We start from the raw sequence: 57671 nt of genomic DNA, 5'->3' as shown, positions 1-57671 counted from the left end.
GGTCGTGACCGAATCCTGCTCAATGGTCGTGTACGAACTGCCGTTGATGATCGTCGTCGAGTCACCGTCGATCACGGTGGTCTGGTTCGCGCCCACTTTGTGCGAGGCATCGTTCTCGACGCACACGTCGAAATTGCGCTCGGCGTGCAGCATCACCTGCTCGGCGCCGGGCTTGTCCTCGAAGCGCAGCATGTTCGCGTTGGCCGTGGTGCCGCCCGGCGTGCGCGTGACGATGCCGCTTTGTGTGGCCGCGCCCGGCAGGGCGAACGGCGGCATCTGCTCGGCGTTGTAGATACGGCCCGTGACGAGCGGGCGATCGAGCTCGCCGTTCAGAAAATCGACGACCACTTCCTGACCGATGCGCGGCACCTGCAGCGCGCCGAACTCGGTGCCGGCCCAGGCGCTCGACACGCGCACCCAGCACGAACTGTTTTCATCGCTCTGACCGTAACGGTCCCAGCGGAACTGGAGCTTCACGCGGCCGTACTCGTCGGTCCAGATCGTCTCTCCGGCCGGACCGACCACGACGGCAGTTTGCGGGCCGGTGGCTTTGGGCACCGGGGTAACGCTTGGCGCGCGCCAGGGTAGTGAGGTGGGCTGCACAACGAAGTCGAAGTCGTAGCTCGCCTCGCTGCTGCCGCTCGCGTAGCCGCCTTCCTGGAGCCGATAGGAGACCGCGACGATCAGGTTCGCGACGTTGTCGGCGCTGCGCGGGCAGCCTTCGAGCGTGACGACGTAGCCCGGCGCCATGGTGCGCGCATGGGTGCTTGCGCGGCTCTGCGCATGGCCTGCCTGTTCCTCTTCGAGCCGGACGGTGGCGTAGCGTTGCCCCTCGTCGGCGTTGATATAGCCGGCCTGCCAGTCGTATTTCGCGTAGCCGGCATGGTCGTTGCCGAGCGGGTTGGCGCGGCGCTGCGAGACATCGGCGCGCGGCTTGCGGAAGTCGTGGTCGTTGACGGCGAAGACGCCGGAGCGCAGCTCGACAGCAGGGCGCCAGTCCTCGACGCCGACTTCGCCAGCGCGCACGAGGCGGTCGGGCGCGAGCCAGGGCAGTGTGGGGTAGAGCGCGAGCGGATCATGCGAAGCGATGTCGTCGATCAGCACGAGCACCTGTTGGTCGGCTTCGTGACGGAAGTAGTAGTAGATGCCCTCGCGCTCCATCATGCGGCTGACGAAGGCGAAGTCGCTCTCCTGGTACTGTACGCAGTAGTCCCAGGTACGATAGTGGGCGGCGAGGCGCGTCTCCACGGTGAAGCCATAGGGCTGGAGGACCTGGCGCACGATGTCGGGCGCGCTGAGGTTCTGGAAGATGCGCGAGTCGACGGTCCGGGTGAGATACCAGAGCCACGGGCGCAGCGTGAGGGAGTAGACGTAACTGCGCGAGGTGTCGGTTTCGCGGCCGGCGAATGCGCAGCGCACGATGTGTCCGCCGAGATAGCGTGGTGCACCGGGCGTGGCGATGGCGAGGTTGAGTGGCTTGCCGGTCAGTGTATTGAGATCGAGCGCGGCACTGGGGCTGACCATTTCCACATCGAAGGTGTAGAGGGTCGAGAGTCTCTCGGTGCCTTTTAGCGAGCGAAAGCTCAACGTCTCGAAGCCAGGGGGCAGTGTCGCGGTAACGTTATGCGTCATGTCAGCCTCTCAGTAATGGTTTTGGAAAAAAACTCAGGAAAAGCGCCAACGCTTGCAGGTTCGATGAATTTCATGAACGCAAGGCAGAATCAGAACTTCACGGAACAACCGACGTGCGTAACCGAGGTATCGATTGCGTCTACTGCCGTGCCGATTTTGTTGACCCGTACTCCGGTCATGCCCAACTGGACGCCGATGTTCTGACCGCTCACGCCCACGGAGCCAAGCGTCGATCCGATGGCCGTGAATTGCTGGCCGATCACGAACTCCTGGAGGATGGCCGCGATGAGCTGGTTCGTGTTCAGCAGTTCCTGGGATCCGAGCGTGCCGATCAGGTTGTTGCCGAGCACGAGCTGCGACGAGGTCCCGGCGATCATCGTGAGCGCGTTTCCATGGGTTTCGTTCACCGAGTTGCCGTTGATCTTCGTGATCGAGTTGCCGTTGATCTCGGTGGTCGAGGTCCCATTGATGATCGTGGTCTTGTCTCCGCCAACTGTTTGCGTGGAATTGTTCTCGACCGCCATGTCGAGATCGCGCTCGGCATGCAGCATCACCTGCTCGGCGCCGGCTTTGTCCTCGAAGCGCAGCATGTTCGCGTTGGCCGTGGTGCCGCCCGGCGTGCGCGTGACGATGCCGCTTTGCGTGGCTGAACCCGGCAAGCTGAACGGCGGCATCTGCTCGGCGTTGTAGATGCGGCCCGTGACGACGGGCCGATCGAGTTCGCCGTTCAGAAAATCGACGATGACCTCCTGACCGATGCGCGGCACCTGCAAAGCGCCGAACTCGCTGCCGGCCCAGGCGCTCGACACGCGTACCCAGCACGAACTGTTTTCGTCGCTCTGCCCATAGCGGTCCCAGCGGAACTGGAGCTTCACGCGGCCGTACTCGTCGGTCCAGATCGTCTCTCCGGCCGGGCCGACCACGACGGCAGTTTGCGGGCCGGTGGCTTTGGGCACCGGGGTAACGCTTGGCGCGCGCCAGGGTAGCGAGGTGGGCTGCACGACGAAGTCGAAGGCGTAGCTCGCTTCGCTGCTGCCGCTCGCGTAGCCGCCTTCCTGGAGCCGGTAGGAGACCGCGACGATCAGGTTCGCGACGTTGTCGGCGCTGCGCGGGCAGCCTTCGAGCGTGACGACGTAGCCCGGCGCCATGGTGAGCGCATGGGTGCTGGCGCGGCTCTGGGCGTGGCCGGCTTGTTCTTCTTCGAGACGGATCGTGGCGTAGTGCTTACCCTCGTCGGCGTTGATGTAACCTGCTTGCCAGTCGTATTTCGCGTAGCCGGCATGGTCGTTGCCGAGCGGGTTGGCGCGGCGCTGCGAGACATCGGCGCGCGGCTTGCGGAAGTCGTGGTCGTTGACGGCGAAGACGCCGGAGCGCAGCTCGACAGCAGGGCGCCAGTCCTCGACGCCGACTTCGCCAGCGCGCACGAGGCGGTCGGGCGCGAGCCAGGGCAGTGTGGGGTAGAGCGCGAGCGGATCATGCGAAGCGATGTCGTCGATCAGCACGAGCACCTGTTGGTCGGCTTCGTGACGGAAGTAGTAGTAGATGCCCTCGCGCTCCATCATGCGGCTGACGAAGGCGAAGTCGCTCTCCTGGTACTGTACGCAGTAGTCCCAGGTACGATAGTGGGCGGCGAGGCGCGTCTCCACGGTGAAGCCATAGGGCTGGAGGACCTGGCGCACGATGTCGGGCGCGCTGAGGTTCTGGAAGATGCGCGAGTCGACGGTCCGGGTGAGATACCAGAGCCACGGGCGCAGCGTGAGGGAGTAGACGTAACTGCGCGACGTGTCGGTTTCGCGGCCGGCGAATTCGCAGCGCACGATGTGTCCGCCGAGATAGCGCGGCGGGCCGCCGGGCGTGGTGACGGTGAGATTGAGCGGCTTGCCGGTCAGCGCGTTGAGATCGAGGGAAGCGCTGGCGCTGGCCATTTCCACGTCGAAGGTGTAGAGGGTCGAGAGCCTTTCAGCGCCTGTTAGCGAAAGGAAACTCAGTGTTTCGAAGCCGGTCGGAAGGTTCGCAGTAACGATGCGTGTCATGTTAGCGTGTGTAATTTTTAATGTTTAATGTGTAACGATTCATGTTAAGCATAACGAATCAAATCACAGCGCCAGCCGACGGTCGAGGTTTGTCGCCTCATATTGCGCCGGCCGCAAGGGCGTGCTCGGGCGAATAGACGAAATCGTCGGCGTGCGACTCGTCGCTGTGCGCCACGCTGTCCGCCGTATCGGCTGCGTGCTCTCTCGCGCCGAGCCAACTGCCCCACCCAAGCGGCGTGGCATCGCCCAGACTGATCGGTACGATGGCTTCGTTCGCGAGCACGAGCCGCAAATCCCACGCGAATTCACGGCCGACATAGGCGCGTACCCATGCCGCCAGTTCCTTCATCGTGGTTGTTCCAGGCAGCAGCGCGCGAAACTGCTCGAGCGTCAAGCGACCCACGCGGATCTCGAACTTGCTGCTCGCGTCGCGTACAGCCGCGCCGATCATTGCCCCTCCGCCGAGTCGCGCGCCGGCCGCCGCCGGTCCCAAGGTCACGCGGTCCCCACGCTCGAGCGCGATCCACTGCGGTACCCATTCGACGACATGCACTGGCATGCCCAGCCACGCGGCCAGCATCTGCTGCAAGCCGTGTGCGTCGCGTGATTTGCGCACCAATCGGCCGGTCATGCCGTAAAGCGCGTGTGGGCCCGGCGTGTGGCCGTGAGGCAGCGACGCGAGGCCGATGTGCGCGAGGCACGCGACGTAGCGGTCGAAGGACGAATGGCCGTCCCGGTCGGCGCTTACCGTTGGTTGTGCGTCGGCCCATGCGCGGTAGAACAGCAGCGCGAGCCGGTGATGGAACAAATCGGCAAATGCGCACAGAACGGGGTCGTCGTGATTGCGCAAGCGATTTCTTGCGAACTCCGTCAAATGGAGCGGCAAGGGGCCGTTTGGCCCAAACAGCCCAAAACCGTGAATCGACAATCGGGGCAACTGCTCGTCGTTTGCATGTGCGCTCGCCACCGAGGCCGGGGCAAATGCAAGCGACGGCTGCTGGCCGATGCGCACGGGCTCGTCGCTGGGTGACCATGCCCGGCCGAGACGCGGATGAGGCGCGGACTGCGCGTCGAGCCGGCGCAGCAACTGAAACAGGTCGTGCGCATAGGGAGCGGCTTCGACCTCATGCCACCACGACGGCGTGTCGAACGTGTGTGCGTTCATACGGTAGGCCGCCTGCCGATGCGTGAAGGCCAGCGGCGGATCGAGCCGCGCTGCAGCGTCGATACAGCGAGTTCGCTGAAGCTGTTGATTGATACATGCCGCGCGAGGAATTGCTCCAGCACCGATTCGAAGAGGTAAGTGCTGCCGCCCGCAAAAGCCAGATCGTCGAGCAGGAGCGAGATACAGACGCCTCGGCCGACCATGACCGGCCCCGGATGCGGCAGGCGCCGATACGCCGGCGTAATTCGCACGCTGCGCACGCCGTCGATCTGGGCAAGCAGGTTGCGGCGCGCGCCATCGGCGTAGAGACGCAGCAGTTCGCGCAGCGTTTGTGAGCCCTCGCTTTCGCCCGCATCCACGAGCCCCAGATAGTCAAGCCCGAGGTGGCTGATGAGGCGCCATGTCAGTTCGCCTTCCGCGAGCGCGCCGCGAGGCGAGGTCGGTCCGCGCAGAACCTTGACGACGTCCACGGGACATGACGCGCGCAAGGTGAAATCCGTTGCGCCGTGCAGCGGAATCGACAATGGCAGATGGCGGTTGGTACAGAGCGCATCGGCGCTGATGTGGCGCAGCGCTTCGGGCCATGGCGCATCGTGCTGGTCGACGAGCGACACATACACTTCGCTGCCAGGGTAGGTGGCGCGAGTGGCCGAGCGGGCGGCGTTCTGCGCAATGGGCCGAGGTTCTCGGCGCATGGAAAAATAGCGACCGAGTTGTGTGGACGAACTTTCGGGGCCGCCGAAGAACGGATAGAAGTCGACATTGGCCGCACCGGCTTGCGACTGGCCGGTGATTCTGCGAATGGAAAAGATTTCGAAATCGGCGGGCTGCATCCGGTCGACCACCAGATGATGCTCGTGGCGCGATGGCGAAATGGCGATGTGATCCGTGCGCCGCTCGAAAAGGTTGACGGCGGGCGTGCAATGGAGCGCGAGGCTGCGCGCGTCGATCGCGCGCTCGAGTTCGGGCGCGCCGGCATCGAGCAGCACCGTCAGCGTAAAGGTGCGGCCGCGCAGGTCGGGCAGCGCGCGCTCCAGACCGTTGAGGCTGAAAAATGCCAAGCGCTCCGGAAACGCGAAATACTCCTGCAATAAGCGGTATCCCTCGAAGGCGCTTTGGCGAGAGGGCAGCATGGCCTGATCGGCGTCGAAGCCCTCATGGCGGATGGCGTTGCTGCCGAGCCATATGGCGCGCTGTGGGCCATCTTCTTCGCTGTGACAGCACACGCCGACGCTGTGCGCGAGCACGCGCTCGATCAGCGGATGAGCGACCGCATCGGGCGCGCTCGTAAAGAACATTAACTTCTTGATCGGCAACTCGCGAATATCGGTGACGCCGTGAGCGCGCAGCGTGATGTGCAGCGCGCCGCCGACGTGCTTGCCGCCGAGCGGCCAGCGAGAGAGCGGCAGGGTGCTCGCGTCGGCACGCAACTTGACGTCGGCGATCTCGAGCGGCCACAGCGTGACTTCGTGCGCAGTGCGAAATTCGCAGGCCGTCTGCTCGCCCTCGGCGAGCTGCGCTTTCAGCGCGGAACCTGCGGGCAGCGTGTAGCCCGAATGCATCGAGCCTGCAAGCAGATTGGGTTGCAACGCCACGATCGCCATCGACGGCATGGGCGAGAGGTAATGCGGATAGACGACGTCCAGCAGACGCTCGGAAAAGCGCGGAAACTCGGCATCCATCTTGAGGTGAATGCGTGCCGCCAGAAAAGCGAAACCTTCGAGCAGGCGCTCGACGAACGGGTCGGCCGTCTGTGTGTCGCGCATGCCGAGCTGGGCCGCGGCGCCGGGAAATGCGGAGGCGAATTCAGCGCCGAGTTCGCGCAGGTAGCCGAGTTCCCGATTGTAGTAATCGAGCAGGCGCGTGTGGCTCATGAGTTGCCCCGCGCTCTGAACACGAGTCCTTCGCCGGCCTCGACGAAATCCGCGACGAGTACGATCCGGGTGCGATTGGGCAGGGCCATCAAGTCGCCCTCGATACGCAGTTCGAGACACGGCTGACCGCCCGGCGTGGTCGCGGGCCGGCATTGAACGTCGAGCGTGTCGTGAGCGAGGCGCGGCTCGAAGCGCACAATCGCTTCGCGCACCTCGACTTCGAGCAGGCGTGAGGCTTCGGCCTGCAGCGTCACATGCTCCAGTGCCGGAATGCCGAAATTGAGCACGGACGTGGCGATATGGGGGAACTCGCGCAGATTGTTTACGCCGCGCGTGTTGATGCTGCCTAGCAGCCACGCAAGGTCACGCAGCACCGCATCGTGGAGCGATCTGCGCCTGGCGTCATTTGCCGTGCGCGTCGGCTCTCGGCCCGCGATCAGACGATCGAACAGGCAGGGTGGGTAGCGGCGCTGAACATCTTCGAGCGCTGCGGATTGCGGCGTTGTGGTGTGACTCATGGCTGTCAATACAAAAAAGCAGCAAAAAAGCAGCAAAAAAGCAGGACAGTGTGGGTGGCGTTTCACCCACACTGTTTGTATAACTAAATTTATTGCAGAAAAACTAAAGGCAATTTACATCTCGCGGTTTTCCTTGATGTTCCAGGAGAGCACGCTTTCGCTGCCCTTGCCGCCCTGGTCGGTCTGCTCCCAGTACTGCTGCTTGACCTTGGCCGCCTGGAAGCGGTAGGTGATCTTCACGGCTTCGGAGTTCTGGTCGGCGTTTTGCTGCACAGCGACGACGAGCACATCCGTGAGCGTGACGCGCTTGTATTCGACCTGCGAACCGCCCGCCTTGCAGATCGACAGCTGGATCTGCGGGAGGTGCTTGCCGTTTGCGCAGTACTTGAGAATCGCGGGGGTTGCCTTGTCGGCGTAGGCTTCCACCGTGAGGTCGTCGAAGCTGACCTTGCCGATGCCGCCGCCACCGCCGGTCGACATCGAACCGGGCTGGTTCGCGCCCCACGAATACGACAGGATGTCGGTCCAGCCTTTATGGCTGGCATCCTTCGATTCGCCGTTGGCGCCATCCACGAGCATGTACATATCTACAGACATTTCGATCTCCTATTGGTTGAGAAGGGACGTCACGAAGTGGCTCATCACGAGGCCCCGCTCAGTGCGGGTACCTTCGAGACGAGCCGTAGGGATACGGTAAGACCTTCGAGCTGATAGTGCGGACGCAGGAAGAACTTGGCGCTGTAATAGCCGGGGTTGTCTTCCATGTCCTCCAGGACAACGCGCGCGGAAGCGAGCGGTTTGCGCGCCTTGGTTTCCTGCGAGGAATTCTGGGGGTCGCCGTCGACGTAATGCATGATCCAGTCGTTGAGCCAGGCCTCCATCTCGTTGCGCTCCTTGAACGAGCCCACCTTGTCGCGCACGATGCATTTCAGGTAGTGAGCGAAGCGGCTGCAGGCGAAGATATAGGGCAGACGTGCAGCGAGCTTGGCGTTTTCGGTGGCCATCGCGTCGTGGTATTCGGCGGGCTTTTGTAACGACTGCGCGCCAAGGAACGCTGCAACCGTGGAGTTCTTCCGGTGCACGAACGGCATGAAGCCGTTCTTCGCGAGTTCGGCCTCGCGACGATCGCTGATGGCGATCTCGGTTGGGCATTTCATGTCGATGCCGCCGTCGTCGGTGGGGAACGTGTGCGCCGGCAGATCTTCGACCGCGCCGCCCGATTCGACGCCGCGAATCGCCGTGCACCAGCCAAAATTGCGGAACGAACGGTTGATATTGGTCGCCATGGCGTATGCGGCGTTGATCCACGCATAGCGGTCATGGGTTGCGCCGTCGACGTCTTCCTCGAAGTCGAACGCTTCCACGGGGTTTGTGCGCGCGCCGTAGGGCAGGCGGGCAAGAAAGCGCGGCATCGTCAGGCCGAGATAGCGCGCGTCATCGGATTTGCGCAGATGCGTCCATGCCGCGTATTCGCTGTTCTGGAAAATCTTGGTTAGATCACGCGGATTCGACAGTTCCTGCCACGACTCCATCTGCATCACAGCCGGCGATGCGCCGCTAATGAACGGGCAGTGTGCTGCGGCCGAGATTTTCGCGATCTCACCGAGCATTTCCACATCCTGCGGCCCGTGGTCGAAGTAATAGTCGCCCACGAGACAACCCAGCGGCTCGCCGCCGAACTGGCCGTACTCTTCTTCATAGATCTTCTTGAAGATCGGGCTCTGGTCCCACGCGACGCCTTTGTAGCGCTTCAACGAGCGATTCAGCTCCGTTTTCGTCGCGGGCATGTAGCGGATCTTCAACTGCTCGTTCGTTTCGCTGTTCGTCACGAGGTAATGCAGGCCTCGCCACGCGGACTCGAGCTGCTGGAATTCGTCGTGGTGAATAATCGTATTGATTTGATCCGAGAGTTTGCGGTCGATCTCCGCAATGATGGTCTGGATCGTCTGGTATGCGTCGTCCGACACGACGACCGCGTGTTCGAGCGCCTGAAATGCGAGTGTTTTGACAGCTGCGTCGATCGCTTCGCGGGCGCGGTCGCTGCGCGGATTCAGTTCGTCGACGAGTGCAACGGCGAACTCATCGTGCGACGGAAAGTCGATGGTCGTTGTTTGCAGTATGGCTTCGGCAGTCTTCATGTGCGTTTCACCGGGATGCGGGTGGATGGGCTGCTGGGCAGTCGGTGCCGTCATGCTTCGGGTTCGTCGCCCGACGGCGAGCCAGCAGGCTGGTCTTGGCCCGGGGCCCTGGATTGGTCTGCGGTTTGATCCGTGAGGCGGGCGATGGATTCGAGCAACGGGCGGCTCTTCAGCGCCTGCATGAGCATGGCTTCGGCATTGCTCTTGCCGTCCATATAGGAGAGCAGGTTCGAGAGTTGGCGCCGGGCCATCAGCAACTGGTTCAGTTCGGGCACCATGCGCGCGACGCTGGCCGGCGAAAAGTCTTCCATCGACTCGAAGGTGAGGTCGATGGCCAGCTTGCCGCTGCCGGAGATTTCGTTGGGCACATGAAACGCTGCGCGTGGCTGCACTGACTTCAACCGGTCATCGAAATTGTCGACGTCGATTTCCAGGAACTTGCGTTGCTCCAGGCTGGGCTGCTGTTGGTTGGACTTGCCAGCAAGGTCGGACAACACGCCCATAACAAAGGGAATGTCGACGCTCTGATTGCTTCCGTAGGTTTCGACGTCGTACTCGATCTGAACCCGTGGTGCGCGATTACGCCCAATGAATTTCTGTCCCGTCGATTTCGAATCGCTCATTTTCGGAGTCCTATAAATAAAAGGTGATGCTGCGTCATGAAGATCGATGCCAAGGATTGAGTCAGCCGTTGCCGCCGAGACCGGCCAGCAGGTCGATGTGCGGAATGGCTTCCGGCGTCATGTCGCGAATGATTTCGTAAAACGTCATATGCAACAGGCGTTGAGCGCGACGGATCAGCAACGACGAGGGGTGAGCCGGTTCGCAGGCCTCAAGATAGAGGCAGACTTTTTCGAGCAGAAGACTCGCGTCATCTCGGGAGCGAACTTCACCGGTGTGGCTCGAGCTTGCGAGCGACCTGTTGCTAGCCGCCGATGGTGCTGCCGATACGATTGTGTCCGGCTGCGCAGTTGCCGCAACGTCATTCGCCGTGGCTTCTGCCAGGAGCGAGAATACGGCGCGCAGCGGCTTTTCCACCGCGCTTGTATCGGGTACCCAAGTTTCGTCCAGGCAAGCCGATACGATGTGGCGAAGATTCTCGATATGAGCGAGCAGCTCGCCCGCGACGTCGAGCGAGGCCCGTTCCGCATTGAGCGCCACACACAACTCTTGCCGTGTGATGCCTCCGTCCTGTTCGGTCGAGCCGTCGAGCAACGCGCCGGCTTTGCGCAGCGAAAGGTCGACGCCGCGCACCTGCAGCAGGCTCGCCGCGCGAGCGCGCGCACCGAGGGCTTCCTGCGAGAAGAACGCTTGCAGCGCATTCGCGCGGGAGAACGGGTCGGGTTGCCCATTGTCGTCGAGTTCGATACGTGGGTGCACACCGGCCCAGTGGTTGTCGAGCAGATCGGCGGCCAGCGCCAGACCTTTCGCGTACCCCTTCAATCCGGCAGATTCCATCCATGCCCGCGTGAGCCATGCCACGACGCGCAGATCCTTCGAGCGTTGCAGCAACGCTTGGCCTTGCTGCCTGACGAGCTGCCAGTCTGGCGCGATCGCGGCAATGACCGTGTCGCCATATTGCTGATCGCCGATGCCGGTGACAGTGCGTTCAAGCTCGATGAACGCCGCGTCGTACTCGAGGTTTTCGCCGCAGTCACCCATTGAATCGCTCACGCGCGCGGATTCGGGCGCACTGAGTGGCTCTGCAAGCGGATAATCCTGATCGGTATTCACGCGGTGTTGCCCCGTAATTCAGATAAGTGTTGTGGCTATTTTTGAAAACGAGTGCTTCTAAATAAAGGCTAAATTTTTCGTGAGCGGGATATCGTTGAATTTAGCTTCAATGAGTTGCAACCCACTTTATGCGAATCAAATGAAAACACATTGGGAGTGAGCTGCGAGGGCTTTTCGAGTTGTGCTGTTGTACGAGATTCATCCCGTCTTGTGTGGCTTGGAAATAGTGGTGACAGAATAAACCCGATTGTAAGGAAAGGGCTAGCAATCGATAAAATTCATGACGATTATCAAATTGATATATGGCGTACTTGTTTGGGATATATATTGTCTGAATCGAGATATAAATTCGTTATCGCAATTATTATGCTGTTTGAATTGGTTATTAATATCCCATTGGATTTGATTGGGTTGCCGGTGATTCACGCATGTGTAAATCGACTGTCTTTACCGTTTGGCGGCTGGAGAAAGGGCGTGCGAGCCCGATGCCGGCGGCGCTAAAGTTCGCGGCGAATCTGCCGTAGACGGGGGGTGTGGCGGACCCGGGGGACTCCCTCGCGCGGCCTGACAACAAGAAGGAGACCGTCAAGACATGAAAGCTGCATTGCAGGGGGCGCGGCGCGCCGGTTTCGTGCCGCAAGATGTGCGAGCGGACAGGACGCTCTCGGTGAAGACGATGTTACGCGTCGCGTTTGCGGTGGTGCTGGCCGGCACGCTGGCTATCGGTGCCTTTTCGCTTGCGCAGATCAGCCGCCTGAACGACTCGACGGAATCGATCTATGAGCAAGGTCACGTTGCCAGCCGCGCGGCGGAGGAGGCGCGTGCTCACGTGCTGCGTGCGAGCCGCGCGCAGAAAATGCTGCTTACTGCGACCACCGCCAAGGAGCGAGACGAGTTGGGCGCCGATATCGATAAGGATCTCGCCGCGCTCGTGGCCGAGATGAAGGTGCTCGAGCAATATTCGACTCAGTCAGGAGGTGACGCGCTCGCTCAGCAAAAGCAGTTCGCGGGGGCGGCGCAAACATGGAGCGGGCAATTGCGCGAATTCGTCACGCTCGTGAAAGCGCAGCCGCTCGATCTTTCGCAGATGAACTGGCAAGTCGGCACGCAGGACGTGTCGCTGCTCGTCGAAACGGAGAAGCTCGAGAAGCTCGTCGATCGGCTCGTCGCGCAGCGCGGCGCTGCCGCCAAGGCGACGATCGCGGCGTCGGCGTTCATCTACGAGTCGTCGTTCGTGATGATCGCCGCGGCGACTGTGGGGCTCTTCGTGCTCGCTTTCGTCGTGAGCGAATGGGTCGTGCGGCGACTCGCGCGCCAGCTCGGCGGCGAGCCCGCGCATGCGAAGGCCATTGCCGCGCGCATTGCTTCGGGCGATCTCGCGCAGCCGGTCGAGGTTCACGCGCGTGACGCGTCCAGCATGCTCGGTGCGCTGCGCGATATGCAGAAAGGGCTTTCGGCGACGGTGGCCGAGATTGCCGCGAGTGCGGAGGCGATTGCTGCTGCATCGGGACAGATCTCGACAGGCAATCTCGATCTTTCACACCGTACCGAGGCACAGGCCGTTGCGCTCGAACGCACGGCGAGCAGCATGGAGCAACTGACTTCCACAGTGCGCCTGAATGCCGAAAACGCGCAGCAGGCGAGCACGCTGGCCGGCAACGCCTCGCAGATCGCGCAGAAGGGCGGCGCCGTAGTGGGCCGCGTGGTGACCACGATGAACGAGATCAACGAGAGCGCGAAGAGCATCGCCGACATCATCGGCGTGATCGAGGGCATTGCGTTTCAAACCAACATTCTGGCGCTCAATGCGGCGGTCGAAGCGGCGCGGGCGGGCGAGGAGGGGCGCGGCTTCTCGGTGGTCGCGGGTGAGGTGCGCAATCTCGCGCAGCGCAGCGCCGCGGCGGCGCGAGAGATCAAGGCCCTGATTACCGACTCGGTTGCGCGCGTGGCGAACGGCTCGACGCTCGCCAGCGACGCGGGCCGGACCATGGAAGAGGTCATGACGGCCGTGAAGCGTGTGAACGACATCATCGGCGAAATTTCGGCGGCGTCGAGCGAGCAGCGCGCCGGCATCGAGGAGATCAATCGCGCGGTGACGCAAATGGATGCAGGCACGCAACAGAACGCCGCGCTGGTGGAAGAAGCCACGGCGGCGGCGCAATCGCTCGACGATCAGGCCAAGGTGCTCAAACGTCTCGTGAACACGTTTCAGCTCGCCTGAAACTGCTTTACTTCGCGTCGCGCTCGATGATCCATTCGTGCGCGGGATCGTTGTGGAAGTGCCACTCGCGCTTGGGGCCCGCCATGACGTTCAGGTAGTACGAATCGTAGCCGTAGGGCACGACCACGGGATGGTAGCCGCGCGGCACCATCACGATGTCGTGATCTTCTACGGCCATGGTTTCGTCGAGGTCGCGCGCGTCGGTGTAGACGCGCTGGAATGCGAAGCCCTGGCGCGGATTGAGCCGGTGGTAATAGGTCTCTTCCAGCGCGCTTTCATGCGGCAGGCGGTCGGCGTCGTGCTTGTGCGGCGGATAGCTCGAGGAATGGCCCGAAGGCGTGCGCACTTCGACCACGAGCAATGACTCCGCCGGTTCGGTCTGCGGAAGAATATCGCAGACGTAGCGCGTATTCGCGCTCTTGCCGCGCGTCGAGCGCTGCATCTGTGCGGGCTCGATGAGCCGCACTGGCAGCGTGCCTTGTGCGGGCGCGCTCGCCACGCCCAGTTCGGCCTCGCGCGTGGCGCGCACCGTGGCCTTCACTCCCGGTGGAACATAGAGCGCGTAGGGCGCGGCGTCTTCGAACACGCTGTCACGCGAACCGAGGCTCGAATACTGCCTGCCGTCTGCTTCGATACTCACGGCGCCCGAGAGCACGACGATGCAGCTTTCGCGGTTCGTCTCGTAGACATAGACCAACTCATCCGCCGCGAGCCGGTACGCGGCGAAGCCGACATAACGCCAGCCCGCCGTGGCGGGCGTGACGCGCGCGATTGTCTGGCCTTCGCGCTCGGCCTTGACTAGCAGGCTCATGCTGCCTCCTTGCTCGTGTCGTTTTGATGGTTATCCGAATTAATTGGCGAGTCGATCAGCGAACGCAGTGTGCGGTAACCCTTTTGCGCATATTCGTACGAGGGTGCGATCACCGGGTCCTGCTCGGCTTCCACAACAAGCCAGCCGCGATAGCCGTGCTGTTTCAGGCGCGCGACGATCGCCGGAAAATCGACCGAGCCGTCGCCGGGCACCGTGAACGCGCCTGCCAGCACCGCATCGAGGAAGCTCCAGTTGCGGTTGCGCGCGAGCTTCACGACGGCGGGGCGCACGTCCTTGCAGTGCACGTGGCAGACGCGCGCGATGTGCTTGTCGAGTTCGACTATGGGGTCGCCGCCCGCGAACGTGATATGGCCCGCGTCGAACAGCAGGCCCACGGCGTCGCTCGTGCGCGCCATGAGTTTGTCGACGTCGGCGGGCGTTTCCACATACGCGCCCATGTGATGGTGATACGCAAGCCGCACGCCGTGCGAAAGCGTATGACGCGCGAACGCTTCGACACGCGCGGCATAGTTGTCCCACTGTTTCTCGCTGAAAAAGCGCGGGCGCTGATAGAGCGGGCGCGGCGCGCCCTGAATCGAATCGGCGACTTCGCCATACACCATTACGGTGGCGCCGTTTTGCGCGAGCAAGTCCAGATGCGGGCCGACGGCCGCAATCTCTGCTTCCACGCTGCGATGTGCAAGCATGCCCGAGTACCAGCCCGACACAAGCGACAGATCGTACTGCGCGAGCAATGCCTTGAGCGCCTGCGGTTCGCGCGGAAATTTGTTGCCGAGCTCAAAGCCTTCGTAGCCGATCTCTCGCCCTTCGGCGAGCGCCACCGAGAGCGGCGTTTCGCCTCCGAGCGAGGGCAGGTCGTCGTTCATCCACGACAGCGGATTGATGCCGATGCGTGCTTCGAATGCGCTCATGTGGGTTCCGTTTCATCATGTGTGGGCGGAGTCGTGGGCTGCGCTTCGCCGGGCTGCTCGCGCCGGCTGCGCGCGGCGAGATGCGCGTCGTAGTGCTCGCGCGCCTCGCGCACGGCGGCACGCGTCGACACCTCGGGTACGGCGACTTCCCACCACCAGCCGCCTTCCTCGGTCGTGCGCGCGGGATCGGTGTCGATGCTGATGAGGTAGGTGCGCGACGCCGCGCGCGCGCGTTGCAGCGCCGTTTCGAGTTCAGCGATGTTGGCGACGTGCTCGGCCTGCGCGCCCAGCGCGCGTGCGTGCGAGGCGAAGTCGATGCGCGGCGCGCCGAGCGGCCCTTGCGCGCAGTCCTCGAACAGATTGTTGAACGGCGCGCCGCCGCAGGCCTGCTGGAGGCGGTTGATGCAGCCGTAGCCGCGGTTGTCGAGCACGACGATGATGAGCTTCGCGCCGAGCATCACCGAGGTGGCGATCTCGCTGTTCATCATCAGATAGCTGCCGTCGCCCACCATGACGATGACTTCGCGTTCGGGCCGCGCGAGCTTCGCGCCAAGGCCGCCCGCGATCTCGTAGCCCATGCACGAGTAGCCGTATTCGACGTGGTACGCACCCGGCTGGCCGGCGCGCCAGAGTTTGTGCAGTTCGGCGGGCAGGGTGCCGGCCGCGCACACGACAATGTCTTCGGCATACGAACGGCTCGACGAACGCTGCACGGCGCCGATCACATCGGCATCGTAGGGCAGACTGTGACGCTCTTGCGGCGCATGCGTGAGGGCTTCCACGCTTGCGCGCCATTCGTCGGCAAGGCGCCGTGCGTAGGCGGTCCAGTTCGCGTCCGCGCGCCAGTTGAGGAGCTCGTCGCCCAGCGCCGCGAGCGCGAGTTTCGCATCGGCCTCCACGGCCAGCCCGTTGTGCTTGAGTGCGTCGAAGCCGTTCGCGTTCAGGCCGATCACGTGCGCGTGGGCGAACAGCGAATTCGAGCCGGTCGTGAAGTCCTGCAGGCGCGTGCCCACCGCAAGAATGCAGTCGGCGTCGCGCGCGAGCGCGTTGGCGGCGGGCGAGCCCGTTACGCCGATCGCGCCCACATTGAGCGGGTCGTCCCAGGCTAGCGCGCCTTTGCCCGCTTGCGTCTCCGCCACCGGAATGCCGCGCGCAGTGGCAAGCGCCTTGAGTTGAGCGGTGGCGCGCGAGTAGAGCACGCCTCCGCCCGCAACGATGAGCGGACGCTTGGCGCGATGCAGTTGCGCGAGTGCCGCGTCGATCTCGGCTTGCACCGGCGCATTCGCGTGAAAACTCACGAGGCGCGGCGTGAAGAAGTTCGCGGGATAGTCCCATGCCATGGCCTGCACGTCTTGCGGCAGTGCGAGCGTGACCGGGCCGCACAGCGCGGCGTCGGTGAGCACGCGCAGCGCGCGTGGCAAGGCAGTGAGCAACTGCGCGGGATGTACGATGCGGTCGAAGTAGCGCGATACCGGCTTGAGCGCGTCGTTGGCGGAGACGCCGCCGTCATGAGGATCTTCAACTTGCTGAAGCACCGGGTCGGGTTCGCGCGAGACGAAGGTGTCGCCGGGCAGGAGCAGGAGCGGCAGGCGATTCACATGTGCGAGCGCGGCAGCCGTCACGAGGTTGGTGGCGCCAGGGCCGATCGACGTGGTGACGGCCATCATACGGCGGCGGAAATGCGCCTTCGCGTAAGCGATTGCGCTGTGCGCCATGGCTTGCTCGTTGTGCGCGCGCAGCGTGGGCAGTTCGTGGCGATAGTGATAGAGCGCCTCGCCGAGGCCCGCCACGTTGCCGTGCCCGAAAATGGCGAACACGCCGCCGAACAGCGGCTCGGTGCGGCCCGAACCGTCTTCGCAGGCCACGCGCTGCGCCGCGAGAAAGCGCACCAGCGCTTGTGCTGTGGTGAGGCGTACGGTGGCGGCCGGTGCGTTCGGCTGGGCGTCAGGCGTCGTGTGTGCTGTGCCGGCGATGGGAGCGATGCGCTGATTCATGCTGCTTTCTCCTCATGCTTGGCGTGAGCATCGCGCGGCGCCTGGCCTTGTACCTGGTTTCGCGCCGCACGCCAGGCCGCGATCAGCGTCTCGAACGCGCGGCGCACGCGTGCGATCAATTCCTGGTCGTCGATTTCTCCCGCGAGCCAGGCGAGGCTCGGCTCGTAGAAGATCGTGCGGCCCACCGTGAAGCCGCGGCACGTCTGCGAAGCCGCCGCCGCGCGAAAGCCGCTCGTCAATTGCTCGATGGGTGCCGAGAGGCCGAGCAGCACCACGCCACGGCAATGCGGATCGCGTTCGGCGATCAGCGCATCGATCTCGCGCCACTGCGCTGCGTCCATCGGCTCGAGCTTCCACCACTCGGGGTAAAGGCCGATGTTGTAGAGCCGCTTGAGCGCGCGATAGACGGTGTCGGGCGCATTTGGCTTGCCATCGAGCTTCGGCGGAATCACTTCGAGCAGCAGTTCGTGGCCGCTCGCCTGCACCGCGTCGTAGAGCGCGCGCAGTTGCGCTTCCTGTTCGAGACGCTGCTCGACCGGCTCGTCGGGATGAAACTGCACGAGGCACTTGACCGTATGCCCGATGGGCCAGGCTGCGAGCGTGGTGCCGATCGAGCGGCCATGATCGAACACCAGCGGTACCGAACCCGGCAGTTCGACGGGGCGGCCGATCCACCAGTCACGCCCGGTTGCCGCGTTGAGTGCGTCCTGGCCGTAGCGGTCGTCGATCAGGACGCCGATGCGGCCATGCAGGCCGAGCGCGCTTTCGGTCTGTGCCACGGCATCGACGAACAGGTTCTTCAGGTGCGAGATGCGCGCCTCGCTGGCGCCGGTTTGCTGGGCGAGGTCGAAGAACTGGTTGCGATGGTCGAACGCGAAGCCCAGCACCTCGTCGTACTGTTTGCGCGCGGGCGTCACGCGATGCAGCCGGGCGAGCGTGGCGTCGCGATCGGGCCTGCGCATGCGCACGGGGTCCGCAGCGGCTTCGCGCAGGAAATAGTCGAGCTCCGCCGGCGTGGGCATCGCGGGTGCGCAACCGTGGCGCGAGACCACGAGTGCGCCGCACGCATTGGCCGCGCGCGCGCAGTCCTCTAGCGGTGCGTCGCGCAGCCAGCCCGAAAGAAAGCCTGCCGCGAACGCGTCGCCCGCGCCGAGCACGTTGAGCACCTCGACTTCCACGCCGCGCTGCAGCGGCACCGTATCGAGCGAATCGGGCACCGCGCCCTCGACGATCTGGCAGCCGAGCGGGCCGCGCTTCACGAGCAGCGTGGCGGCCGTGACTTCGCGCACGCGCTTGAGCGCATCGGCGAGTGTTTCCTTGCCGCCCGCGATGCGGAACTCCTCCTCGGTGCCGATCACGAGGTCGAAGCGCGGCAAGATCCGTTGCAGATGTTCGCTCACGCCCGCGCTCGCGATGAAGCGCGTCTCGCCGTCGGCCTTGCCAGTCAGGCCCCAGAGCACAGGCCGATAGTCGATGTCGAGCACGGTGCGCACGTTGTTGCGGCGCGCGTGGTCGAGCGCGGCGAGGCTCGCGCGGTTCACCTGTTCGGTCGAGAAGTGCGTGCCGGTGATGAGCAACGCTTTCGACGAGGCAATGAAGGCTTCGTCGAAGTCGCCCGCGTCGACGGCCATGTCGGCGCAGTTCTCGCGATAGAAGATGAGCGGAAAGGTATCGCGGTCTTTCAAGCCGAGCAGCACGAGCGCGGTGAGCCGCTCGCGGTCGATGCGCACGTGGCTCGTGTCGCAGCCTTCTTTCGTGAGTGTTTCGGTGAGGAAGCGGCCCATATGGTCGTCGCCGACGCGCGTGAGCATGGCCGCGTTCAGGCCGAGCCGCGCGCAGCCGAAGGCGATGTTCGCCGACGAACCGCCGAGATACTTGGCGAAGGTGGAGACATCCTCGAGCCGCGCGCCGACCTGCTGCGCATAGAGATCCACGCCGAGCCGGCCAAGGCAGACGATGTCCCGGCTGCGCGCGCTCGCGAAGCGCGAAGGGGTGGTGCTGGGGAGAGCCATGAGCATTCCTGTCGTATTCGGTCCCGCACGTAGTCAAATGGTCGCGCCGTCGAGCTCGGCAATCATCTTCTGCATCTCCGCGCCGCCGGCCATCATGTCCAGCACCTCGTTCTTGCTGATCGTGTCCTTCGTGTACGTGCCGAGCGAGCGGCCGCGATTGAGCAGCGTGAACGAGTCGCCAATCGGGTAGGCGTGGTGGACGTTGTGGGTGATGAAGATCACCGAGATGCCTTTGGCGCGGGCGTTATGAATCAGCTTGAGCACGTTGAAGCTCTGCTTCACGCCGAGCGCGGCAGTTGGCTCGTCGAGAATCAGCACTCGCGCGCCGAAATGAATCGCACGCGCGATCGCAAGGCACTGGCGCTCGCCGCCCGACATCGTGCCGATGGCCTGATGCGGGTCGCGCACGTTGATGCCCATTTCGGAAAGGCGGTCTTTCGCGATGGTTGCGCTCGCATCGAGATCCATCACGTTGATGAAGCCGAAGAGCTTCTTCTGCGGTTCGCGGCCCATGAAGAAGTTGCGCGCCACCGAAAGCAGCGGCACTAGCGCGAGATCCTGATAAACCGTTGCGATGCCGAGGTCGAGCGCGTCCTTGGGCGAATCGAAGCGCACGGGCTTGCCGTCCACGAAATACTGGCCCGAGGTGGGCGCGTGCACGCCGGCCAGCGTTTTGATGAGCGTGGACTTGCCCGCGCCGTTGTCGCCGAGCAGGCAGTGCACTTCGCCGCGCTTCAGGTGCAGCGTGACGCCGTTGAGCGCAATGACCTTGCCGAAGTACTTGCTGACGTTTTCGAGAGCGAGGATCGTGTCGCTACTTTCACCGGAAGCGGCGCTGTTTTGCGAGGATGTCATGTTGGCCTCCAGCTTACGATTGCGCGACACGGCGGCGCACATAATGATTGAAGAGCACGGCGATAAGCAGCATCACGCCAAGGAAGACGCGGAACCAGTCCGAGTCGATGTTCGTGTAAGTGATGCCGATCTGCACGACGCCGAAAATGAGCGCGCCGAACGCTGCGCCGATCACCGAGCCGTAGCCGCCCGTGAGCAGCGTGCCGCCGATCACCGCGGCGATGATGGCCTCGAACTCCTTTTGCAATCCGCGGTCCGCGGCGGCCGAGCCGATGTCGCACACTTGCAGCACGGCGAACAGGCACGAGCAGAACGCGGTGAGCATGAAGAGCGAGATCTTCACGCGCTTGACCGGCACGCCCACGTTCTTCGCGGCGTTGGCGTCGCCGCCCACGGCGAGGACCCAGTTGCCGTAGCGCGTCTTGGCGAGCGTGAACGCACCGATGGCCACGAGCGCGAACCACCAGAGAATGACCTTCGGCACGCCCGGTACGAGCGGTTGGCCGTTGTCGAGCATCTTGCCGATGCCAAGATGCGCGAGCGCTACGAAGAGGCCCTTGAATGCGGTGCCGTGAAAGAGCAGGTTGGTCATGTAGTCGGCTTTCGCGACATCGCCCACGCCGGAGACGATCGTGCGGTCGGCGAACATGATCGAGAGCGCGAGCGTGAGGCCGCGCAGGATGAACAGGAACGCGAGCGTGACGATGAACGAAGGCAGGCGCGTGCGCATCACGAGGTAGCCGTTCAATGCGCCTAGCGCGGTGCAGCCCACGAACGCGAACAGAATGGACAGCGCGATGGGCCAGTGGAGGTACATGGTGGGAATGGCCACCATCATGCCGGCAAAGCCGATCATCGAGCCGATCGAGAGGTCGAACTCGCCGGCGATCATCAGCAGGCAGGCGCCAACGGCAAGGATGCCTAAGTAAGCAGCCACCTGCGACCAGTTCATCACGCCGTCGAGGTCGAACATGCCGGAGCCGCCTGCGCCGATCGCGAACACGGCGAACACGAGCACGGTGCCGGAAATCGCGGCAAATTCGGGGCGGCCGAGCAGATGCCCGAACCACGACTCGCGCCGCACGCGCTCGTCGTCGGCGCCTGGCCCCGCTGACGACGGCTGACCCGTGCGCGGGTCTTGCGTGTCGTCCGTTGCATGCGAGGGGAAGTGTTTGCCGGCTACACCCATGATGGCTCCTTGATTCGACCGGACCATGCGCACGTCTGGTGTGCGCCGGGTGCGATCGCTTGGTGACGGAAAGACGCTTCTCTAACCTGCGGGATCAGCGGTACTGGCCCGCGTACTTCACGACCTTGTCGAGGTTCTCCTTGGTGATGAAGCCCGGGCCCGAACGGATATTGCGCGGTCCGTACGAGGGTTGCAGGCCGTAGGTTTCCAGACGCTGCTTGAACTTCGGATTGGCTTCGAGAATCTGGCGGATCTTCGCCGGGTCGGTCGTATGTTCTTTCTTCACGATCGCGAGCACGGCCACCGGGATATAGCCCTGCAGATACGGCTGCTGGTCGATGGCGAACTGAATCGTGCCCGCGCGGATCGCCTTGGCGATCTCATCGGAGAAGTCGAACGTGCAGAAGTAGATCTTGCCCGCGAGGCCCATCTGCTGCACCGCCTTGAGCGTGGCCGCCGCCGGCACCGGGCCGAGCGTGAGAATCGCTCCGGTGTTCGGATGGTTGCGCAAATACGCGCTCACCTTCGACTGGATTTCGGTCGGGTCCTGGCCCGAGTCGATCGTCGAGGTCTTGTAGTTCACGCCGATGGCGTCCGCGAAGCCGCGGCAACGGTCGAACGAAACCGTATTGGTGGCGATGTGGTTCACGCAGAGAAACGACTTCACGCCCGCAGCCTTGGCTTTTTCGCCGGCTGCGTGGCCCGCCACGTATTCAGGCTGGCCCACGTGCATGATCGCGCCGAGCTTCGCGCTCTGCTCCTCGGTGCCGGAGTTGATCGTGACGAGCGGGATCTTCTTTTCCGTGACCTTGCCGATGGAGCTCTTCAGCACGTCGTAGTCGGCGATGGTGGTGATGACGCCGTCGTAATTGCGCGCGGCGGCCTGCTCGATCAGGCGCGCCATGTCGGCGATGTCGCCGTTGGGCGGATTGCGGTAGTCGGTTTCGACGTTGAAGTCCTCGTCGGCCTGCTTGATGGCGTTCTTGATGGTGTTCCACCACGAGTCCGAATCCGGCGCGTGGCTGATCAGCACGAAGTGCGCGTCGGCGGCCTGCGCCGATTGCGCACCCAGCGCGCTCAAGCCGCTCAGTCCCGCTGCCAGCGTGAGCGCTGCGGCCAACCTTCGGAGCATGGTCTTGCCCTTGCGTTGCGTCATTGTCTCCACCTTTCTCGGTCTGTCGTTCGTTCTTGGGGTGAGCGACGCGCGCTTCAGGGCTTGCGTTGCCGCTTCGCTCATCGACAAGAGTAGGCGATCGTTGGGCGAGTTGCAACAGAAATTTCATTGCAAATAAAAATGGAAAATCTGTTCCAATCACGAGCGGCGCTGCCTATAATCGGCTCCGTCGAACAGGGAAAAACGATCATGGCCGATGAAACCAGCGACGCCGTAGCAGGCGTGGACGAATTGATGCAGCGCATTGCGCACGAGTACGAGGCGCTGCCGCGGCAGTTGAAGAGCGTCGCAACTTATATCGAGCAGAACCGCGCGAGCGTCATGATGGATCGCACCAGCGACATTGCTGCGAGCTGCTCGGTGCATCCGTCGGCGGTGGTGCGGTTCGCGCAGCGCTTCGGCTTTTCGGGCTTCTCCGATTTGCAGGCGGTGTTCCGCCAGGCCTATGCGGGGCAGGGGGCGTCGGCCACGAGCTATCAGCAGCGCATACGCCAGTTGATCGAAGCGAAGGACGGTAGCGCGAGTCCGGACCTCGGCGGCGCGGTCGCGCGCGAATTCATCGGCGCGTGCCGCAATGGGCTCGACGAACTGGAGGCAGGACTCGACGACGCGCAGTTCGACGCCGCCGTGAAGATGCTCGAGCACGCGGACAACATCTACGTGATCGGTGTGCGCCGCTCGTTCGCGGTGGCGAGCTATATCGTCTACGCGCTGCAGCACACGAGAAAGCGCGTGCATCTCGTGTCGGGCTTCGGCGGCATGTATCACGAGCAGATCCGCAGCGTGAAGAAGGGTGATGTGGTGATCGCCATCAGCTTCGCGCCTTACGGCAAGGAGACGCAATACTGCCTGCGCGTGGCGCAGCAGCATCAGGCGAAGACGCTGGTTATTACGGATAGCCAACTTTCTCCGCTCGCGCGCCACGCCGATGCACAACTGTATGTGAAGGAGGGGAGCGCGTTCGCGTTCCGCTCGCTGACGAGCACGTTTTGCCTGTGCCAGGCGCTGTTCGTGGCGCTCGCGTACCGGCTCGAACTCAATGTGGAAGAATCGACCGACCCTGGAGAATACGATGACTGAAGCAAAGACGCCGAACGCGACGGTGAATGTTGCAGTATTTGGCGCGGGCCGCATCGGCCGGATTCATGCGGCGAACCTCGCGCGCCAGCCCGGCGTGCGTCTGAAGTATGTGGTCGACGTGAACCGCGAGGCGGCGGCCGCGCTCGCGGCGGAGCACGGCGCGCAAGTGGCCGACGTGGAGGGCGCGCTCGGCGATGCTTCGATCGACGCGAGCGTGATTTGCTCATCAACCGATACGCATTCCGAACTGATATTGAAATCGGCGGCGGCGCGCAAGCATATCTTCTGCGAGAAGCCGGTCGATCTCGCGATCGGCCGCGCGCGCGAGTGTGCCGATGCGGTGGCGAGCGCGGGCGTGGTGGCCATGATCGGCTTTCAGCGCCGCTACGATCCCACCTTTGCCGCGCTCAAGGCGCGCCTGGATGCGGGCGAGATCGGCACGCCCGAGATGCTGGTCGTGACGAGCCGCGACCCGGGCGCGCCGCCCGTGGACTACATCGTGCGCTCGGGCGGCATCTTCAAGGACATGCTGATCCACGACTTCGACATCTTCCGCTGGATTCTCGACGACGAAGCCGACACCGTGCATGCCACGGGCAGTTGCCTCTCCGATCCGGCCATCGCCGATGCGGGCGACATCGACTCCACCGCCGTCACGATCCGCACGAAGCGCGGGCGTCTTTGCCAGATCAACACGGCGCGGCGCGCGGCCTATGGCTACGACCAGCGCTTCGAGATTCTCGGCAGCGCGGGCATGCTCCAGGCGGGCAACATGACGCCTACCGAGGTGGTGTCGTGGACCCAAAGCGCGGTGGCGCGGGATGTGCCGGAGGCGTTCTTCCTCGAGCGTTACCGGGCGGCCTATGCGCGCGAGATGGCGCACTTTTACGAGGCCGTCACGCAGGGCACGCCCGTGCGCACGAGCGTGGCCGACGGCCTCAAGGCGCTGGAGCTTGCGGAGGCGGCGGCGCTGTCGTGGCGCGAAGGCCGCGTGGTGAAGCTGGGGGCATGATCACGTCGCGCGAGCGAGGGCCGTGGCGGCATCGCGCTTGCCAGATAGAGAGGATTCCAAAGGAGACAGGCGATGCAGGCGAATGAACGTACCCGGCCGTTGCGCGTGGGCGTGGCCGGATTGGGGCGGCTCGGGCGGCGGCATGCGCTCAATCTTGCGTACCGTGTGCCTGGCGCGACGCTGGCGGCCGCATGCAGCCCGCTCGACGGCGATCTTGCGTGGGCGCACGAGGCGATACCCGAAGCGCGGCAGTATCGCGACTATGCCGGGCTGCTGGCCGATGCCACGGTGGACGCCGTGTGGCTCGTGACACCCTCCGCACTGCACGCGCAGCAGGTCGTCGCGGCGTTGCACGCGGGCAAGCACGTGTTCTGCGAGAAGCCGCTCTCGCTCGACGTGGCGGAATGCGAGCGCGTGGTCGACGAGGCGCGGCGCTTTTCCGGGCAGCAGGTGACGATTGGCTTCATGCGCCGCTTCGATCCGAGCTATCACGACGCGTTCTCGAAGCTGGGCGCCGGAGCGATCGGGCGGCCATTTCTCGTGCGCTCGCAAACCTGCGACCTCAACGATCCGGACGGCTTTTTCGTGCGCTTCGCACCGGGCTCGGGCGGCATCTTCCTGGACTGCACCGTGCACGATATCGACGTCGCGCGCTGGCTGCTCGGCAAGCCGCGAGCCACGCGCGTGTTCGCGGCGGGCACGGTGGCGCTGCACGAGGGCCTGCGTGAATTCGGCGATGTCGACAACGGTGTGGCGATCTGCGAATTCGAAGGCGGCAAGCTCGCCATGTTCTACGCGTCACGCACCATGGCGCACGGCAACGACACGTCGAGCGAGGTAATCGGCACGGCCGGCGCGCTGGCGATCGGCCATGCGCCGCGCGCGAACCGAGTGGAGATCTACGACATGCACGGCATGCGCAGCGAATGCACGCCGACCTTCTTCGACCGCTTCGAGGAGGCGTTCCTTGTTGAAGCGCAGGCGTTTGTCGCGGCGGTGCGTGCCCGAGAGGGCGGTGAGACGGAAGACGCGGCGGCGGGTGCGGGGCAGGGCGCGACGCTGGAGGACGCGCTGGAAGCGACGCGAATCGGTTGTGCGCTGCGCGAGTCGCTGCGCATGGGGCAGGCGGTGACACTCTGAGGTGCGCAGGCCGCCAGAGGCACGCAAGCGGTGTTGTACGCGGCTGCGGTAAAATCGCTGTTATCCGTGCACACCCAGCGCCCTCCGCCGAGGTGGCGCGCCAACGAAGGATCCAACCCGATGCAGATTCAGGTTCACAAGGAAGTGGATGCGCGTGGGCTGAACTGCCCGCTGCCGATCCTGCGCGCCAAGAAAGCGCTCGCCGACATGGAAAGCGGCCAGATTCTCAAGGTTCTCGCGACCGATCCCGGCTCGCAGCGCGATTTCGCGGCCTTCGCCAAGCAAACGGGCAATGAGATCGTGGAAAGCTCGCAGCAGGACAAGACCTTTGTGTTCCTGATGCGCCGCCGCTGAAACAGCCGGCGCGCTGCGCCCGAGCGCAACGCATGAAAAAATGGCCCGCAATCGTGAGATTGCGGGCCATTTTCTTTGCCGACCAGGGAAGCTTAGTCGGGGGCGCCTAGCCGGGGGCGCCTAGCCTTCCAGTTCCGGCTTGCGCGTACGCAGATATTCCGCGAAATCGGCGGCCACTTCCGGGTGGCGCAGCGCGAATTCCACAGTGGCCTTCAGGTAGCCGAGCTTGCTGCCGCAGTCGAAGCGCGTGCCGTGGTACTTGTACGCGAGCACTTGCTCGTCGGCGAGCAGCGACTGGATGGCGTCGGTGAGCTGGAGTTCGCCGCCCGCACCCGGCTTGATCGAGCGCAGGTGCTGGAAAATACGCGGCTTGAGTACGTAGCGGCCCACCACGCCGAGGTTCGACGGCGCGACTTCGGGCGCCGGCTTCTCGACGATGCCCGAGAGCTTGACGATCGCGTCTTCCCACTCCTTGCCGTCGACGATGCCGTACGAGCGCGTTTCCGAGGGCGGGATCTCTTCCACGCCCAGCACCGAGCTATGGTAGTGGTCGAACACATCGACCATTTGTTTCATGACGGGCGGCGTGCCGTAGAGCAGGTCGTCGGCGAGGATCACGGCGAACGGGTTGTCGCCCACGAGCTTCTCCGCGCACAGCACGGCGTGGCCCAGACCCAGCGCTTCGGGCTGGCGCACGTAGAAGCAGTCGACGTTGTTCGGCTTGATGTTGCGCACCAGCTCGAGCAGCTTTTCCTTGCCGCGCGCTTCGAGTTCGGCTTCGATCTCATACGATTTGTCGAAGTGGTCTTCGATCGCGCGCTTGCTGCGGCCCGTCACGAAGATCATTTCGGTGATGCCAGCCGCGACGGCCTCCTCGACCGCGTACTGGATCAGCGGCTTGTCCACGACCGGAAGCATTTCCTTCGGGCTCGCCTTGGTGGCCGGAAGGAAGCGCGTGCCGAGGCCCGCCACCGGGAATACCGCTTTAGTAACTTTTAGCATGTCTCTAGTCCTGGTCCTGATGGGTCTGGCGCCGCGCGCGCCGCCAGACTCTTTCTTGACTGATTCAGGCCGGCAGCCGCGCGAGTTGCGCGGTCAGCTTGCCCAGCGTTGCCTGGAATTCTGCCAGCCTCTTCTGCTCCTGCTCAACCACCGCAGGCGGGGCTTTTGCAACAAAACTGTCATTTCCTAGCTTGGCATTGCACTTCGTCACTTCATTTGTCAGTCGCGCGATTTCCTTCGAGAGACGCTCGCGTTCGGCCGCCACGTCGATCTCCACCTTGAGCACGAGCTTGTCCGTACCCACGATAGCAACCGGCGCGCCCGCCGAGGCGGCGTCGAGCGTCGCTTCGTCGGCGATGATCTGGACCTCGGAAAGCTTCGCGAGCGCCTGCGCATAGGGCGCAAACGACGCGAGACGCTCCGCGTTGCCCGTCACCAGCAGCGGCACCTTCGTCGCGGGCGAGAGGCCCATCTCGCCGCGCAGGTTGCGGCATGCATCGATCACGGCCTTCAGGTTGGCGGCCCATTGCTCGGCGGCTTCGTCGATCTTCTTCGGCTCGGCCACGGGGTAAGGCTGCATCATGATCGATGCCTCGCCCTCGGCTGCTCCCTGAGGGTACACGTCGGTGAGCGGCGCCACCTTCTGCCACAGCGCTTCGGTGATGAACGGAATCACCGGGTGCGCGAGGCGCAGCACCGTCTCCAGCACGCGCAACAGCGTGCGCCGGGTGGCGCGCTGCTGCTCGGGCGTGCCGGTCTGGATCTGAACCTTCGCGAGCTCCAGGTACCAGTCACAGTATTCGTCCCAGACGAACTTATATATGGCGTTGGCCACGTTGTCGAAGCGATAGTCGGCGAAACCCTTCGCGACTTCGGCTTCCACGCGCTGCAAGAGCGAGACGATCCAGCGGTCGGCCTGCGAGAAGTCGGTGTAGCCGCCCGGGCCGCAATCGCCCGGCTGGCACGCGCCCGGCTTCGAGAAGCCGCAGTCGTGGCCTTCGCAGTTCATCAGCACGAAACGCGTGGCGTTCCAGAGCTTGTTGCAGAAGTTGCGATAGCCCTCGCAGCGCGCGAGGTCGAAGTTCACGTTGCGGCCGAGCGTGGCCATCGAGGCCATCGTGAAGCGCAGCGCGTCGGTGCCGAAGGCGGGAATGCCGTCCGGGAACTCCTTGCGCGTCTTCTTCTCGATGGTCGCGGCCTGCTTGGGATTCATGAGGCCGGTGGTGCGCTTGGCGACCAGCGCTTCGAGTTCGATGCCGTCGACAATGTCGATCGGGTCGAGCGTGTTGCCCTTGCTCTTGGACATCTTCTGGCCTTCGGCGTCGCGCACGAGGCCGTGCACGTAGACCGTGTCGAAGGGCACCTTGCCGGTGAAGTGCGTGGTCATCATGACCATGCGCGCGACCCAGAAGAAGATGATGTCGAAGCCGGTGACCAGCACGGAGGAGGGCAGGAAGGCCTTCAGTTCAGGCGTTTCGGCCGGCCAGCCGAGCGACGAGAACGGCACGAGGGCCGACGAGAACCACGTGTCGAGCACGTCCTCGTCGCGCTTGAGCGCGCCCTTGTAGCCCTTGGCGTCGGCCTGCGCGCGCGCTTCTTCCTCGCTCTTCGCGACGAAGATCTCGCCGTTCTCGCCGTACCACGCCGGGATCTGGTGGCCCCACCAGAGCTGGCGCGAGATGCACCAGTCCTGGATGTTCTCGAGCCACTGGTAGTAGGTGGTGGTCCAGTTTTCCGGCACGAACTTGATCTGGCCGCTGCGCACCACGTCGAGCGAGGTTTCGGTGATCGACTTGCCGGGGTTGAAGGTGCCCTCGGGCGCGGGCTTGGTCATCGCCACGAACCACTGGTCGGTGAGCATCGGCTCGATCACGACGCCGGTGCGGTCGCCGCGCGGCACCATGAGCTTGTGCGGCTGCACCGATTCGAGCAGGCCCAGCGCCTCGAAGTCGGCCACCACCTGCTTGCGCGCCGCGAAGCGGTCGAGGCCGCGGTACTTTTCAGGCGCGTTGTCGTTGATCTTCGCGTCGAGCGTGAGGATCTCGATCATCGGCAGGCCGTGGCGCTGGCCCACCTGGTAGTCGTTGAAGTCGTGCGCGGGCGTGACCTTCACGACGCCCGTGCCGAACTCGCGGTCCACGTATTCGTCGGCGATGATGGGGATTTCCCGGTCCGCGAGCGGCAGCTTCACCGTCTTGCCGATCAGGTGCGCGTAGCGCTCGTCTTCCGGATGGACCATCACGGCTGTGTCGCCGAGCATGGTTTCCGGGCGCGTGGTGGCGACCGTGAGGTGGCCCGAGCCGTCAGCGAGCGGGTAGCTCAGATGCCACAGATGGCCGTTTTCCTCTTCGCTCGCCACTTCGAGGTCCGAGACGGCGGTGAGCAGCACCGGGTCCCAGTTCACGAGGCGCTTGCCGCGGTAGATCAGGCCCTGTTCATAGAGGCGCACGAACACGTCGCGCACGGCGGCCGACATCTTGTCGTCCATCGTGAAGTACTCGCGCGACCAGTCGATCGAGGCGCCGAGGCGCCGCACCTGGCCCGTGATGGTCGAGCCCGACTGCTGCTTCCATTCCCACACGCGTTCGACGAACTTCTCGCGGCCGAGGTCGTGGCGCGAGATCTTCTGCGCGTCGAGCTGGCGCTCGACCACGATCTGGGTCGCGATGCCCGCGTGGTCGGTGCCCGGCACCCACAGGGTGTTCTCGCCGAGCATGCGGTGGTAGCGCGCGAGGCCGTCCATGATCGTCTGGTTGAACGCGTGGCCCATGTGCAGCGTGCCGGTGACGTTGGGCGGCGGCAACTGGATCGAGAAGTTGGCGCGGCCGGGCGTGAGGGTCGCGGCGGCGTAGCCGCGGCGCTCCCATTCGGGGCCCCAGTGGGCTTCGATCGTCTGCGGCTCGAAGCTTTTCGCTAGCGTGCTGTCGCTCATGGGTGGAATCTGCCGAAAAAAGATGCTGAAAACCTTCGATTATAAGGGGAAGCGCCGTCAGGCCGGGCCGTGGTTCGGTCTGCGGCTCGCGGCGGCGGATTGCTGGGTGCGCGCCGCTGTGCTTGCGTTGTCGCCACGGCCACGCTACGGCCGCGAAATTGTTTTTGCCGCTATCCTGCGCGCGGCTCCGGCGGTTCCTTGCGCGCGATGTGCAAGGCGCCGTGTATGGCGTAGTTCGAATCAAACACTAAACGACAAAGGGAGGGGGCGCATGAGCACTGATTTCAATGCGACGGATCAAACCCAGGCCGCCGGCCAAAACGATGACGCCTGGCTCACGATGCTGGCCGTGCTGCAGGGCACCGGCTATGTGAAGAAGGAGTCCGTCCAGAAGCTGCTCGACGAAGTCCGCGAGCAGGGCGAGCCGCCGCCGATGCCGGTCGTCTCGGCGCGCGCCGCGCTGGACTGGCTCATCATGAACGGTTACACCGATGCACAGGCCGAGCAAGCCGCCACGGAGCGGCTGCTCGAGCAATTACGCACGCGTACCGTGCCCGACTACCTGCTGCCGGCCATGCCCGTGCTCGAGAGGCTCGACCCGAGCCTGAGCAAGGCCATCGACGAGCACAGCAAACACCGGATGCGCCAGGCCAAGCGCAAATTGCTGCTCTCGATAGGCGGCCCGCTGGTCTTGGCCGGAGGCTACGTGCTTTGGACGATGTTCCCGTCCACCCCGGGTTGCGACGCGAGCAGCACCCGCAAGACGCTGATGCTCATTGCCGTCGACGTGGGCGTGAGCGCAATGCACGACCCGAAGATCCTGCTCTCGGGTGAAGGCCCACAGTCGATCTTTTTCACCCACGAAACCGAAGTTGGCTACGACGACGACACCGGCACGCGGGCCTGCACGGCCAGCATCGAAACGGGCGGCAAGGATTCGGGCGAGAAGGCGGGATATGTGGTCGAGCGCGTCCCGGGCAGCCGCAGCGATTTCCGCGTGCAGATGCTGCCGGTCGAGGTCATCATGGCCCGCTATACCGGCAGCGCGCTGAACAAGAAGCTTGGCGCGCCGGTAGGCCGCGAGGCCATGCGCACGGCGATCGTGGCGGGGCTGCGCAAGCTCGACGGGGACGCGGCCGAGCTTGCGCCGTCCTACGGCAAAAGCCTGCCCGGCGACGACCCGGACGCCGAACCGAAGACCTTGGCGGACAGCGTTCAGGAAGTGCTGCCGAGTGCCGATTGCCGCGCGCTCGACGGGGGGCGGTACGCATGTCCAGTGCAAATCGAGTATCGCGACCAATTGATGGGGGCCATCGGCGCGATGCCTTATCGGCAGTTGAAAGGCGAATTCGTGTTCGAACGCGATGGGGGTGGCTGGAAAGTGGCCGACGGCTTCGACAAGACCTTCATGCAATCGATCGTGAACAGCCGTTTCGACGCTATTAAGGGCAAGCCGGACGCCGCCGCACCGCCACCGCAAGCGCAATAAAGGGCGCATCCGCGCAGCGAGCCGAGGGAGGCGGCAGGCCGGACGATCGCCCATGCCCATTTATAATGGCGGTCTACTCCGAAGCCTGCCGCCTCCATGCCTGAACTGCTCGCCAACCTGAACCCCGAACAACACGCCGCCGTCACGTTGCCGAACGAACCGGCGCTCATTCTGGCCGGGGCCGGCAGCGGCAAGACGCGCGTGCTGATCACGCGCATTGCGTGGCTCATCCAGCAGGGCCTTGCCTCGCCGATGACGATTCTCGCCGTGACCTTCACGAACAAGGCCGCGCGCGAAATGACGAGCCGCCTTCAGGCGATGATGCCCATCGACACGCGCGGCATGTGGATCGGCACCTTCCACGGCCTGTGCAACCGCATGCTGCGCGCGCATTACCGCGATGCCGGCCTGCCGCAAACGTTCCAGATCCTCGATACTGCCGACCAGCTTTCGGCCATCAAGCGCCTGATGAAGGGCCTGAACATCGACGACGAGAAGTTCCCGCCGAAGAACCTCCAGCACTTCATCAACAACGCGAAGGAGCAGGGTCTGCGGCCGAAGGACGTCGACGTCACGGACCACTACAACCGCAAGTTCGTCGAGCTTTACGAGGCCTACGACCAGCAGTGCCAGCGCGAGGGCGTGGTCGACTTCGCCGAGCTGCTGCTGCGCTGTTACGAACTGCTCGCGTACAACCCGCCGCTGCGCGCGCATTACCAGGCGCGCTTTCGCGACATCCTCGTCGACGAGTTCCAGGACACCAACAAGCTCCAGTACGCGTGGCTCAAGCTGCTCGCGGGCTCGGGCAACGCGATCTTCGCCGTGGGCGACGACGACCAGTCGATCTACGCGTTCCGCGGCGCGAACGTGGGCAACATGCGCGACTTCGAGAACGAATTCCGCGTGAAGCACATGATCAAGCTCGAGCAGAACTACCGCTCGCACGGCCACATTCTCGATGCGGCGAACCATCTGATCGCGCATAACTCGCGCCGCCTCGGCAAGAACCTGCGCACCGACGCGGGCCACGGCGAGCCGGTGCGCATCTACGAGGCCGCCACCGATTCGCAGGAGGCGGGCTGGATCGTCGAGGAAGTGCGTGCGCTCATCAATCAGGGCCTCGCGCGCAACGAGATCGCGATTCTTTATCGCAGCAACGCGCAGTCGCGCACGATCGAGCACACGCTCGTGAACGCGGGCGTGCCGTACAAGGTGTATGGCGGCCTGCGCTTCTTCGAGCGTCAGGAAGTGAAGCACGCGCTCGCCTATCTGCGCCTGATCGACAACCCCAACGACGACACCGCGTTCGCGCGCGTCGTGAACTTCCCGACGCGCGGCATTGGCGCGCGCTCGATCGAACAACTCGCCGACGCAGCGCGCCTTTACAACTGCTCGATGGCGGCAGCGATTCCCTATGTCACGGGCAAGGCCGGTACGAGCCTCGGCTCGTTCGCGAACCTGGTCGCGAAGATGCGCGCCGAAACCGCGCAGATGAGCCTGCCCGAGACTGTCGAGTACACGGTGCGCATGAGCGGTCTGGCCGAGTTCTACCAGGGCGAGCGCGAAGGCCAGGACCGTCTGGAGAACTTGCAGGAACTCGTGAACGCGGCCACCGCGTTCGTGAGTGAGGAAGGCTACGGCATGGACACGCCCGCGCGCTCGATTCCACTGCGTCCGGGCGCGAGCGCGCTGCCCGAGATCGTCTCGCAGGACGGCGAGATCGAAGTGCTCGACGCACCCGCCATCACGGATCCCGCGCAGAACCCCGACGTCATGACACCGCTCGCGGGCTTTCTCTCGCATGCGTCGCTCGAAGCGGGCGACAACCAGGCGCAGGCCGGCCAGGACGCCGTGCAGTTGATGACCGTGCATGCCGCGAAGGGGCTCGAATTCACGGCGGTGTTCATCACCGGTCTCGAAGAGGGGCTGTTCCCGCATGAGAACAGCGCGATGGAAGCCGATGGCCTCGAGGAAGAGCGCCGCCTGATGTACGTGGCGATCACGCGCGCGAAGGAGCGGCTCTATATCTCGTTCGCGCAGAGCCGTCTGCTGCACGGCCAGACGCGCTACAACGTGCGCTCGCGCTTCTTCGACGAACTGCCGGAGGAATCGCTCAAGTGGCTCACGCCGAAGGTCGAAGCGGGCGCGCGCTGGGGCGGGCGCTCGGACAACGCCGGCTGGGGGCGCGACTGGTTCTCGCGCCCGGGCGGCAATGGCAACAGCGGCGGCGGCAGTCGCGACCGCGATGCCTATGTCGCGGACAAGAGCCCCGCGCCTGCGTTCGCCAACGAGCAGCGCGCGGCCGAGACGGGCTTCCGTGTGGGCCAGGTCGTGTTTCATACGAAGTTCGGCGAAGGCACGATCACGGCGCTCGAAGGTAGCGGTACCGACGCCAAGGCGCAGGTGCGCTTCAAGCGCCATGGCGAGAAGTGGCTCGCGCTGGCTGTGGCGAAGCTGCAGCCGGTCGAGTGAGCGCCGTTCCCGTGCAACGCATTAACCCAGCGATGTAATCCATCGACGCAACCCGGCAGGCCCTTGAAGCAATGAACCCCTCATCCACACCGCCCGGCGCAGCGGCGCGCCCGCTTGGCGTGCTTGCCGCGCTTCCCCAGGAACTCGGCGATCTGATCGCCACGATGCAGGCTGAATCGGGTGTCGTCACGCGCACGCTCGGGCGGCGCGACTATCACCTGGGCGCCGTGCACGGCGTGCCGTGTGTGGTGACGCTCGCGCGCGTCGGGAAGGTTGCTGCTGCGGCGACCGTGAGTGCGTTGATCCACGTATTCGATGTGGAGGCGGTGGTTTTCACGGGCGTGGCGGGCGGCGTGGGGCCGGACGTGCACGTGGGCGACGTGGTGGTGGGCGAGACGCTGCTCCAGCACGACATGAATGCCGAGCCACTGTTTCCGCGCCATGAGATTCCGCTGCTCGCGCGCTCGCGCTTCGACGCCGACCGCGCGCTGGCCGATGCGCTGGCTGCCGCGTGCGAGCGTTTCGTCGCGGAAGAGGGCGTGGCGCTGGCGGCGCGCTTTAGCGCCGCGCTGCCGCGCTTCGAAACCGCGCTGCCGGCCGTGCATCGCGGACTCGTGATCAGCGGTGACCAGTTCGTGGCGAGCGCGGTGGCCGTGGGCGCATTGCGCGCGGCTTTGCCTGATGCGCTTGCCGTGGAAATGGAAGGCGCGGCGCTGGCCCAGGTCTGCTACGAATACGAGGTGCCGTGCGCGGTCGTGCGCACCATCTCCGATACCGCCGACGAGCATGCAAGCACCTCGTTCTCGTCGTTCCTCACCGACATCGCCAGCACTTATTCGACGGGCATTCTGCGGCGCTTTCTCGTGTCGTACCGCCCAGCGCAGCGCTGAGCGGCACGGGTCCTGGTGGGCCGCAGTCAGCCCGTGGGCGCGGGTTAACAATGACTGTGAAATTATTTAGATCTAAAGTAATCTGGCCTGCCGTTCAACCGCCATTGACCGACCGCGCCTGAAAGTCTGCGCCTCCGGACCTTGCTGCAAGGCATCTGGAGACGCCCGGACAGGACGGCGCCGTGCCCGCCCATGTCCGATGCCCGCTTCATTCCTGCGCGCACGACGCGCGCCGTCCTGCTCGTCTGCGGCTTGTCCGTCCTCTTCGAAGGCTACGACGTCGGCAGTCTCGGCGCGGTGCTGCCCGCGCTTGCCGCCGACCGTCACTGGAGCCTCACGCCGATGCAACTCGGCGCGCTCGGCAGCTACGCGCTCGCGGGCATGTTCTTCGGCGGGATGGCGATCGGCACGATCGGCGATCTGCTCGGGCGGCGGCGCATGCTGCTGGCCTGTGTCGCGCTGTTCTCGCTCACGATGGCCGGCGCCGCGCTCGCACCCACGCCGTTCTGGTTCGGCCTGTGCCGATTTCTGGGCGGCCTCGGTCTCGGCGGCGTGATTCCGGTGGCCGCCGCGCTCACCATCGAGTATTCGCCGCCGGCGCGGCGCAGCTTCAATTACGGAATGATGTACTCGGGCTACTCGCTCGGGATCCTGTGCGCGGCGCTCGTGGCCATGACGCTCTTGCCCGCATGGGGCTGGCGCGGCGTGATGGCGGTGGGTGCGCTGCCACTGCTTGCGCTGGTGCCGATGGCGCTCGCGTTGCCCGAATCGCTCGAATATCTGGCCGCGCGCGGACGGATCGACGAGGCAAGCGCGCTCGCCGTCCGGCTCGGCGTGACCGGTGAGCTGGCTGTGGCACACGGCGCGCACGGTGCCGCGTCCCGGCAGCCGGCGGGCCTGCGCGACGTCGTGGCCGCGATCTTCGCGCGCCGGCGTCTGCGCGCGACGGCCTGTTTCTGGATCGCACTGTTCTGCGGCATGTTGCTCGTGTACGGCCTCAACACCTGGCTGCCGATGATCATGCGCAAGCAAGGCTACGATCTCGGCTCGAGCCTTGGCTTCCTGCTCGTGTTCAGCCTGACTTCCGCGTGCGGCGGCGTGGTGCTGGGCAAGATCGCCGACCGCTTCGGCGCGCGTGCGACGGTCGCGCTGGCCTATGCCATCGGCGCGCTCGCGATTGCCGCGCTGATGACCCGCAACGCGCTCGTCGTGAGCTATGCGCTCGTGGCGCTCGCGGGCATCGGCAGCATCTCCGCTTCTCTCATCCTCACCGGCCATCTGACGCACTTCTATCCGTCCCACGCGCGCGGCGCGGCGACGGGCTGGGCGCTGTCGTTCGCGCGCTTCGGAGCAATGTGCGGGCCGCTCATGGGCGGCTATATCGCGAGTGTCGGCGCGAACTGGTCGTGGAATTTCGTAGCCTTCGCGGTGACGGGGCTCGTGGCGGCGCTGGCGGTCGCGGCATTGCCGTCGCGTACGCGCGTTGAAGCGGAGATTGAAGCCGATGAAGGCGGCGAGGCGGCGCAGGCGGAAGCCCGCCGCGCCGCCCAGCTGTCCTGAAGGCGCCGCGCTCGCGTCTTCGCGCGTCGCCTCACGCCTTGCCGGTTGGCTCGACCGCTTCGCGGATCTGCTGCAGCGCTGCTGCGTCCTCGATGGTCGGCAAGTCGCCGGGATCGCGCCCCTCCGCGAGCGCGGCGATCGCACGGCGCAGGAGCTTGCCCGAACGGGTCTTCGGCAGCATCGACACGAAGTGCACGCGCGCGGGCCGCCCGATGGCGCCGAGCTGGCGGTCCACGGTGGCCGCGAGCGCGGCGGCGAGCTTGTCCGCTGCAGCCGGATCCGCCGCCGCACCCGCGTCGCGCAGCACCACGAACGCGAGCGCGGCCTGGCCCTTCACCGTGTCGTTCACGCCCACCACGGCCACTTCCGCCACCGCCGCGTGCGACGAGATTGCTTCTTCGATCTCGCGCGTGCCGAGCCGGTGGCCCGCCACGTTGATGACGTCGTCGGTGCGGCCGAGGATCGTCACGTAGCCGTTCTCGTCCTGCACGCCCCAGTCAAAGGTCGAATACACCTGCTGGCCCGGCACGCTCTCCCAGTACGTCTTCACGAAGCGCGCGTCGTCGCCCCAGACGGTTTGCATGCAGCCAGGCGGTAGCGGGTAGCTCAGCGTGATCACGCCTTTCTCGCCCTGCGCGCAGGGTTCCCCCGTGTGCTCGTTGCGCAGCACGAGGTCGTAGCCGTAACACGGCACGCCCGGCGAGCCGACCTTCTGCGGCAGGGCCTCCACGCCGCGCTGGATCGCGAGCATCGGCCAGCCGGTTTCGGTCTGCCAGTAGTTGTCGACGACCGGCTTGCCGAGCGCGTCCGAGATCCACACCGCGGTGGGCTCGTCGAGCGGCTCGCCCGCGAGAAAGAGGGTGCGCAGGCTCGACAGGTCGGCTGAGCGCAGCAGCGCGGGGTCCTGCTTCTTGAGCACGCGGATCGCCGTGGGCGCGGTGAACATGAGGTTGATGCGGTGCTGCTCGACGAGGCGCCACCAGATGCCGCCGTCGGGCCGCACGGGCGTGCCTTCGTACATCACCGTGGTCATGCCCGCGAGCAGCGGCGCATAGATGATGTAGCTGTGGCCCACGACCCAGCCGATGTCCGACGCCGTGAACATGGTGTCGCCGGCGCGGCCCTCGAAGATGTATTCCATCGATGCGGCCAGCGCCACCGCGTAGCCGCCGACGTCTCGCTGCACGCCCTTGGGCTTGCCGGTCGTGCCCGACGTGTAAAGCACGTATGAAGGCTCGTTCGATTCGAGCCATTCGCAGGGGACGTGCGCGTTGTAATGCTGCTCGCGCAACGGTTCGTAGTCGATCAGATAAGGCGCATTGAGGCGTTCGGGCGCCAACTGCCGGTCGATCAGCAGCACGCGCGGCGGCGCATGTTCGGCGCGCGCCATGGCCTCGTCGACGAGCGGCGTGTAGTCGATCACCTTGCCGCCGCGCGCGCCGGCGTCGGCCGACACGAGCAGCGTGGGCTTCGCGTCGTCGATGCGCGCGGCGAGGCTCGGTGCCGCGAAGCCGCCAAACACCACCGAATGGATCGCGCCGAGGCGCGCGCAGGCGAGTACCGCGAACACGGCCTCGGGAATCATCGGTAGATAGATCAGCACGCGATCGCCGCGCTGTACGCCGAGCGAGCGCATTACGGCGGCCATGCGGTTGACTTCGGCATGCAGATCGGCGTAGGTGTAGCGGCGCTCGATGCCGGTCTCGGTCGACACGTAGACGAGCGCGTTTTGCTGCGCGCGGGTGTCGAGGTGCCGGTCGACGGCGTTGAAGCACAGGTTCGTGCGTCCGCCCGCGAACCAGCGCGCGAAGGGCGGATTCGAGCGGTCGAGCACCTCGGTGAACGGCGTTTGCCAATGGATGCGCGCGGCTTCGCGGCGCCAGAAGTCTTCGGGTCGATCGATCGACTCGCGGTGGAACTCGCGGTAACGGCGCATGACGTCCATTCTCCCGTGCGGTGTCGCGGGCGCGGCGCTTGGGGTGATGCATGGGACGGCGCCCGCATGATGCCGATATGGCGGCCGGATCCGGCTCTGAAGGGTCGAGGATAGTGCAGTGCAATGGGCGTGGGCAACGCGGGTTCACCCGTGGGTTCGCCGCTGTGTCCCCCAACACGCGCGCAGCGCGTGCGGCTGGGACGTCAATGCGCGATCAGGAGTGCAGCGAGGCTTCGCGCGCGGAGTCGGGTTACACGAGGGGTTACACGAGGGGTTGCACGAGCGGGCGCGGGTGCGCATGCCAGCGCCGCAGCCGGCGGCACGCGATCTCCACCGCGGGATCGAGCTGCGCGCTCACCGCAGCGCCGAGTCCCGTGCCGTAAGCGTCGTGCGCGAGCGGCTGCACGCCGATCAGCACGAGTTCGCGCGGATAGTGGCCTTTGAGTTGTGCGCAGGCGAGCGCATCGGCGAAATCCATCTGATGCAGATTCACGGGGCGCGTATGCAGATGCCGCACGACTTCGTCGCCTTCGCGCACGCACAGCGTGCCGGGCGCACAGCCGAAGTCGGCCGAGTTGAAGACAAGCATGCGCTGTGCCGACTCGAGGAGCGGCAGGAGCGCGAGTCCCTGGGTGCCGCCCGCGACAAATTCGACATGCGATGCGCACTGCCAGCCGGCTTTGAGTCGCTCGATCGCATGCATGCCAAACCCGGCGTCGCCCCATTGCAGATTGCCGAGTCCCAGCACGACGATGCGCGGCAGCGCGGGCTTGTGCGTGGCGGCGCGGGCCGGCGCCGTGAGGGGGCGGGCGAAGATAAACGGAACGTGCTCGTAGAGAAAGCTCACGCGATTCACTTTGCGAAAGACACAGAGTTCAGAATACTCTTAGCTGGCGCATATTTTTGTGTTGAGGTATGTCAAAAAATTAGGAATTTGTTCGCGTGCCGGGATAAATTTTGCAGGTTCAGGCGATTGACTGTCGGACAATCTTCGATTAATAGTCAAAATCTTTAAGCGATGTTCAGACGCGCTTCGGGTCACGCGCCCGGTTTCACGACCACGGTACAGGTCGTGCCCGCGGAGAGCGTCATGTCGTCCGGCACCTTGTCGATGTGGATGCGCACCGGCACACGCTGCGCGAGCCGCACCCAGTTGAAGGTGGGGTTCACGTCGGCGAGCAGTTCGCGGCTTTGCGGATTGTCGCGGTCGTAGATGCCGCGCGAGATGCTTTCCACATGGCCTTCGAGCGTGCCGCCGCTCATCAGCTTGATGTCGGCCTTGTTGCCCACCTTCACGCGCGGCAGCTTGGTTTCCTCGAAATAGCCGTAGACCCAGAACGAGTGGCTGTCCACCACCGCGAGCCGCGCTTGGCCCGCGTTCGCGTAGTCGCCCCGGAACACCTGGAGGTTGGTGATGTAGCCGTCCACCGGCGAGACCACGCGCGTGCGCTCGAGGTTGAGTTTCGCGGCGTCGAGCGCGGCGAGCGCCTGCTGGTACTGCGCCTGCGCCGAGCTCGCGGTGTGCGAGGCGTTCTCGCGGCTTTCCTGCGAGACGACTTGGCTGTCCATGTCGGCGCGGCGGCGGGCGTCGTCCTGTTTCATGGTGAGTTCGGCCTTGCGCGCGGCCACGGCGGCTTGCGCCTGCTCCACGGCAATCTGGTAGTGCGACGGGTCGATCTGCATGAGCAGGTCGCCCTTGTGCACGAACTGGTTGTCGCGCACGGGCAGCTCGACCACGGCGCCCGAGACGTCGGGCGCGATGTTCACCACTTCGGCGCGCACGCGGCCGTCGCGGGTCCAGGGTTCGTCCATGTAGTGCACCCACAGGACGCGCCCGACCAGAATGGCGACGACGAAAATGAGCGCCGTCGCGATAAAGCCAATGATGTTTCGGATAGTCATGATTCGTTTGAATCCGGTTCGGCGTTGTTCAGCGAGTTCATCGATAAAACGCGAGCCCCAGCACGCAGCACACGACCACGAGCAGGCTCACGCGAAAGAGAGAGGGGTGCCACACGATCCGGTAGAGGCCGGTTCGGGCCAGCACGGAATCGAGCACCCACGTGAGCGCCGCGCCCAGGATGAAGAGCAGGACGATCGCGGGAAGGTAGGCGTCGAGAAACGCGACGTCACGCGGCATGGTTTGCTCCTTGCGCGGGGGCGGGTTGGTTCACGGGGTGATTCACATACGCGGCGAACGGCGATTGCGGATCGATGAGCGCGGTGCGGATGAAATGCAGATGGCTCAGGATGCGCTGCAGCCGATGGCGCGTTTCGCGCGGCGCGTTGTCTTGCACGATTTGTTCGAGCACGCCCTGGCAGGCCGCGATGGCTGCACCGGTTACGGCGAGCGCGGTGGCGTGGCGGTTCGCGTCGGGGCGCTCGAACACTGCGCTCACGGCCTTGAGCGTGGCCTCGGCGGCGTCGCGCCACGGCGCGCGCTCCGCCACGGCGGCCAGTTCCTCACGCAGATCGAGCGCGGCATTGCCGATCTCGAGCGTCGCGAACATCCAGCGCAGCGTGTCGTGGCGCAACGCTTCGTCGTTGCCCGCGAGCGCTTGCAGCTGGAACATCAGATCGCGCGCGCCGCTTTCGAAGCGGTTGCGCAGACCCGCGAGGCCGCTCGAACCGAGCCAGCGCGCGCGGCACGCGTGCACGGCCTGGCCGCGCAGATTGGCGAGCAGGCGCTTGCGCAACCACGGCGCGGATGGCGGCAGAAGCACCACGAACGCGGCCGCCGTGACGATCATCGACATGACGAGCGACAGCGCGTCGTTCATGTAGCCGGCCGGGTTGTACTGCACGACGTTGTCCGGGCCCACGAGGAAGCACAAGAAGATGCAGTAGCCCATGCCGTAGCCCATATACGCCGGGCGGGTCGTGAGGAACACGCCGAGCGCGAGCGCGGGCGCGAGCGCGACGCACAGCATCGGAAAACCGTCGATGTGCGGAAACACGCCAAACGTGAGGAACATGCCGACCACCGACGCGAGCATCGTGCCGCCCGCCATCTGGCTCGACATGCGCGCGGGCTGGGGCGAGGCGGACGCCAGCGCGCAGGTGGCCGCGGCGGTGAGCACGAGATTCGCGCCGCTCGGCCACGCGCTGGCGATCCAGAACGCGGCGAGCAGGCCCATCACGATGGCCGCGCGCAGGCCCGCCACGGCGGCCGCGACCAGATTGGTCTTGGGCACGTAGCGCGCGACCCATTTTTCGCGCGAGTGCGTGTCGACGGCGAGCGAGGCGTAGGTCGCCGTGTATTCGTTCATCTCGTGCACGAAGCGGTAGAAGAGCTCGGTGGCTGTGTCGAAGTCGAGCAGGCGCGCGGCGCGCGTGTCAGCGTTTTTGCCTTGCTGGTCCAGATCGGCTTCGAGCTGCACGCGCGTTTCGCGCACGCGCTTGGGCAGCGTCGCGCGGTAGTTCTCGAGCTGTGCGGCCGCGTGAACCGCATCGGCGGCGCTGAGCACCGGCTCGCCGGCTTTGTCGAACAGCGGCGCGATTTCGCGGAAATACGGCTCGAGCGCGTCGACGGTGACAGTCGAGCCGCTCTCGCGCAGGCGGTTCATCAACTGATGCAGCGCGTGAAAGCGCGTCGAGACCGTCATGAACTCGGTGTTCAGGCGCGCCAGCCGCCCCGCGCGCATGCGCGCGTCGGGCGATTCGAACACGGCCGTGCTGCGGCTCGCCTCGAAGCCGACGATGTCGGCCACGAAGCGCGCGTTGGTCGCTTCGATCCGCGAGCGCTCGACTTTCCCGCCCAGCGACGCCGACACATAGTCGACAAACGACGAAAAGCGCTGGCGCACCGTGGCGCGCAGCAGTTCGCCCGTGTACTGCGGAAACACCACGGCGCTCACGAAGCCCGACGCGATGATGCCGAGCGAGATTTCGGCCACGCGCGTCATCGCGGACATGAACGCGCCGTCGGGATGCTGCGAGGCTGGAATGCCGATCAGCGCGGCCGTATAGCCCGCGAGCACGAAGCCGTACGAGCGGAAGTTGCGGTTGCGCGCGGCGCCCGCCGTGCAGATGCCGACCCAGAGCGCGGTGCTGGCGATGAAGAGCTCGGGCTGCTGGGCGAACACGCCGATCAGCGCGAGCATGACCACGAGGCCGACCAGCGTGCCGCAGATCCGGTAGAAGCTTTTCGCGAACACGGGGCCGCTTTGCGGCTGCATCACGATAAACACCGTGGTCATGGCGGTGCGCGGCGAGGGCAAGTCGAGCTTCATTGCCACGCCGAGCGCGAGCAGCGCTGCGGCAATCGCCTTGAAGATGTAGAGCCAGACGAGGCCGTCGGTGCGCGCCCAGTCGGCGAACGCCTGGCGCGCCTGGGAAGCGCGCGGGCCGCCGGCTTGCGTGGAAGTGCGGGAGGACGCTGGCATCTTCGCGGGCCTCAGTGCGCGGTGGTTGAATCGGCCGCATGGGCCGTATCCACGTCTGGCAGCTTCGGCGCAAACAGCGCTGCAGGCATGAGCGGCACGTCGCGCGTCTTCTTGCCGTGCGCGGGCAACTGCTCGGCTTGCGTCGGCCCGCCCGCCGCAGGACCGCCTGCCGGATCGATCATGCCGCCGCCGAGCGACGCCACCAGCGTTGCGTGGGCGGCGAGGCGCGCGGCCTGGATGTGCGCGACGCCTTCCTGCGCGCGCAGCAACTGCGTCTGCGCGATCAGCACGTTGACGTAGTCGCTGAGCCCGCGGCGAAAGCCGGTTTCCGAGAGGTCGTAGTTGCGCTGTGCGGCCGCGACCGAGCGATGCGCGTCGTCTTCCTGGGTGGCGAGTGAGCGCATGCGCACGACCTGGTCGGCGATCTGCTTGAGCGAGGTTACAAGCGTCTGGTTGTACTGCTCGACGGCGATGTCATAGGCCGCCGATTGGGCGCCGAGCTGCGCGCGCAGGCGCCCGCCGTCGAAGATCGGCAGTGAAAGCGCGGCGCCGCCCGCGTAGCTGCCGCTCATCGACTTGAGGAACTGGAATAGCGGACCGCCCGCCGCATAGCCGCCCATCGAGACGAGCAGATCGATGTTCGGGTAGAACTGGGCCTTTGCGACGTCGATGCCGCGCGCCTGCGCCGCGACGGTCCAGCGCGCCGCGACCACATCGGGGCGATGGCCGATCAGCTCGGCCGGCAGCGCCGAGGGCAGGCCCGCCGGAGCGGCGAGCGAGAGCGTCGGGCGCGTGATCGATTCGCCCGCGCCGGGGCCCTTGCCCGCGAGCGCGGCAAGCTGGTTCTTGCCGAGCGCGATGTTTTCTTCGAGTGCGTCGATCTGGCGTTCGTACTCGGGCAGCGGCGTTTCGGCCTGGCTCACTTCGAGCTGCGTGCCGATGCCGCCCGCGAGGCGCTTTTGCGCGAGCGTGAGGATCTTCTGCTGCTCGGCGAGCGTCTGCTTGGCGATGTCGAGCAACGCGTAGTTCATCGAAAGATCGATGTACGCGCGCGTCACGTTCACTTCGAGTTCGAGCTGTGCGGCGCGCGCATCGGCGGCCGTGGCGTGCGCCATGTCGAGCGCGCGCTCGGCGGCGTTCTTGTCCTGGCCCCAGAGGTCGAGGTGGTATGAGAGGCCGAGCGTGGCCGTGTTGTTCCACGTATTGGCGCCGGCCAGCGGGCCGGGCCCGTAGAAGACGTTGTCGGCCCATTGCTGGCGCTGCACCGACATGCTGCCGTTGATTTGCGGCAGGAGCCCTGCTTGCGCGACGCCGGCCATCGAGCGCGCCTCGCGCACGCGCGCCTGGGCGGCGGCGAGCGACGGATTGCCCGCGATCGAGTCTTCGATCCACGCATTGAGCTGCGGGTCGTTATAGGCGCGCCACCAGTTGCTGGCGGGCCATTGCGCGTCCGTGTTGGCGGCGCGGATGGCCGAGCCCGCGTCCAGTTGGGCCGCGTCCGTGTGCTTCGCTTGCGGTGCGATGCCCCCGGTACTGGCGCAGCCCGCGATTATCAACGAGAACGTAAGAACCGTGAGTGCGGCTAGTCCTTTCGGTACCGGAGACTGCACGATTTACTCCTTTTCGATGCATAGTTTGACGTACCGCATTATATTTTTTGCTTGATTGGCGAATAACCAGTAAGGATGCAAGGCATTCTTACGTGATTTGAGACAATCGATTTTGCTAGATATGTAACAATTCTCCCGTTAGCTTAAGGATTGTTATGGATACGCTTCAGAACATGCGGGTATTCATGCGGGTGGTCGAAGCCGGCAGCTTCACTGGCGCCGCCCAGCATCTGAATACGACGACGGCCTACGCGTCGCGCGCGGTCTCCGATCTGGAGGCGCATTTGCGCACGCGGCTCCTGAATCGCACGACGCGCCGCATCGCGCTTACGGAGGCCGGCGAGCGCTATCTCCAGCGTTGCGAGCAGATCCTGGCCTATGTGGACCAGGCGGAGGCCGAAGCCGGCGACGCGCACGCGCGTCCCTCGGGCCGGCTCAAGGTTCACGCGATGACCAGCTTCGGCCAGCACTATGTGGTGCCCGCGGTGGGGCGGTATCAGCAGCTGTATCCGGAGGTGCAGGTGGACCTCACGCTTGCGCAGCGCATGCCCGATATCCTCGACGAGGGCTACGACGTCGCGCTGGTGCTGGCCACCGATCTGCCCGATTCGGGTTTCGTCTCGCAGCGCCTGACGAGTGCGTTCAGCATTGCATGCGCGTCGCCGGCCTACCTGGAGCGCCACGGCGTGCCGCAAACGCCGCGCGACCTCGCGAATCATCGCTGCCTGCAGATGGTGACGCCGGTATTCCCGGCGTCGCAGTGGCAGTTCACCGGCCCGGAGGGAGAAGAGACGATCGACCTCGGCGCGGCCCCGTTCCAGGTCAATGTCGCCGAAGCGGCGGCCGTGGCGGTGCGCGAGGGCATGGGGGTCGGGCTCTTGCCGATCTATTCGGCCATCGGCGGGCTGCGCAGCGGCGAGCTCGTGTGGATCCTGCCCGAATACAAGTCGCAGGAGATGAATGTTTATGCGATGTATCCGTCGCGTCAGTATCTCGACGCGAAGATTCGCACGTGGGTCGAACTGTTGCGCGAGAGCCTGCCCGCGACGATGGCGGAAGACCAGACCGAGCTGCGGCAGTTCGCGCGGACCTGAATCGACCGGGAGCCAGGACTGGAAGCGGGCGCGCTGACGGCGTGTGGCGACAGCCTTCGTGACAGCCTGTTACAGCTTCGGGAGATGGCAACACTTCCTTACGCACGTCGTCGCGGCGGCTTGCTAAGGTAGCGGAACTGAAACGTCAATCCGCCAGAACCCGAGGTTTTCCATGGATGTGCATATGATGATCGGCATCGCCGTGATGATGGGCCTGATCGGCATCGCCGCGTCACGCGACTTGCTGCGCATGCGCCGCGCGCAGCTTCAACCCATTACGCTGCGCGCGCAGCGCATGCGCGACCCGCGCTGAGCCGCGCTCAGATCTCCACCACTTTGTCCCATGCGAAGGCCGGATTCTCCGGCTGGCCGGTGCGCCGGTCGCGATAGCCGCGCGGGTTGCACACCACGCGCGTGTCGTTGACCGTGTAGTCGAAGCAGGTGTGCGTATGGCCGTGTATCCAGAGCGCGGCCGGTGCGCCCACCAGCGCGCCCAGATCGTTCACGAATCCCGCCGAGACCAGATCGTCCGCGTAGCGCGCCGCGAGGCTTAGCCGATGCGGCGCGTGATGCGTGACGACGATCGTCCTGCCCGCAAACGGCTTCGCCAGCTCCGCTTCGAGCCAGGCCCGCGCGTGCGCGTGCAGCGCGAGCGAGTCCGCGGGCGTGAAATCGCGCGCGGCGGCCTCGGGGCTCGCGGGCCACGACACCTGAATCAGCCCGCGAAAGTCGAGCATCACGCGCTTCGCCGCCTCGATTGCCGCTTCGAGCGCGGCTTCGTCGGCGCCGAACAACGCGAAATCCGCCCATAGCGTCGTGCCGAGCACCCGAAAGCGGCCCGCCGGATCGACGTACGTCCCGTTGTTCAGGAAGTGCACATTGTCGAGCGTCGCGGCGGCGTCGCACATGGCCGCTTCGAGCGCGCCGAATTCCCCGTCGTAGTACTCGTGATTGCCCGGCACGTAGATTACGGGCACCTGCGGGTCGAACGTCTCGGCGGCCCAGCGCAAGCCCAGCCCATGATTGTGGATGTCGCCCGCGAGCACGACGAGATCGGCCTGTGCGTGCGGGATCGTGTCCGGCTCGTCGTTTTCCAGATGCAGGTCGGATAGCACACGAACTTTCACTTCGCCTCCCTCGGTGTTCAGCACGGCAGTCACGCTCAGCGGATGACCTTGCCCGGATTCATCAGATTCAGCGGGTCGAGCGCGGTTTTCACGGCGCGCATCAGTGCGAGTTCGACATCGCTCTTGTAGTGCGCGTTCTCATCGGCCTTCAATTGGCCGAGGCCGTGCTCCGCGCTGATTGTGCCGCGATGGCGCGCGACGCTGTCGTAGACGATGCGGTTCAGCGTCGGCTCGTTTTCCGCAAGGAAACGCTTCGGGTCGCCGCCTTCGGGCGCCTGCACGTTGTAGTGCAGATTGCCGTCGCCGAGATGGCCGAACGTGACCATGCGCGCGCCGGGTACCGTGCGCGCGATTTCGGCGTCGGTTTCCTCGATGAAATGGCCGATGCGCGAAATCGGCACGCCGATGTCGTGCTTCACGTTCAGCCCTTCCTGCGCTTGCGCGAGCGGAATGTGCTCGCGGATATTCCAGAACGCCTGCGATTGCGCGAGGCTTTCCGCAACCACGGCGTCTTCCACGAGGCCTTCTTCGAGCGCCGCTTCCATCAGACGCTCGAAGAGTTCGCGGCCGTGTGCCTCGCTTTCGTTGTCGGAGAGTTCGAGCAGCACGACCTGCGCGTGGCGCTGCTGGAACGGGTAGCGCAACTGCGGAAAATGCCGGCCGACCAGTTGCATGCAGAAGTCCGACATCAGCTCGAAGCCGGTGAGGAGCGGCCCGGCAAAGCGCTGCGCGAGCGCGAGAAAGTCGAGCGCGGCATGTGCGGAGGCGAGTCCCGCGAGCGCCGTAACGCGCGCGGCCGGTTGCGGATGCAGCTTCATGACGGCGGCCGTGATGATGCCGAGCGTGCCTTCCGCACCGATAAAAAGATCGCGCAGATCGTAGCCCGTGTTGTCCTTGCGCAGGCCGCGCAGGCCGTCCCAGAGTTCGCCTTGCGGCGTCACCACTTCGAGGCCGAGGCACAACTCGCGCGTGTTGCCGTAGCGCAGCACGGCGGTGCCGCCCGCGTTGGTCGAGAGATTGCCGCCGATCGTGCAGCTGCCCTCGGCGGCGAGCGAGAGCGGAAAGAGGCGTCCGGCCTCGGCGGCGCGCGCCTGGACCTCGGCGAGGATCACGCCCGCTTCGACGGTGATCGTGTTGTTGTGGGTGTCGATCTCGCGCACGCGGTTCAGGCGGCGCAGGCTGAGCACGGCCTGGCGGCCGCTCGTGTCGGGCGTTGCGCCGCCCGCGAGGCCGGTATTGCCACCCTGCGGCACGAGCGCGATGCGATGTTCGTGTGCGAGCTTGACGACGGCGGCGACTTCGTCGGCGCTTGCGGGACACAGCACAGCGCACGCGGCGCCTTCGTAGCGCTTGCGCCAATCGGCGAGGTAGGGCGCGGTGTCGTGGGCGTCGGTCAGTACGTGCTGCGCGCCGATGGCGCTGGCGCAGGCATCAAGGAAGGCTTGCGGGGCGAGTGCGTTGCTTGGGGTCATGGCGGGCGGGTTGTCTCCGGGGCCGGGAGGTGGCGATGGGGCGCTGGGCGCGCCCCGCGCTCGACGGCCGGCATACGGTTCTGGCTAAAAGGTTAGTGTGACACGCCAGGGGACCGGATGGTCAAGGTGCGGGCAGGGGGCCGCTGGGTGTGCGCACTGACGCACGCTGTGTGTATTTACGCGCGTTCCCGCTTGGCGCGCCGTGCGGCGCGCTTGAAGGGCGCGACATACGTGAGCGCGCAGCCGAAGAACCCGAGGGCGAGCGCAACCTCGATCCAGCCGAGCAGGTTGCCGGGCGCAGGGTCGGTCAAGCCGCGCACGATGCCCTCGGCGAAGTAGAGCAGCACCAGCATCGACGCCCATTGCAGCGTGTAAAGACGACGCCGCAACACGCCAGGCAGCGCGGCGGCAAGCGGCAGCGCCTTGAGCACCAGTGCGCTGCCGCCGGGGCGCAGTGGCGCGAGTTTCCACTCCCACGCGAGGCACAGCAGCGTGAGCGCAGCGAGTGTGATGAACGCGCCGAGCGCGGCTGGTGCGCCGGTTGCGCGTGAGCCGCTATTCATGGCCGCTCGCCTTGCAACAGCGCGAGCGCCGCTCGCGCGAGCCGCACGCCGAGCGCCACGGCGAGCGCTTTTTCGTCGGCGGTGAGACCGTGGCCGCGGCCGTCGGCGCGCGCATGATGCGATGCGCCGTAGGGTGTGCCACCACTTTGCGTCGAAGTGAGCGCGCTTTCGGTGTACGGAATGCCGACGAGCAGCATGCCGTGGTGAAGCAGCGGCAGCATCATCGAGAGCAGTGTGCTTTCCTGTCCGCCGTGCAGGCTGCCGGTCGACGTGAAGACGCAGGCGGGCTTGCCCGCGAGCGCGCCCGAGAGCCATTGCGGCGTGGTGCCGTCGAGGAAATACTTGAGCGGGGCGGCCATGTTGCCAAAGCGCGTGGGCGAGCCGAGCGCGAGGCCCGCGCATTCCTCGAGATCGCGCAATTCCACATAGGGCGGGCCGTCGTCGGGAATGTCGGGCGCGGTGGACTCGCAGACCGTGGACACGGGCGGCACGGTGCGCACGCGTGCTTCGGCGCCCGGCACGCTGTCGATGCCCTGAGCGATGGCGCGCGCCAGTTCATGGGTCGCGCCATGGCGGCTGTAATAGAGCACAAGAATCGGTTTCATCGGGCCTCGTCGGTGGACGGGATATTATAGGGGCTGGGTTAGCCGCGAGTTTTCAGCCAGTTTTTCGCTGTTTTTTCGCCGGGTTTTCGCAAAATGCGGTGCGCTGTCTGGAAAAGGCAAGGCCAATGGACGTGTTGTCGAGATTACGAATCGATCTGGATATCGTGAAGCGGCTCGCGCGCTTCGCCGCGCGGCGAAGCCGCGAAGACCGCATTCCGCAGGTGGCGGGCAGCCTTACGTTCACGACCCTGCTCTCGATCGTGCCGCTTGCCACGGTGGCGTTCGCGCTCTTCACCGCGTTTCCGATCTTCGCGACGTTCCAGAATTCGCTGCAGGACTTTCTCGCCGACCACCTGATGCCGGCGCAGATCAACAGCCAGATCTTCATGTACCTCAATCAGTTCGCGTCGAAGGCCAAGGGCCTCACGACGATGGGCATGATCGTGCTGTTCGTCACTTCGGTCATGACGATGATGACGGTCGAGTCGGCGTTCAACCTGATCTGGCGCGTGCGCAAGGCGCGGCCGTTCGCGCAGCGCGTGCTGGTGTACTGGGCGATCCTCACGCTCGCGCCGATCCTGATCGGCGTGAGTCTGTCGCTTTCGTCGTACCTGTTCACGCGTTCGGTCGCGCTCGCCACCGAGCAGCACGTCTCGATGGTGTTCGACTGGCTGCTCATCGGCGCGTCGCTGCCGCTTACGGCGCTCGCGTTCACGATGCTCTACGTCTATCTGCCGAATTGCCGTGTGGAGTGGCGCGACGCGGTGGTGGGCGGCGTCGCGGCGGCCATCGCGTTCGAGCTGGCCAAGCGCGGCTTCGGCCTTTACGTGCGGCGCATCCCCACCTACACGGCGGTGTATGGCGCGTTCGCGGCGGCGCCGATGTTCCTGCTATGGATGTATCTGAGCTGGTTCATCACGCTCGTGGGCGCGATGATCACGTCGGCGCTGCCTGAGATCCGCACCGGACGTTTCAACCGGCCGCGCTTTCCCGGCAGCGATCTGCTGGATGCGCTCGAATTGCTCGCGGGACTGGCGGAGGCGCGCGACGTGGGCCAGCCGGGCAGCACCACCGAGCAGCTCGCGCAACTGCTGCGGCGCGACCTTGCCACCGTCACGCGGCTCGTGACGGATCTGGAGGAGGACGAATTGATCGGCCGGCTGGAAAAGGACGGCGAGAAGCCGCATTACGTGTTGATCGCGAACCCCGCGCGAATCTCGGTGGAGCGCATTTACGCGCGCTTCGTGGTCGATCGCAAGGAACTCGCGTATCAGCTCAAATCGAGTGATATCGATGCCACGACGCTGATCAGCGCGCTGGACAACGACAAGCTTTCGATCTCGCTCGCTTCGCTGTTGGCTGCGCGGCGCGAGCTGGTCCGCATTGCCGAGGCTGGCGCGGACCAGGCTGGGTTGCCGCACCCGGCGGCTTGAAGTTGAGGGCGCTTCGGGAAAGAACCGCGGGCAAGCACGCGCGCCGCTAGATCGAAATTTTTCCGCGGCAAATATCCGAGAACATGACCCAGTCGCCCATCAGGCTGTAGATGGGATGCCGGAACGTGGCCGGGCGGTTCTTCTCGAACATGAAGTGGCCGATCCAGGCGAACCCGTAGCCGCACACCACGGCGGCGGGCAGCCAGAGCCAGTTGCCCGTGGCGATCGCCATGGAGAGGCAGCCGATCACCCCCAGCGAGCCGATGAAATGCAGCCGCCGCGACATGAGGTTGCTGTGTTCGCTCAGATAGAACGGATAGAACTGCGCGAAATTCGCGAAGTGCCCGGTATCGGTGGGATGGCTCATCATCGTCTCCTCCTTTGCGCGTTGCGTGCCGCTGCGCCAAGGGTCGCTCATCCGGTCATTCTGCGGCGATCCGCACGGTCGTGCAACCAGGACCGGCCGCAGTCCGCGCGGTCCGCGCAGTCCGACTAGCCGTTCCCCACCCGTGGCCCATGCTGCATCGCAAAGGCGAAGAGCGCGTCGAGCGTCGCGTCGGGCTGCTCGGTCATCAATGCGTGTCCGGCGTCCAGCGTCACCGTATCGACGGGTGCACCCGCCTGCGCGAGTGCGCTGGCGAGCGCGCTTGCCGCGCGCGGCGGGGTCATCATGTCGCGCTTGCCGACGATCAGGCGCACTGGGCAGCGTACCTTGGCCGCGCTCGTGAGCCCATCCGCGTAGGCGTTGCAGGCCGCAAAGTCGGCGTGAAAGAGCTGCGGCGCGCCGCGCGCCGAGACGCGCTCCATCAGCCGCTGGTTCATGCCGCGCAGCCAGAAGCCGGGGCCGGGGCTCGAAGGCTTGGCCGCGAGCGTCGAATGCGACCACGCGTTCACGAGCGCGATGGCTTCCGGTTCGCGCTCGCGCGCGGCTTCAAGCAGCGCGGGGGACACGGCCATCGGCACGGCGGTAGCGAGCAGCGCAATGGCCGAGGCGCGCTCCGGATGACGCGCGGCAAATTCGAGCGCGACCAGCGAGCCCATGCTGTGTCCGGCGACGAACGCCTTCTCGACCTTGAGCGCTGCGAGCAGGGCGCCGAGCCAGTCGGCGAGCGCGCCGATGCTGGTGAGCGCCGGCCCCGTGCTGCGCATATGGCCCGGAAGATCGACGGCCAGCACGCTGAAGCCGTGGTGGGCGAAATAGCGCGATTGCAGCGCCCACACGCTGTGTTCGTGCTGGGCCCCGTGGACGAACACCGCCACGGGCCGGGCCGGGTCGAATGCGCGCCCGCCCGTGTAGGCGTAAGCGGCTTGCCCTGCGACGTCGATAATCACGACGCCTCCTTGCCCGCTGCGGCCGGGGCGGCTTTCTGCGACGCTTTTTGTGACACTTTGAGCGCGCGCTTGAGGTCGTCGATCAGGTCGTCGGGGTCTTCGAGGCCGATCGAGAGGCGGATGGTGCCCGCGCCGATGCCGGCGGCCGCGAGCGCGGTCTCGTCCATGCGGAAGTGCGTGGTGGAGGCGGGGTGGATGACGAGAGAGCGCGCGTCGCCCACGTTCGCGAGATGCGAGAAGAGCGACAGCGACTCGATGAAGCGCTTGCCGGCCTCGCGGCCTCCCGCCAGATCGAAGCTGAATACGGCGCCCGCGCCGCGCGGCAGCAGGCGTTGGGCTAGCGCGTGGTCGGGATGCCCGGGCAACTCGGGATAGGCCACCGACTGCACGGCTTCGTGCGCATCGAGAAATTCGACGATGCGCCGCGTGTTCGCCACATGCCGTTCCATGCGCAGCGGCAGTGTCTCGATGCCCTGCAGCAGTTGCCACGCGGCCTGCGGATGCAGGCACGCGCCGAAGTCGCGCAGGCCTTCGCGGCGCGCGCGCAGCAGGAACGGCGCGACGCTGCTCTCTTCACTGAACACCATGCCGTGAAAGCCCGCATAAGGCTCGGTGAGTTCGGGGAAGCGGCCCGAGGCGTCGAAGTCGAAGGTGCCGCCGTCCACCAGCACGCCGCCGATGGTCGTGCCGTGGCCGCCCAGGAATTTCGTGGCCGAGTGGTAGACGAAATCGGCGCCGTGCTCGAACGGGCGCAGCAGATACGGCGTGGTGAAGGTCGAATCGACGAGCAACGGCACGCGATGCTCGTGCGCGATCTGCGCGACGCCGGCGATGTCGAGCACGTCGAGCCCCGGGTTGCCGAGCGTTTCGCCGAACAGCAGGCGCGTTTCGGGCCGCAGGGCCGCGCGCCAGGCGTCCAGGTCGCCGGGCTTCACGAAGGTCGTGGCGATGCCGAAGCGGCGCAGCGTGTAGTCGAGCAGGTTGTGCGAGCCGCCGTAGAGCGCGGTGGACGCCACGATATGCGAGCCCGCGCCCATCAGCGTGGCGATCGCCAGATGCAGCGCCGCCTGGCCGCTCGCGGTGCCGATCGCGCCCGCGCCGCCCTCGAGCGCGGCCACGCGCTCTTCGAACACGGCGACCGTGGGGTTCGAGATGCGCGAGTACACGTGGCCCGCGCGCTCCATGTTGAAGAGCGCCGCCGCGTGGTCGGTGTCGCGGAACGTGAACGACGTGGTCTGATAAATCGGCGTCGCGCGGGCGCCGGTGACTGGGTCGGGCGCGGCGCCGGCATGCAGCGCGAGCGTGTCGAAGCGTGGGTCGGACATCGTGGCAGCACGGCCGGCGCGAACCGGCGTCGGGTGAAAGGTGCTGGCATCGTAACACCGGCCTGCGCTCGCGGGGGCGGGCGGCGAGGGCGTGCCGGCTTGCCGGGCGCAGGGATTGCGCCTTTCCCGTAGCTTTCCTTTTGTGGGCCTTTCCGATAGCATCGAAACGAAGTAACTATTCTTTTCGGCACTGCCCCCAATATTTTTTGCAAGGAATGAGGCCCGGCGCGGTATGGCCAGGCCTCTTCGGCATAGGAGACACATCATGCGCGTGAGCGACATTCTCAAGGTCAAGGGCAATACGCTCTACACCGTTACGCCGGACACGTCGCTGCACGAAGCGGTGAATACCATGGCCGAGCACGATATCGGCTCGCTCGTCGTCATGGAGTATGGCGACCTGGTTGGGATGCTCACGTTCCGCGAGATCATCATGACGGTGAGCGCGAATGGCGGCGGCGTCGGCACCACCACGATCCGCAAGGTCATGGACGACCATCCCATCACGTGCACGCCCGAAACCGACGTCGACGAAGTGCGCCGCATGATGCTCGAGCATCACGTGCGCTATCTGCCCGTCATGGACAGCCGCTCGCTGATGGGCGTGATCTCGTTCTACGACGTTGCGAAGGCGGTGGTGGAGGCGCAGGGCTTCGAAAACAAGCTGCTCAAGGCTTATATTCGCGACTGGCCCGAGGAAGAACAGCATTCGGGACGTTGATCGCGGCGCCGCGCATTGACTCATACGCGCGCGCGATCCCCCCACGAATCCGCTTGAAAAGCGCGCGTCCAGCGCGCTTTTTCGCGTCTGGGCCTCCTATTCCTACAGCATGAATCCTATTCGATGAGCGAAAGTCCGATGCCCGTCGCGCAGCGCGCAGCAAGCGAACCGAGCGGCCATGGCTCGCAGTTCGCACTGCTGCGCCAGCGCCGTTTTGCCCCGTTCTTCTGGACGCAGTTTCTCGGCGCGATGAACGACAACGTCTTCAAGATCGGCTTCACGTCGCTCGTGACTTATCAGGCGGCGCGTTTTTCGGGCGTCGATCCGAAAACGGTGGCGTTCCTGATCTCGGCGATCTTCATCGCGCCGTTCGTGCTCTTTTCGGCCACCTCGGGACAGATCGCCGACAAATTCGACAAGGCCGTGCTCACGCGCTGGGTCAAGACCTTCGAGATCGTGGTGATGCTGATCGGCGCGACGGGTTTCTGGATGCACAGCGCGCCGCTGCTTTACCTGTGCACGTTCCTGATGGGCGTGCACTCCACCGTGTTCGGGCCCATCAAATATGCGTATCTGCCGCAAAAGCTCGCGGATGACGAACTCGTCGGCGGTAATGGGCTCGTGGAGATGGGCACCTTCGTGGCGATCCTGATCGGAACGATCATGGGCGGGCTCATGGCGGGCATTGGCGCGTCCGATGCGGCGTCCGATGTGGCAACGAACGCTGCATCCGCCACGGTCCCGGCCGGGACGCCGGCGGGCGCCTGGTGGCTCGGTGGCCTGTGCATCGGCATTGCGTTGATCGGCCGCGTGGCCAGCGCGTTCGTGCCGCCCTGCGCGCCGTCGCAGCCGGATCTGCGCATCAACTGGAACCCGTTTTCCGAGACCTGGCGGAACTTGCGTCTTGCGCACGGCAACCGCACCGTGTTTCTGAGCCTGCTTGGGATTTCGTGGCTGTGGTTCGTCGGCGCGACCTTTCTCGCGTCGTTCTTCAACTTCGCGAAGGACGTGCTGTCCGCCGATCCCGATGTCGTAACCCTGCTGCTCGCCATGTTCTCGCTGGGCATCGGCACGGGGTCGATGCTGTGCGAGCGGCTATCGCGCGGGCGCATCGAGATCGGCCTCGTGCCGCTTGGCTCGATCGGCATGAGCGTGTTCGGCATCGATCTCTTTTTCGCGAGCCATGCGCTGCCCGCCGCGCCCCATCTGCTTTCGGTGGGCGAGTTCGTGCGCACGCTCGCGCACTGGCGCGTGCTGGCCGACCTGTTCCTGCTCGCGATGTTCGGCGGCTTCTATAGCGTGCCGCTCTACGCGCTGATTCAGAGCCGCAGCGCGCCCAGCCATCGCGCGCGCATCATTGCCGCGAACAATATTCTCAACTCGCTTTTCATGATCGTCTCGGCGCTCATGGCGATGGCGCTCACTGCCGCGGGCGTGGGCATTGCGGGCATTTTTCTCACGACCGCGCTGCTCAATATCGTCGTGGCCGCGTACATCTACACGCTCGTGCCCGAGTTTCTGCTGCGCTTCGTGGCATGGGTGCTCGTGCATACGGTCTATCGCGTGCGGCTCGTGCACGCCGAGCGCATTCCCGCCGAGGGCGCCGCGGTGTTGGTCTGCAATCACGTCAGCTATGTCGATGCGGTGGTCATCATGGCCGAGAGCCCGAGGCCGATCCGCTTCGTGATGGATCACCAGATCTTCCGCTCGCCGGTGCTCGGCTGGCTGTTCCGGCATGCGAAGGCGATCCCGATCGCGCCGGCGCACGAGGACGCGGCGCTGCTGGCGTCGGCCTACGACCACTGCGCCGCCGCGCTCGCCGATGGCGAGCTCGTGTGCATCTTTCCCGAAGGCAAGCTCACGAAGACCGGCGAGATGAATCCGTTCCGCCACGGCGTGACGGAGATCCTCAAGCGGCACCCCGCGCCGGTCGTGCCGATGGCGCTGCGCGGGCTGTGGGGCAGCGCGTTCTCGCGGCATGGGACGTCGGGCCAAGAGCGGCCAGTGCGGCGCGGGTTGACGAGCCGGCTCACGCTCGCGGTAGGCGAGCCGGTGGTGCCCGGCGACGTGACGGTCGACGAACTCCAGCGCCAGGTGACCGAGTTGCGGGGCGCGCGGCGCTAAGTGCTGCGGGTAGCACGGCGGGCGGGGGCCGGCGGCGGAAAAGCAGCGCGGGCGGGTCGTCGCGCGGGCTGGCATAATGCTAGATTCCCCGATTTACTTTGGACCACCGCCATGTCCGGCAACACGCTCGGTACGCTTTTCACCGTCACCACCTTCGGCGAATCCCACGGCCCGGCCATCGGCTGCGTCATCGACGGCTGCCCGCCCGGCATGGCGCTCACGGAAGCCGACATCCAGATCGATCTGGACCGCCGCCGCCCGGGCACTTCGCGTCACGTCACGCAGCGTCAGGAAGCAGACCAGGTCGAGATCCTCTCGGGCGTGTTCGAGGGCGTGACGACCGGCACGCCCATCGCGCTCCTGATCCGCAACACCGACCAGCGCAGCAAGGACTACGGCAACATCGTCGAGACCTTCCGCCCGGGCCACGCCGACTACACCTATTGGCAGAAGTACGGCATCCGCGACTATCGCGGCGGCGGCCGTTCGTCGGCGCGCCTGACGGCGCCCACTGTGGCGGCCGGCGCCGTCGCGAAAAAATGGCTGCGCGAGCGCTTCGGCGTGGAAGTGCGCGGTTTCATGAGCGCGCTCGGCGAGATCGACGTGCCGTTTGTCGACTGGAAGCACGTGCCGGAGAACCCGTTCTTCGCGCCGAACGCCGACATCGTGCCGCAACTCGAAGCCTACATGGACGCCCTGCGCAAGGACGGCGACTCGATCGGCGCGCGCATTGACGTGGTGGCGAGCGGCGTGCCGGTGGGCTGGGGCGAGCCGCTCTTCGACCGCCTCGATGCCGACATTGCGCACGCCATGATGGGTATCAATGCGGTGAAGGGCGTCGAGATCGGCGCGGGCTTCGCGAGCGTGGCCCAGCGCGGCTCGGAACACGGCGACGAACTCACGCCCGGCGGCTTTCACGGCAATCATGCGGGCGGCGTGCTTGGCGGCATTTCGACGGGGCAGGACATCACCGTGTCGATCGCCATCAAGCCGACTTCGAGCATCCGCACGCCGCGCCGTTCGATCGACAAGACCGGGGATCCGGCCACGGTCGAGACCTTCGGCCGTCACGACCCGTGCGTGGGCATTCGCGCGACGCCGATCGCCGAGGCGATGCTCGCGCTCGTGCTGATCGACCATGCGCTGCGCCATCGCGCGCAGAACGGCGACGTCGTCGTGACGACGCCAAAGATCCCGGCCAGCGACGCCTGATTGCCGCGCGCGTGAGGGCGCGGCTGGAGGCATTGGCGGCGAGTTGATCGCGCCTCGCCGGCATGAAACGACAAAGGCGCTCCGAGGAGCGCCTTTGTTGATTTCCGGGCTTACATGTTCGGATAGTTCGGCCCGCCGCCACCCTCGGGCGTGACCCACACGATGTTCTGCGTCGGATCCTTGATATCGCAGGTCTTGCAGTGCACGCAGTTCTGCGCGTTGATCTGCAGGCGGTCGCTGCCGTCGTCGTTCTTCACGAACTCATAGACCGCGGCCGGGCAGAAGCGCCCTTCAGGGCCCGCATAGGTGCGCAGATTCACGTTCACCGGCACGCTCGCATCCTTCAACGTCAAATGCGCGGGCTGGTTCTCTTCGTGGTTCGTATTGGAAATAAACACCGAAGACAGGCGATCGAACGTAAGCTTGCCATCGGGCTTCGGATACTCGATCGGCTTGCACAGCGACGCCGGCTTGAGCATCTCGTGATCGCGGTGCTGGTGATGGAGCGTCCACGGCACA

The 57671-nt window shown here is 65.3% G+C and carries 47 protein-coding genes (1 of these 47 running past the window's edge); 15 read left to right on the top strand and 32 right to left on the bottom strand.

Features of this window, described 5'->3' with window-relative positions; genetic code table 11:
* From HV773_RS24615 to tssA, 9 genes are all read right to left on the bottom strand, one after another.
* A protein-coding gene (locus HV773_RS24615; protein WP_129561662.1) for a type VI secretion system Vgr family protein crosses the window boundary here: on the bottom strand, nucleotides 1-1632 show its 5' portion. 405 nt of this gene lie to the left of the window's left edge; 1632 of the gene's 2037 nt are visible here — the first part of the coding sequence; it begins with the start codon at nucleotides 1630-1632; the stop codon falls past the left edge of the window.
* 89 nt (nucleotides 1633-1721) lie between these two features.
* Nucleotides 1722-3665: a type VI secretion system Vgr family protein gene (locus tag HV773_RS24610; protein WP_129561663.1), complete on the bottom strand. Its 1944-nt coding sequence runs from the start codon at nucleotides 3663-3665 to the stop codon at nucleotides 1722-1724.
* Nucleotides 3666-3762: 97 nt separating this feature from the next.
* A complete protein-coding gene (gene tssG / locus HV773_RS24605) occupies nucleotides 3763-4830 on the bottom strand; it encodes a type VI secretion system baseplate subunit TssG (protein WP_129561664.1) in 1068 nt (355 codons plus the stop codon).
* Nucleotides 4827-6704: a type VI secretion system baseplate subunit TssF gene (gene tssF, locus HV773_RS24600; protein WP_129561665.1), complete on the bottom strand. Its 1878-nt coding sequence runs from the start codon at nucleotides 6702-6704 to the stop codon at nucleotides 4827-4829. The genes tssG and tssF overlap by 4 nt, the downstream gene beginning before the upstream one ends.
* Nucleotides 6701-7222, bottom strand: a complete 522-nt coding sequence (gene tssE, locus HV773_RS24595; protein ID WP_129561666.1) for a type VI secretion system baseplate subunit TssE — start codon at nucleotides 7220-7222, stop codon at nucleotides 6701-6703. Before tssE ends, tssF begins: the two co-directional genes overlap by 4 nt.
* A 114-nt stretch (nucleotides 7223-7336) precedes the next feature.
* Nucleotides 7337-7819, bottom strand: coding sequence for an Hcp family type VI secretion system effector (locus HV773_RS24590; RefSeq protein ID WP_129561667.1), 483 nt, complete (start codon nucleotides 7817-7819; stop codon nucleotides 7337-7339).
* Between the two features lie 44 nt (nucleotides 7820-7863).
* Nucleotides 7864-9360, bottom strand: coding sequence for a type VI secretion system contractile sheath large subunit (tssC, locus tag HV773_RS24585; RefSeq protein ID WP_129563305.1), 1497 nt, complete (start codon nucleotides 9358-9360; stop codon nucleotides 7864-7866).
* A 50-nt stretch (nucleotides 9361-9410) separates the two neighbouring features.
* Nucleotides 9411-9983: a type VI secretion system contractile sheath small subunit gene (gene tssB / locus HV773_RS24580; protein WP_129561668.1), complete on the bottom strand. Its 573-nt coding sequence runs from the start codon at nucleotides 9981-9983 to the stop codon at nucleotides 9411-9413.
* A 61-nt stretch (nucleotides 9984-10044) separates the two neighbouring features.
* Complete coding sequence (gene tssA, locus HV773_RS24575; protein ID WP_129561669.1) at nucleotides 10045-11094, bottom strand: type VI secretion system protein TssA; 1050 nt, start codon at nucleotides 11092-11094, stop codon at nucleotides 10045-10047.
* A gap of 592 nt (nucleotides 11095-11686) precedes the next feature.
* Between tssA and HV773_RS24570 the strand changes: the two genes are divergently transcribed.
* The gene (locus HV773_RS24570; RefSeq protein WP_129561670.1) at nucleotides 11687-13315 is read left to right on the top strand and encodes a methyl-accepting chemotaxis protein; all 1629 of its coding nucleotides are present in this window, start codon (nucleotides 11687-11689) and stop codon (nucleotides 13313-13315) included.
* A gap of 7 nt (nucleotides 13316-13322) precedes the next feature.
* Here the strand turns inward: HV773_RS24570 and iolB are convergent, their stop codons facing one another.
* The 7 genes from iolB to HV773_RS24535 all read right to left on the bottom strand — a co-directional run bounded on the left by iolB (nucleotide 13323) and on the right by HV773_RS24535 (nucleotide 22264).
* Nucleotides 13323-14126 carry a 5-deoxy-glucuronate isomerase gene (gene iolB, locus HV773_RS24565; protein WP_129561671.1) on the bottom strand — a complete coding sequence of 268 codons (804 nt, stop codon included), beginning with the start codon at nucleotides 14124-14126 and terminating at the stop codon, nucleotides 13323-13325.
* Nucleotides 14123-15058 (bottom strand): myo-inosose-2 dehydratase, encoded by a 936-nt coding sequence (gene iolE, locus HV773_RS24560; protein ID WP_129561672.1) that lies wholly within the window; start codon nucleotides 15056-15058, stop codon nucleotides 14123-14125. Before iolE ends, iolB begins: the two co-directional genes overlap by 4 nt.
* Nucleotides 15055-17052: a 3D-(3,5/4)-trihydroxycyclohexane-1,2-dione acylhydrolase (decyclizing) gene (iolD, locus tag HV773_RS24555; RefSeq protein WP_129561673.1), complete on the bottom strand. Its 1998-nt coding sequence runs from the start codon at nucleotides 17050-17052 to the stop codon at nucleotides 15055-15057. The genes iolE and iolD overlap by 4 nt, the downstream gene beginning before the upstream one ends.
* The gene (locus HV773_RS24550) at nucleotides 17049-19064 is read right to left on the bottom strand and encodes a bifunctional 5-dehydro-2-deoxygluconokinase/5-dehydro-2-deoxyphosphogluconate aldolase (protein WP_129561674.1); all 2016 of its coding nucleotides are present in this window, start codon (nucleotides 19062-19064) and stop codon (nucleotides 17049-17051) included. Before HV773_RS24550 ends, iolD begins: the two co-directional genes overlap by 4 nt.
* 33 nt (nucleotides 19065-19097) lie before the next feature.
* On the bottom strand, nucleotides 19098-19919 hold the full coding sequence (locus HV773_RS24545; protein ID WP_129561675.1) for an ATP-binding cassette domain-containing protein: 822 nt from the start codon (nucleotides 19917-19919) through the stop codon (nucleotides 19098-19100).
* A gap of 13 nt (nucleotides 19920-19932) precedes the next feature.
* Nucleotides 19933-21108 carry an ABC transporter permease gene (locus HV773_RS24540; RefSeq protein WP_129561676.1) on the bottom strand — a complete coding sequence of 392 codons (1176 nt, stop codon included), beginning with the start codon at nucleotides 21106-21108 and terminating at the stop codon, nucleotides 19933-19935.
* Nucleotides 21109-21202: 94 nt separating this feature from the next.
* On the bottom strand, nucleotides 21203-22264 hold the full coding sequence (locus tag HV773_RS24535) for a sugar ABC transporter substrate-binding protein (RefSeq protein WP_129561677.1): 1062 nt from the start codon (nucleotides 22262-22264) through the stop codon (nucleotides 21203-21205).
* Nucleotides 22265-22471: 207 nt separating this feature from the next.
* Between HV773_RS24535 and HV773_RS24530 the strand changes: the two genes are divergently transcribed.
* The 4 genes from HV773_RS24530 (at nucleotide 22472) to HV773_RS24515 (ending at nucleotide 25868) form a co-directional block, all read left to right on the top strand.
* Nucleotides 22472-23362, top strand: coding sequence for a MurR/RpiR family transcriptional regulator (locus tag HV773_RS24530; RefSeq protein WP_129561678.1), 891 nt, complete (start codon nucleotides 22472-22474; stop codon nucleotides 23360-23362).
* Nucleotides 23355-24374 carry an inositol 2-dehydrogenase gene (gene iolG, locus HV773_RS24525; RefSeq protein WP_129561679.1) on the top strand — a complete coding sequence of 340 codons (1020 nt, stop codon included), beginning with the start codon at nucleotides 23355-23357 and terminating at the stop codon, nucleotides 24372-24374. Before HV773_RS24530 ends, iolG begins: the two co-directional genes overlap by 8 nt.
* 72 nt (nucleotides 24375-24446) lie before the next feature.
* Nucleotides 24447-25514, top strand: coding sequence for a Gfo/Idh/MocA family oxidoreductase (locus HV773_RS24520; protein WP_129561680.1), 1068 nt, complete (start codon nucleotides 24447-24449; stop codon nucleotides 25512-25514).
* A gap of 126 nt (nucleotides 25515-25640) precedes the next feature.
* Nucleotides 25641-25868, top strand: coding sequence for a sulfurtransferase TusA family protein (locus HV773_RS24515; RefSeq protein WP_028208042.1), 228 nt, complete (start codon nucleotides 25641-25643; stop codon nucleotides 25866-25868).
* 120 nt (nucleotides 25869-25988) lie between these two features.
* Here HV773_RS24515 and galU read toward each other — a convergent pair whose 3' ends face one another.
* Both galU and HV773_RS24505 read right to left on the bottom strand, forming a co-directional pair.
* Nucleotides 25989-26870: a UTP--glucose-1-phosphate uridylyltransferase GalU gene (galU, locus tag HV773_RS24510; RefSeq protein ID WP_129561681.1), complete on the bottom strand. Its 882-nt coding sequence runs from the start codon at nucleotides 26868-26870 to the stop codon at nucleotides 25989-25991.
* 64 nt (nucleotides 26871-26934) lie between these two features.
* Complete coding sequence (locus HV773_RS24505; RefSeq protein ID WP_129561682.1) at nucleotides 26935-29802, bottom strand: valine--tRNA ligase; 2868 nt, start codon at nucleotides 29800-29802, stop codon at nucleotides 26935-26937.
* Between the two features lie 271 nt (nucleotides 29803-30073).
* Between HV773_RS24505 and HV773_RS24500 the strand changes: the two genes are divergently transcribed.
* From HV773_RS24500 to HV773_RS24485, 4 genes are all read left to right on the top strand, one after another.
* Nucleotides 30074-31291, top strand: coding sequence for a hypothetical protein (locus tag HV773_RS24500; RefSeq protein ID WP_129561683.1), 1218 nt, complete (start codon nucleotides 30074-30076; stop codon nucleotides 31289-31291).
* A 96-nt stretch (nucleotides 31292-31387) separates the two neighbouring features.
* Nucleotides 31388-33763 (top strand): UvrD-helicase domain-containing protein, encoded by a 2376-nt coding sequence (locus tag HV773_RS24495; RefSeq protein ID WP_129561684.1) that lies wholly within the window; start codon nucleotides 31388-31390, stop codon nucleotides 33761-33763.
* A 71-nt stretch (nucleotides 33764-33834) separates the two neighbouring features.
* On the top strand, nucleotides 33835-34653 hold the full coding sequence (locus HV773_RS24490; protein WP_129561685.1) for a 5'-methylthioadenosine/adenosylhomocysteine nucleosidase: 819 nt from the start codon (nucleotides 33835-33837) through the stop codon (nucleotides 34651-34653).
* A 192-nt stretch (nucleotides 34654-34845) separates the two neighbouring features.
* Entirely contained in the window at nucleotides 34846-36213 is a 1368-nt protein-coding gene (locus tag HV773_RS24485; protein ID WP_129561686.1) for an MFS transporter, read from the top strand.
* A 31-nt stretch (nucleotides 36214-36244) separates the two neighbouring features.
* Here the strand turns inward: HV773_RS24485 and HV773_RS24480 are convergent, their stop codons facing one another.
* From HV773_RS24480 to HV773_RS24455, 6 genes are all read right to left on the bottom strand, one after another.
* Complete coding sequence (locus HV773_RS24480) at nucleotides 36245-38149, bottom strand: propionate--CoA ligase (RefSeq protein WP_129561687.1); 1905 nt, start codon at nucleotides 38147-38149, stop codon at nucleotides 36245-36247.
* A gap of 262 nt (nucleotides 38150-38411) precedes the next feature.
* Nucleotides 38412-38996 carry a HyaD/HybD family hydrogenase maturation endopeptidase gene (locus HV773_RS24475; protein ID WP_160113450.1) on the bottom strand — a complete coding sequence of 195 codons (585 nt, stop codon included), beginning with the start codon at nucleotides 38994-38996 and terminating at the stop codon, nucleotides 38412-38414.
* Between the two features lie 191 nt (nucleotides 38997-39187).
* Nucleotides 39188-40051: an efflux RND transporter periplasmic adaptor subunit gene (locus HV773_RS24470; protein WP_129561689.1), complete on the bottom strand. Its 864-nt coding sequence runs from the start codon at nucleotides 40049-40051 to the stop codon at nucleotides 39188-39190.
* Nucleotides 40052-40088: 37 nt separating this feature from the next.
* Complete coding sequence (locus tag HV773_RS24465) at nucleotides 40089-40289, bottom strand: DUF1656 domain-containing protein (protein ID WP_129561690.1); 201 nt, start codon at nucleotides 40287-40289, stop codon at nucleotides 40089-40091.
* A complete protein-coding gene (locus HV773_RS24460; RefSeq protein WP_129561691.1) occupies nucleotides 40279-42534 on the bottom strand; it encodes an FUSC family protein in 2256 nt (751 codons plus the stop codon). The genes HV773_RS24465 and HV773_RS24460 overlap by 11 nt, the downstream gene beginning before the upstream one ends.
* An 11-nt stretch (nucleotides 42535-42545) precedes the next feature.
* Nucleotides 42546-44144: an efflux transporter outer membrane subunit gene (locus tag HV773_RS24455; RefSeq protein ID WP_129561692.1), complete on the bottom strand. Its 1599-nt coding sequence runs from the start codon at nucleotides 44142-44144 to the stop codon at nucleotides 42546-42548.
* Nucleotides 44145-44299: 155 nt separating this feature from the next.
* Between HV773_RS24455 and HV773_RS24450 the strand changes: the two genes are divergently transcribed.
* Together HV773_RS24450 and HV773_RS24445 are read left to right on the top strand one after the other, a co-directional pair.
* The gene (locus tag HV773_RS24450; RefSeq protein WP_129561693.1) at nucleotides 44300-45238 is read left to right on the top strand and encodes a LysR family transcriptional regulator; all 939 of its coding nucleotides are present in this window, start codon (nucleotides 44300-44302) and stop codon (nucleotides 45236-45238) included.
* A 172-nt stretch (nucleotides 45239-45410) separates the two neighbouring features.
* A complete protein-coding gene (locus HV773_RS24445; protein WP_174220043.1) occupies nucleotides 45411-45551 on the top strand; it encodes a hypothetical protein in 141 nt (46 codons plus the stop codon).
* A gap of 7 nt (nucleotides 45552-45558) precedes the next feature.
* On the opposite strand, the gene HV773_RS24440 is transcribed toward HV773_RS24445, so the two are convergent.
* The 4 genes from HV773_RS24440 to wrbA form a co-directional block, all read right to left on the bottom strand.
* Nucleotides 45559-46365: a metallophosphoesterase gene (locus HV773_RS24440; protein ID WP_129561694.1), complete on the bottom strand. Its 807-nt coding sequence runs from the start codon at nucleotides 46363-46365 to the stop codon at nucleotides 45559-45561.
* A gap of 35 nt (nucleotides 46366-46400) precedes the next feature.
* A complete protein-coding gene (locus HV773_RS24435) occupies nucleotides 46401-47837 on the bottom strand; it encodes an FAD-binding oxidoreductase (RefSeq protein ID WP_129561695.1) in 1437 nt (478 codons plus the stop codon).
* Between the two features lie 176 nt (nucleotides 47838-48013).
* Entirely contained in the window at nucleotides 48014-48400 is a 387-nt protein-coding gene (locus HV773_RS24430; RefSeq protein ID WP_129561696.1) for a DUF2069 domain-containing protein, read from the bottom strand.
* Nucleotides 48397-49005 (bottom strand): NAD(P)H:quinone oxidoreductase, encoded by a 609-nt coding sequence (gene wrbA, locus HV773_RS24425; RefSeq protein ID WP_129561697.1) that lies wholly within the window; start codon nucleotides 49003-49005, stop codon nucleotides 48397-48399. The genes HV773_RS24430 and wrbA overlap by 4 nt, the downstream gene beginning before the upstream one ends.
* 125 nt (nucleotides 49006-49130) lie before the next feature.
* Here wrbA and HV773_RS24420 point away from each other — a divergent pair, with 125 nt between their 5' ends.
* Nucleotides 49131-50438 carry a YihY family inner membrane protein gene (locus HV773_RS24420; protein ID WP_174220044.1) on the top strand — a complete coding sequence of 436 codons (1308 nt, stop codon included), beginning with the start codon at nucleotides 49131-49133 and terminating at the stop codon, nucleotides 50436-50438.
* A gap of 46 nt (nucleotides 50439-50484) precedes the next feature.
* Here the strand turns inward: HV773_RS24420 and HV773_RS24415 are convergent, their stop codons facing one another.
* The 3 genes from HV773_RS24415 to HV773_RS24405 all read right to left on the bottom strand — a co-directional run bounded on the left by HV773_RS24415 (nucleotide 50485) and on the right by HV773_RS24405 (nucleotide 53095).
* The gene (locus HV773_RS24415) at nucleotides 50485-50805 is read right to left on the bottom strand and encodes an Mpo1-like protein (protein WP_129563306.1); all 321 of its coding nucleotides are present in this window, start codon (nucleotides 50803-50805) and stop codon (nucleotides 50485-50487) included.
* A 125-nt stretch (nucleotides 50806-50930) separates the two neighbouring features.
* Nucleotides 50931-51770, bottom strand: coding sequence for an alpha/beta fold hydrolase (locus HV773_RS24410; RefSeq protein ID WP_129561699.1), 840 nt, complete (start codon nucleotides 51768-51770; stop codon nucleotides 50931-50933).
* Complete coding sequence (locus tag HV773_RS24405; RefSeq protein WP_129561700.1) at nucleotides 51767-53095, bottom strand: O-acetylhomoserine aminocarboxypropyltransferase; 1329 nt, start codon at nucleotides 53093-53095, stop codon at nucleotides 51767-51769. The genes HV773_RS24410 and HV773_RS24405 overlap by 4 nt, the downstream gene beginning before the upstream one ends.
* 265 nt (nucleotides 53096-53360) lie before the next feature.
* On the opposite strand from HV773_RS24405, the gene HV773_RS24400 reads away from it, so the two are divergent.
* From HV773_RS24400 to aroC, 3 genes are all read left to right on the top strand, one after another.
* Nucleotides 53361-53816: a CBS domain-containing protein gene (locus HV773_RS24400; RefSeq protein WP_129561701.1), complete on the top strand. Its 456-nt coding sequence runs from the start codon at nucleotides 53361-53363 to the stop codon at nucleotides 53814-53816.
* A gap of 123 nt (nucleotides 53817-53939) precedes the next feature.
* Nucleotides 53940-55940, top strand: a complete 2001-nt coding sequence (locus HV773_RS24395) for a 1-acyl-sn-glycerol-3-phosphate acyltransferase (protein WP_129561702.1) — start codon at nucleotides 53940-53942, stop codon at nucleotides 55938-55940.
* A 111-nt stretch (nucleotides 55941-56051) separates the two neighbouring features.
* Nucleotides 56052-57152, top strand: coding sequence for a chorismate synthase (aroC, locus tag HV773_RS24390; protein ID WP_129561703.1), 1101 nt, complete (start codon nucleotides 56052-56054; stop codon nucleotides 57150-57152).
* A 110-nt stretch (nucleotides 57153-57262) separates the two neighbouring features.
* On the opposite strand, the gene HV773_RS24385 is transcribed toward aroC, so the two are convergent.
* The coding region (locus tag HV773_RS24385; protein ID WP_175197018.1) for a 4Fe-4S dicluster domain-containing protein at nucleotides 57263-57671 on the bottom strand (409 nt) is incomplete at its 5' end.

It is taken from the genome of Paraburkholderia caffeinitolerans (assembly GCF_902859945.1).
GTDB classification, from domain to species: domain Bacteria; phylum Pseudomonadota; class Gammaproteobacteria; order Burkholderiales; family Burkholderiaceae; genus Paraburkholderia; species Paraburkholderia caffeinitolerans.
This window is presented reverse-complemented; position numbering and strand designations above follow the sequence as displayed.

Bases quoted from the DNA above. Each gene is read 5' to 3' on its own strand.
- HV773_RS24610 (WP_129561663.1), bottom strand. From the start codon at position 3,665: ATGACACGCATCGTTACTGCGAACCTTCCGACCGGCTTCGAAACACTG.
- tssG (WP_129561664.1), bottom strand. From the start codon at position 4,830: ATGAACGCACACACGTTCGACACGCCGTCGTGGTGGCATGAGGTCGAA.
- tssF (WP_129561665.1), bottom strand. From the start codon at position 6,704: ATGAGCCACACGCGCCTGCTCGATTACTACAATCGGGAACTCGGCTAC.
- tssE (WP_129561666.1), bottom strand. From the start codon at position 7,222: ATGAGTCACACCACAACGCCGCAATCCGCAGCGCTCGAAGATGTTCAG.
- HV773_RS24590 (WP_129561667.1), bottom strand. From the start codon at position 7,819: ATGTCTGTAGATATGTACATGCTCGTGGATGGCGCCAACGGCGAATCG.
- tssC (WP_129563305.1), bottom strand. From the start codon at position 9,360: ATGAAGACTGCCGAAGCCATACTGCAAACAACGACCATCGACTTTCCG.
- tssB (WP_129561668.1), bottom strand. From the start codon at position 9,983: ATGAGCGATTCGAAATCGACGGGACAGAAATTCATTGGGCGTAATCGC.
- HV773_RS24570 (WP_129561670.1), top strand. From the start codon at position 11,687: ATGAAAGCTGCATTGCAGGGGGCGCGGCGCGCCGGTTTCGTGCCGCAA.
- iolB (WP_129561671.1), bottom strand. From the start codon at position 14,126: ATGAGCCTGCTAGTCAAGGCCGAGCGCGAAGGCCAGACAATCGCGCGC.
- iolE (WP_129561672.1), bottom strand. From the start codon at position 15,058: ATGAGCGCATTCGAAGCACGCATCGGCATCAATCCGCTGTCGTGGATG.
- iolD (WP_129561673.1), bottom strand. From the start codon at position 17,052: ATGAATCAGCGCATCGCTCCCATCGCCGGCACAGCACACACGACGCCT.
- HV773_RS24550 (WP_129561674.1), bottom strand. From the start codon at position 19,064: ATGGCTCTCCCCAGCACCACCCCTTCGCGCTTCGCGAGCGCGCGCAGC.
- HV773_RS24545 (WP_129561675.1), bottom strand. From the start codon at position 19,919: ATGACATCCTCGCAAAACAGCGCCGCTTCCGGTGAAAGTAGCGACACG.
- HV773_RS24540 (WP_129561676.1), bottom strand. From the start codon at position 21,108: ATGGGTGTAGCCGGCAAACACTTCCCCTCGCATGCAACGGACGACACG.
- HV773_RS24535 (WP_129561677.1), bottom strand. From the start codon at position 22,264: ATGACGCAACGCAAGGGCAAGACCATGCTCCGAAGGTTGGCCGCAGCG.
- HV773_RS24530 (WP_129561678.1), top strand. From the start codon at position 22,472: ATGGCCGATGAAACCAGCGACGCCGTAGCAGGCGTGGACGAATTGATG.
- iolG (WP_129561679.1), top strand. From the start codon at position 23,355: ATGACTGAAGCAAAGACGCCGAACGCGACGGTGAATGTTGCAGTATTT.
- HV773_RS24520 (WP_129561680.1), top strand. From the start codon at position 24,447: ATGCAGGCGAATGAACGTACCCGGCCGTTGCGCGTGGGCGTGGCCGGA.
- galU (WP_129561681.1), bottom strand. From the start codon at position 26,870: ATGCTAAAAGTTACTAAAGCGGTATTCCCGGTGGCGGGCCTCGGCACG.
- HV773_RS24505 (WP_129561682.1), bottom strand. From the start codon at position 29,802: ATGAGCGACAGCACGCTAGCGAAAAGCTTCGAGCCGCAGACGATCGAA.
- HV773_RS24500 (WP_129561683.1), top strand. From the start codon at position 30,074: ATGAGCACTGATTTCAATGCGACGGATCAAACCCAGGCCGCCGGCCAA.
- HV773_RS24495 (WP_129561684.1), top strand. From the start codon at position 31,388: ATGCCTGAACTGCTCGCCAACCTGAACCCCGAACAACACGCCGCCGTC.
- HV773_RS24490 (WP_129561685.1), top strand. From the start codon at position 33,835: ATGAACCCCTCATCCACACCGCCCGGCGCAGCGGCGCGCCCGCTTGGC.
- HV773_RS24485 (WP_129561686.1), top strand. From the start codon at position 34,846: ATGTCCGATGCCCGCTTCATTCCTGCGCGCACGACGCGCGCCGTCCTG.
- HV773_RS24480 (WP_129561687.1), bottom strand. From the start codon at position 38,149: ATGCGCCGTTACCGCGAGTTCCACCGCGAGTCGATCGATCGACCCGAA.
- HV773_RS24470 (WP_129561689.1), bottom strand. From the start codon at position 40,051: ATGACTATCCGAAACATCATTGGCTTTATCGCGACGGCGCTCATTTTC.
- HV773_RS24465 (WP_129561690.1), bottom strand. From the start codon at position 40,289: ATGCCGCGTGACGTCGCGTTTCTCGACGCCTACCTTCCCGCGATCGTC.
- HV773_RS24460 (WP_129561691.1), bottom strand. From the start codon at position 42,534: ATGCCAGCGTCCTCCCGCACTTCCACGCAAGCCGGCGGCCCGCGCGCT.
- HV773_RS24450 (WP_129561693.1), top strand. From the start codon at position 44,300: ATGGATACGCTTCAGAACATGCGGGTATTCATGCGGGTGGTCGAAGCC.
- HV773_RS24445 (WP_174220043.1), top strand. From the start codon at position 45,411: ATGGATGTGCATATGATGATCGGCATCGCCGTGATGATGGGCCTGATC.
- HV773_RS24435 (WP_129561695.1), bottom strand. From the start codon at position 47,837: ATGACCCCAAGCAACGCACTCGCCCCGCAAGCCTTCCTTGATGCCTGC.
- HV773_RS24430 (WP_129561696.1), bottom strand. From the start codon at position 48,400: ATGAATAGCGGCTCACGCGCAACCGGCGCACCAGCCGCGCTCGGCGCG.
- wrbA (WP_129561697.1), bottom strand. From the start codon at position 49,005: ATGAAACCGATTCTTGTGCTCTATTACAGCCGCCATGGCGCGACCCAT.
- HV773_RS24420 (WP_174220044.1), top strand. From the start codon at position 49,131: ATGGACGTGTTGTCGAGATTACGAATCGATCTGGATATCGTGAAGCGG.
- HV773_RS24415 (WP_129563306.1), bottom strand. From the start codon at position 50,805: ATGAGCCATCCCACCGATACCGGGCACTTCGCGAATTTCGCGCAGTTC.
- HV773_RS24405 (WP_129561700.1), bottom strand. From the start codon at position 53,095: ATGTCCGACCCACGCTTCGACACGCTCGCGCTGCATGCCGGCGCCGCG.
- HV773_RS24400 (WP_129561701.1), top strand. From the start codon at position 53,361: ATGCGCGTGAGCGACATTCTCAAGGTCAAGGGCAATACGCTCTACACC.
- HV773_RS24395 (WP_129561702.1), top strand. From the start codon at position 53,940: ATGAGCGAAAGTCCGATGCCCGTCGCGCAGCGCGCAGCAAGCGAACCG.
- aroC (WP_129561703.1), top strand. From the start codon at position 56,052: ATGTCCGGCAACACGCTCGGTACGCTTTTCACCGTCACCACCTTCGGC.